We start from the raw sequence: 53,475 nt of genomic DNA, 5'->3' as shown, positions 1-53,475 counted from the left end.
ACGGGGAACCCGCCCTGGAACGCGTTCACGACCGCCCGGTCCACGTCGTCCAGCTCGTAATCGACGTCTCCCCGTCCCATTTGCTAGGCGCTCGGGTCCGCGAGCGTATAAGGAACGCGGGTCTTCCGAGACCGTGAAAACCCGGCCCTCGTCGCCCCCTGCCGTGCCGCAGGGACAAGATACGTACCGCTGGCGGGAGACGGGCGACGCGATGCCCTCCACTAGTTCGCCCGCGACCTCGCGCAGACGCGTCCTCCGGTCGCTGGCGGGTGCCACCGCCGTCGCGGCCGGTGGCGCGACCGCCGGCTGTCTCGACGCGTTCCGCTCGCCGCTCCCGCGAAGCGACCTCGCGTGGCCGGGATTCATGGGCGGCCCGCAACGGGCGGGGTGGCGCGCGAGCACGAGCGGTCCCGAGGACGCGCCCGGGTCCGTCGACGCCTACCCGTTCGAGAGCACGGTCGAGGCGCCGTACCTCCTGTTCCCGGCGGTCGCGGACGGCGTCGCGTACGCCGCGCGCGCCGTCGAGAGCGACGCGTACGCGGAGAACGACGTCGTCCCGCCGAGTTCGGGGGACCGCCTCGAGGTGCTCGCCGTCGACCTCGACCGCTCCCGCGTCCGCTGGCGGACGCGCGTCGACGTCGGCAGCGGGTACGGCGTCGACCCGCCGCTCGCGGTCGCCGTCACCGACGGCGCCGTCGTCGCCGGCTGTCTCGAGGAGGTCGCGGTACTCGACCGCGACACCGGCGACGTGCGGTGGACGCGCGACCGCGTCGCGCCGATGCCGACCGTTCGCGACGGTCTCGTGCTCACGTTCGGCGTCCGCGACGCCAGCGAACCCGTCCTCACGAGCCACGACCTCGACACCGGGGCAGTCGAGTGGACCGCTGACCGCGGCGTCCTCCCCGGGAACCGCACCGACGTCCGTCCGCCTGTCGCGAGCGTCGACGCCGACCGCGTCTACGCCGCGTCCCGCTCGAAGGTCGCGGCGATAGAGCGCGGGACCGGCGAGCGCGCGTGGCTGCACGACCTCGACGGCTATGGCGGGGTCGTCCGCCAGTTCGCGCCCGCGGTCCGCGGCGACCGCGTCTACGTCGTCCAGAGCCGCCCCGACGCGGGCGACCAGTTCCTCGAGGGCCTGCGGAGCCGGGTCGTGGCGCTCGACGCCGAGACCGGCGCGGTCGTCTGGAGCCAACAGATCGGGGACGGCGTCGAGCGGTTCGCGACCACGAACCCCGTCGTCGGCCCCGAACTCGTCGTCGTCGCCGAGAGCGACCCGCCGACCCGCGGCGACGCCGCCGCGGACGTCTCGAGCACGCTGTGGGCGTTCGACCGCGACACCGGCGACGAGCGCTGGCGGACGCGCGCCCCCGGCCGCCTCAGCGGGCGCACGCTCGCCGACGGCTCGACCGTCTACGTCACCGGCGACGGCGACGGGGACGCGTCGACCGAGGAACGCGCGCTGTACGCGTTCGACGCCGCGGGCGGCGATCTCGCGTGGCGCGTCGGCACCGACGGGCCCGAACTCGCCGCGCTCGGTGCCGGCGCGGTGTTCTCGACGTCGTCGGACGCGACGCTCCGACGGCTGCACTGAACCGGGACGCGCCGCTCGCCGGACGGTCGCGAGTGGAATCGAGAAGGCGCCGGCCCCTTACTCGTCGCCGCGGACGCCCGTCGCGTCGAACCCGAGGTCCTCGATGCCGGCGACGATGGCGTCGTGGTCGGCCTCGGCGAGATAGTACATGACGATGTCGAAGCTCCCCTGGCGGAGGAGCTGCTGGCACTCCCACACGAACTCCTCGTCGTCGATGGTGAGGCCCTGGTGCTGGTTCGAGGAGAAGTTCGGGTCGTCGTTCCCGCTCTCGACGTAGACGTCGTTCGGGTCGTGCCCGCTGTGTTCGGCGATGACGTCCGCGGCGTCGAGCGTCGCCTGCATCATCTGGACGTCCGCCTGCCCGTCGAACTCGGTGTGGACGACGACGCCGTTCAGGTCCACGTCGCCCGGTTCCAGTAGCGCCTTCGTCCGCCGATAGAGGTCGTCGTCGAGCGTCTCACTCATACCGTCACGCTTCTCGACCGCCGAGTAAACGTGTCACGATTCCGCGCCGCCGCGACGGAACGGACGCGGACGTCCCGGTCGCCACCGACGCCAACGCCGCGGCTATCGACCGTGAGGACCGGGACGCCCGGCGAGCGCGAGGCGCTCGGGGCGTCGAAAATAACCGTAGTCCGCTTCGCGAGAGGAGACGAGATTACCGCCGCCGCCCGGAACCGCTACCGCAACTGGTGGTGAACCGACTTAGAGGCGCTCGAGGTTCTCGGCGCGCGGGCCCTTGTCGGCCTGCACGATGTCGAACTCGACCTCCTGCCCCTCCTCGAGGTCCGGACCGCCGATGTCTTCCATGTGGAAGAACACGTCCTCGTCGGATTCGTCAGTATCGATGAAACCGTAGCCACCAGTGTCGTTGAAGAAGTCAACCTCGCCTTTCGCCATTGCAGTCGAACGGAGCACGGCCTGGCATATAAATTTGTCCGATAGCGCGCGACCGGCTGTTTCGGGCGGGAGACGCCGGTAAGGGGTCGTTCCGGGCGGTCGCACGGGCCTCGATGGCGGGGCAACCCCGTGATTCGAATCAAAGGCGGCCTTGCGAGGCGGTGGCAGGGCCGGGCGGCGTCGGCTGCAAGCAGAAGACACATATCCGCGGTCGAATAGGATGCTACTAGATGCGAGGGTGGCTTCGCGAACGCGTTCGAGCGGGATACGAGCACCTGCTCCGCCGTGAGATATCGGGGTCGCCGACGCACGTCGCCGTCATCCAGGACGGGAACCGTCGGTACGCCCGACAACGCGGCGGTGACGCGCCGGACGGGCATCGGGCTGGCGCGCAGACGACCGAGGACGTCCTGTCGTGGTGCCAGGACCTCGGCGTCGAGGAGCTGACGCTGTACGCGTTCTCGACGGAGAACTTCGACCGCCCCGACGAGGAACTCGAGCCGTTGTTCGACCTGCTCGCGGAGAAACTCCGCGAGTTCGCGGACGCGGAGAGCGTCCACGACAACGAGGTGTGCGTGCGCGTCATCGGCGACCACGGGATGCTCCCCGAGCGCGTGCGGTCGGCGGCGCGGTACGCCGAGGAGCGGACGCGCGAGTACGACCGGTTCGTGTTGAACGTCGCGCTCGCGTACGGCGGCCGGAACGAACTCCTGCACGCCGCGCGTGGCGTCGTCGACGACGTCGCCGCTGGCGAGCTCGATGCGAGCGACGTGGACGTCGCGACCGTCGAGGACCGCCTCTACGACTGTCCGGTGCGGGACGTCGACCTCATCATCCGCACCGGCGGGGACGAGCGGACGTCGAACTTCCTGCCGTGGCACGCGAACGGGAACGAGGCGGCGGTGTTCTTCTGCGCGCCGTACTGGCCGGAGTTCTCGAAGGTGGACTTCCTGCGCGCGATCAGGACGTACGAGAACCGCGAGCAGTCCTGGCGGCGGACGAGGGCTCGCCGGGCGCTCGCGCTCGTTCGCGCGTTCGGGAACGCGGAACTGGAGGAGGCGCGGCAGGTCGTCGACCGGTTCCGTGACGCGCTCCCGCGACGCGAGCGCGCGGACGCGGAGGACGTCGCGACGACCGAGCCCGCGGACTGATCCGTTCTTTCAATCGCGCAGTGAGAGTGCGACGAGGACGCCGCCGGCGAGCGCGAGCGCCGCGCCGCCGGGGGTCGCGGTCGTCGGAACCGTCGCCAGAAGCGTTGCGGCGAGTGCGGCGACGGTGCAGACGCTGAGCGTCCACGCGGTCCGGCGCGCTTCGAGCGCCCACGTCACGGTGTCTGGGGCGTGTGCGTGGAGGGAGACGGTTCGTTCGCCGGCGTCGTACGCGACGACGACGAGGACGGTGCCGGCGAGGACGGCGACGTCGCCGAGCCCGGTGAGGGTGCCTGCGAGCGTCGCGGCCAGCAAGGTGAGCGAGCCACCGCGGCGCGCCAGCGGGCGGTCCTGGAGGACGCCGGTGGCGTGTGCGACCGCGCCGACGGCGGCGACGACGGTCGTCCACGCGGCGGTGGCGGCTATCGCGACCGCGAGCGCGTCTGCGCCGACCGCGAGTACCCCGCCCGGGCGCGTCGCGATCGCTCCCGGTGGTATGCCGGCAGCCGTGGGGTCGTCGCGAGTCACGTCGTCCACCCTGAGCGGTCGAATGCGGTCGCGAGCGGTTCGTCGCCCCAGTCGACGACGGTGATTCCGCGTCGACGCAGTGCGCGGAGGCGCGCGCGGCGTTCGAGCGCGGCGAGGCGCCCGCCGGCGTCGGTGCGCGCGGTCGGGTCGGGACTGCAGACGCCGACGTCGTGGCCGGCGGCGGCGAGGTGCGTCGCGGCGTCGACGACCGCGTCGTCGCACGCGGGCGTGCAGAGACACACTTGTGCATTCCGAGGGAGGCGCGCGCGGACGCCGGCGGCGAGGTCGCGCCCGTCAGCGTCGAGCGGTTCGGGCGCACCGGCGACGCCGGGGACGGCGTCGAGGAACGCACGCAGGCGGTGGGCGTGCTCGCGGCCGACGCCCGGGTCGAGCGTCGGGTACTCGGGTGCGAGCGCGACGACGCCGACGTGCGCGAGGTCGAACCCACCGACGATGCGACGCGCCGCCGTGACCCCGCGGCGGATGGCGCTCTCGGCGGTCTCCGCGTCCTCGGCGTCCGCGGCGGCTGCGAGGTGCGCTCGCTCGCGGGCGTCGACGAGGAGCATCACGGTCGGCGCGCGTCGCTCGCGGTACCTGACGGTCGCGAGGTCGCCGGTGCGGGCGTACCGCCGCCAGTCGACGCGCGCCGCCGGGTCGCCGCGGCGGTACTCGCGGAGCGAGTCGAACGAGATGCCGTCGCCGGCGTCGTCGCTCGGGCGACGACCGGGGCGGCCGCTCGCGGGCGGGGCGACGGTGACCGCCTCCACGTCTGGCAGCGGTGCGGTCGACGCGACCGTCGTCTCGTCGACGGTGACGCGGCCAGTGACCGCGACGCTCCCGGTCGCGTCGTGGACCGCGACGAACGGGTCGTCGAACGCGTGCTCGCCTGCGGGGACCGCGACCTCGTACGTCGCCGTCGCCGATTCGTCGGGTGCGAGTGCGGCGGCGAGCGCGCGACTGCCGTCGACGACGTCGACGCCGTCTGGCGGTGCGTCGACGACGCGGACGTCGGCGAGGCGCGCGTCGCCCGCGTTCCTCGCCGCGAACTCGACCGTCGCCGTCTCGCCTGGGGCCGGGTCCGGCGGACGGACGACGCGGTCGACGACGACGTCCGGTTCGGGCGGTTCGCTGGCGCGTCCGAGCGCGGGGACGACCGCGACGACGACCGCGGCGACCAGGAGGACGGGCGTGCCGGCGAGCGCGCCGAGCGCGGCGACGACCGCGGCCACCGCGAGCGCCCCCCGGTATCGGCCGGTCCGGGTCGCGTCGAGTCCAGCACCGAGTCCAGCGCCGTCGGTCATGCGTCGCCCTCCACGCGGTCGAGTTCGGCGAGCGCCCGGCGGACGCGTCTGGCGTACGGCGGGTCGCCCGACCGGAGCGCCGCGAACTGGTCGCGCGCCGACAGCGGCGGTATCGGGCCGTCGACGAAGCACGCCGCCGCCGTCGGGTCGTCGGTCCACGCACCCGAGGCGAGCTGGTCCCTGGCAGTCGATGCGTCGACGTCGCGTTTCGCGACGAGGACGTCCACCGCGAGCGACTCCAGGCGGTCGTGGAGTTCCCGCCGGCCGTCGTCGGCGTCCGCGCGTCGCCCGACCACGCGCAGGTCGGCTATCGCCCGCGCCGCCGCCGCACCGGGACGCCGCGGCCGCGACCGTTCGGGCGGCGCGGCGCGTTCGGGCGAGTCGTCGTCGGTTGCGTCCCGGTAGAGCGTGACGCCGGCGACGACGACCGCGAGCACCGCGACCGCGAGGAACCCGTACGCACCGCCCGGGAGGACGGGACCGACGACGCCCGCGAGGCGCGCCACGCCGACCGCGACGCAGGCCGCACCCACCGCGAACAGCGCCCGGTTCACGCGTCACCACCGCCGCGCTCGCGACCGTCGCCGTTCGACGCGTCGTCCGCCACTCCCGCGTCCTCGACCGCTCGCGCGGCGAGCGACCGTGCACGCTCGGCCTCGCGGTCCGAGTCGGCGTCGCCGTAGCGGACGCGTTCGAACAACTCGGTGAGTCGCGCGAACGCGCTCGCGTCGACGCCGTCGTCGCTGGCGGCGCGGACGAACTCGCGGGGCGTCCGCGCACCGGGCGCCGGCGTCGTCACCGACGCGACGACGCGCTGCCACGCACGAGTCACCTCGTCCGACGCGTCCCGGCTCGCCGGATGCACGTCCACGTCACGCGGCCGCGCTCCAGGCTCGCCGCCGCGGCCGGCGTCGTCGTCGGTGGCGTCCGCCGGGCGCCGCTCGCCGTCGTCGCGACCGAACGCCAGCCAGACGCCCGCGGTCACGGCCAGCGCGAGCACGACCGCGAGCGCGACGCCGAGCGGGCCACCGACCGCGGTCGCCGTCGCATCCCCAACCACCGATAGCAGCCCGCTCACCGCCGCGGGCCGGAGCCACGCGTCGCTCGCCGCCGCGACCGCGACCACGCCCGCCGCGACCGCGATGGTGCGGCGGTGCCGTGGCGCGAGCGCGTACCCGACCGCGAACGCCAGCGCGACGACCGCCGCGAGCAACCGGTCGCGCGTCGCACTCGACACCGGATTCTCGACCGACTCCTCGACGCCGGCGTCGCGTACCGCCCCACCTGCGGCCGAGGTGTCGCCCGACCCGTCACCACTGGTCGGCGCGGGCGCCCCGCCGGAGGACGGCAGCGACCCGGCGGCGAGACCGAACGCCACCACGAGGAGGACCGCACCGAGGACCGTCCGCGTCCGAAGCATACCTCGTCGTTCGTCAACCAGCACCCTAAACCACCCCCGGTGTTTTCCAGGCCAGCAAACGCGACGGCGAGCGCCCGCCCCAATGATTATGCCGCCCGCACTCGATTGGTGGCGCATGGCAGACGTCCTGGCAGACGACGAGGTCGAGGAGCGACTCCCGGAGGGCTGGTCGATAGACGAGGACGAGATCGTTCGGACGTTCGAGTTCGACGACTACATGAAGGGCGTGAACTTCGCGCAGTTGACCGGCGAGATCGCCGAAGCGCAGTACCACCACCCCGAGATCCGCATCCGGTACAAGGAGGTGGAGGTGCGCGTCACCAGCCACGAGGCGGGCGGTATCACGGAGAAGGACCTCGAGATGGCTGAGATACTGAACAACGAGACCGCGTAAGGGGAGACGGATGCCCGCCCAGTACGTGTTCCGGGTGTCGTTCCACCTGGCGCCGTCGGCCGACGTCTGGGTGCGTCCGAACGAGTTCCGGACGGTGCTCCGTCGGCCCGCGGCCGAACCCGGCGACGACGGCTGGCTGTTCTTCCGCGACAACCTCTGGCGCGGCGAGGTGAACGACCGCGAGCACGCGCGCTGGCTCGCCGAGGACGCCCTCGGCGTGCCCGTCGACGACGTCGAGTTCCGGAGTCTGCGCGCGGACCAGGCGTACGTGGACGCGCTCCGCGACGCCATCGCCGCCGACCTCGCCGCGTTCAACGCCGACTCGGTCGACGAGGTCGTCTCGAAGTACCTCGGGAGCAGCATCGACGTCGTCGAGGACCCCCAGGCGTAGCGTGCGGTCGCATCTCAGGCCTCCCGAAGACACTTAGCGACTGGCGGTCCTAGAATCGCCTCCCGATGGTCGCCGACTCGTACGACTTCTGGCTGTTCGACCTCGACGGGACGCTCGTCGACGCGGAGTGGGCGTACACGCGCGACGTCTTCGACCGCGTCGGCGACCGCGTCGGCCGGCGGTTCAGCGACCGCGAGGCGTACGTGCTCTGGCACGGCCTCACCGGCGCGCGCAATCGACAGTTGCAGGCGTGGGGCGTCGACCCGGAGGCGTTCTGGCCGGCGTTCCACGCGGAGGAGGACCCACGAGCGCGCGCCGAGCACACGTTCCTCCACGACGACGCCACCTTCGTGGGCGACCTCGACCGGCCGGTCGGGCTCGTGACGCACTGCCAGCGGTTCCTCGCCGACCCCGTCCTCGAGCACCTCGACGTCGCGGACTGGTTCGACGTCGTCGTCTGCTGCGACGACGACACCGGCTGGAAGCCCGACCCCGCGCCCGTCGACCTCGCACGAGCGGGTCTCGGCGTCGACGCCGAGGACGTTGGAGTGCTCGCCGGCGACGGCAGCAACGACGTCGGCGCCGCGTGGAACGCTGGTCTGGACGCCATCCACGTCGAACGCCACGGCGCGGACCGCCGCGGGCACTGCGTACGTGGCGACCACCGCGTCCCGCACTTCGGCGCGCTCGACGGCGTCGACGCCGCGGCGGCTCGCGACGCCACGAGTCACCTCCCCGCGTTCGACGAGTGACCGCGAGCGCGCTGGTCGACGACGGCCCGACGGCTGCTCTCGACGGGGACGCTCGCGGCAGCGCTGCTTACGTGACTGGGTCCGCCATCGCGGACGCTCGCACTCGCGTCTCCCCGCATTCCGGACAGTGCACGCTCGACATGTCCGCCTTCGGTGACTCGAACGTCTCCTCGCAGTTCGGACACCAGTACTCGTACGTTCGCTCCTCGCGCCCGAACAGCCCCTTGAGCCTGTCGACGAGTGACATGAGTATCGTTCGCACCTACCACGGGCCGTGACTTAAGCCCCGACGACCGGTCACGCCAGTTCACGGGCGGTACGACCTGGTTACGCGCACGAAACCGCTGATTACGCCGCCAGCGCGCGGAACCGGGGATCACGTCGCTGGGGGGCGGTGACGGCAACCGTTCGACCACCGCGCCGCGAGCGGACGCCACCGCGACCGACCCACGGTCGTGCGAGTCGTTGTCGAACCGCTACCCGTGGGTTTTTCGACCCAGGGCACCTACGGCCGTCCATGTCCGCGCTCCGAGAGGCGTTCGCAGACCTTCCCGACGCCGTGTTCGCTGACCTCCTCGAGAGCGACGACGGCTACCTGCTCGTCGTCGACCTCCCCGGCGTCACCGCCGACACGCTCGACGTCGTCGCACGCGACGGCCGCGTCTCCATCGAAGCGCGACGCGAGAAGGACGTCCCCGCCGAGTTCCGGTACGAGCGCGAGGACCGCTCGCTGTTCCTCGACGTCGACCTCCCGCTCCCACCGGACGCCAACCCCGAGGCCGCCGACGCCGAGATATCCCGTGGCGTCCTCGAACTCTCCATCCCGAAGCGCACGTCGACCGACGAGACCCGCATCGAGATCCGGGACGCCTGACTCGAGGTGAGAAAGGCTGGTCAACCTACGGGCGTACTGGCGATTCCTCGTCGTCGCACGCCAATTCCTGCCGCTCCTGCTCGCGTACGCTCGCGACCGCCGACGCTACCTCGTCATCGGTAGCAGGCGACAGGTCGACGAGGCGACGCAGATCGACCGCGCCGAGCGACTGCTCGACTCGCTCCTGAAGCTCGGCCCGACGTTCATCAAACTCGGCCAGCTCCTCTCGACCAGGCCTGACGTCCTCCCGCCCGCGTACATCGACGTGCTGTCGTCGCTCCAGGACGACGTCCCGCCCGCGGACTGGGCGGAGGCCAAGCAGGTGCTCGAGGCGGAGGTCGGCCCCGTCGAGGACGCGTTCGCGGAGTTCGACACCGACCCCATCAGCGGTGCGAGCCTCGGCCAGGTGTACAAGGCGACCGTGAACGGCGACGACGTCGCCGTGAAGGTCCGTCGCCCCGGCGTCGAGGACCTCGTCGAAGCCGACTTGCGGGTCATCCGGTGGAGTCTCCCCATCCTCCTCTACTTCGTCGGTGACGCGCAAGCGTTCAGTCTCGAGAACCTCGCCGACGAGTTCGCGAAGACCATCCGCGAGGAGATGGACTACGAGCGCGAGGCGCGGATGCTCGAGGAGATCAAGCTGAACTTCGCCGAGAGCGACGAGATACGCATCCCGGCGGTCGTCGACTCGCACTCGGGGCCGCGCGTCCTCACGATGGAGTACCTCCCCGGCACGAAGATCAACGACGTCGACGCGCTCGACGAGAAGGGTATCGACCGCGAGCGCGTCGCGGAGACCCTCCAGCGCGCGTACCTCCAGATGATCATCGACGACGGCGTCTTCCACGCCGACCCGCACCCCGGTAATCTGGCGGTGCTCGACGACGGCGCCATCGTGTTCTACGACTTCGGGATGAGCGGGCGCGTGAACGAGTTCGTCCAGGAGAAGATCGTGGAGTTCTACGTCGCGGTCGCGAACCAGGACATCGACGCGATCCTCGACTCGCTGGTCGCCATCGGGACGCTGAGTCCGGAGGCGAACCGGGACGTGATGGGTGACGTGATGGAGCTCGCCATCGCGGACGCCAGGGGCGAGGACATCGAGCAGTACCGCGTCCAGCAGATAATCGGCCAGATAGAGGACTCCATCTACGAGTTCCCGTTCAGACTCCCGCCGAACCTCGCGCTCGTCCTGCGTGTCGCAACGGTCGTCGAGGGCGTCTGCGTCACGCTCGACCCGTCGTTCGACTTCATCGAGACGGCGACGACGTACCTCACCGAGCAGGGGTACCGCGAGGAGACGGCCCGCCAGTTCATCGCGGACGCCGGCGACCAGGTTCAAGATGCAGCGCGGTCGCTCGTGCGCGTCCCCCCGAAGCTCGAGGACACGCTCGACACCGCCCAGCGCGGGAACCTCACCGTCCAGGTCGAACTCGGTGACGACAAGGGCGTCATCGACAAGCTCGCACGCCGACTCGTCTCCGGGCTCGTGTTCGGGTTCAGTCTCCTGTCGACGGCGTACCTGTACGCGGGCGGAGACTACTACGCGACCGCGGTGTCGGGCGTCATCGGGCTCGCCGGCGCGTTCTTCCTGTGGCGGTCGTTCCGCTCGAAGAAGGGTATCCGCGCGAGCCCGCAGTTCACGCGCCAGGAGATGAAGAAACGCCGCGGGAACGACTGAGCGCGGCACGGGCGGGGGAACGACTGAGCGCGGCACGTGGACCTGACGATTGCGCGGTCCATCTCCACGTGCAGGGGGGTCGACTCGCGGGGCGGTTCGGCCGTCGTGCATGACGTTTGGTCGGCGGACTCGCCGGCTGGTGTGGACGCTCGCATCCCGCCGAACTTACCCCCTTATAGTTGAACGTTTGAAATATGGTGTTCGTTCGTCGAAAGGAGGGGTCGGGGTGACGGTGAGCTATCGGGGGCTGCGACGTCGCCTCGTGTTTGTCCTCGCGTTCGTCGTCGCGTTCCCACTCCTCACGCTCTACGGGGCCCTGTTCGTGGTCAACGCGATCGGCTTCGACGTCCATCGGTCGCTCGGCGGCCCACGCCTGTACGGCGAGCTGTACGTGGAACCGTGGGCGGCGGCCGCGTTCGCGGTGACGTTCCTCGGGTGCGCCGGCTACGGGTACCGACTCCGCGTCCGCGCCGTGATGGACGCCGTCGAGCCCACGCGAGTTACTCGCGAGGACCGACCCACGCTGGTCGACCGCGTGACGGCGCTCGCGAGCGACGTGGGCGTGGACGCACCGGCGGTCGCGACCATCGACGTCGATACTGCCACCGCCTTCACCGTCGGTGCCGACCCGCGAACCCAGACGCTCGTCGTCAGCGAGGACCTGCTGGCGGTCCTCGACGACGACGAACTCGACGCGGTGCTCGCGCACGAACTCGCCCATCAGCGCAACGCCGACCATCCAGCGACGGCCGCGACCGTCGCCGTCCTCTCCGTCCTTCGGCCGCTCGCCGTGCCCGCGGTCGCCGGCCGCACCGCGGAACTCATGATCGGGTTCGGTGTGTCCGAGCACCCGGTCGTGCGTCGCGCAGTCACCATCGTGTACCTTCCCGTGGCGCTGTGCTTCCTGCCGGCGTTCCTCGGCGTCCGAACCGTGTTCTACCGGTCGTTCTCGCGGTACAGGGAATACGTCGCCGACACCGCTGCCGGGGCCATCGTCGACGACTACGCGGCGCTCGCTGACGCGCTCGAGACCCTCGACGAGGCGGATGGCGACGGCGACAGTCATCCCTTCCTCGACGCGTTCACCGTCGTGCCCGTCGCCGACGGCGACGAGCGGGACGCGCCGTTCCTCGAATCGCTCGGCGCCGTGTCCTCGGAGGACGCCCAGGCTGGGATACGACTCGGCCTGCAACCACCGACGAGCGAACGCGTCGCCCGCATCCGGGCGCTCGAGGGGGCTCGATGAACCGGGACGACCGCTCCACGCGTACAACGCGCCGGCACGTCCTCGGCGTTCTCGGAACCGCTGCGACGACCGCCGTCGCCGGATGTGGTTACCGCGAAGCAGCCGGGGACCCGGTCTGGCGGCAGACTGAAACCAGGAACAACACCAGCGCCGCGGGGGACCTCGTGTTATTATCCACCAGCGGAATCGGCGACACCGTTGAGGGCGCCTCGTACGTCAACGTGCTCGACGCCGCCACCGGTCGAGCACAGATGGACGTTTACACCGAGGATTCCGCGGGTGCGGCGATACTCGGTGACGAGGTGCTGTACTTCACGACCGAGGGCGAACGACTGCTGGTCGATGACGAGCCCGTCACCGACACGAACGGGACGGACGCGGTCCACGACGAGTTGTTCGCCATCGACGGGACGGACGTCGTGCGTCGAGGGCGCTTCGAAATTGACGTCAACGCGGTCGCGGAGGGCCCCGAGACCACCTACGTTGTGACCCACGACGGGCTCGTCGCTCTCGAGAAGGGTGGAGGGAGGCGCTTCTCCGTGGCGTATCCGTGGGAGCGGGTCTACGGTTTGGGCGTCGCGGCGTCCGCCGACGGGTGCGCGGTCCTCACTGGAGAAACGGCGCAGCGGGTCGTCGCGATCGCTCCCGACGGCGCGGAACGCTGGCGGACCGACGCACGGTTCGCGGCGAGTGCCACGGTCGAGATGGTCGAGAACGCCGTCTTCGTCCACGAGCCCCCCGTGCCCGAATTCGACGTCGAACCAGCGATGACCGCGTTCGACGCAACGTCCGGTGAACCCCTGTCTTTCGGCGTGCCGACCCCGCACGATGCGGTCGTCCCCACGAACCGCGGCGACGTGTACGTGGTCTCGGCGGGAGTCCTGTACGCGGTCGACGTCGCGGAGCGGCGCGTCAGATGGCGGTTCCCGGCCGAGCAGGACTCGCCGCTCGGTGTCCCGAAGGTGTCCGGACCACCCGTGCACACCGCCGATTCGGTGGTCGTTCCCACCGACGGGAAGACGCACGAACTGGCCGCCACGGACGGGGCGGTCCGCTGGCGACGACGGTTCCCCGAGCAGGAACTGGTCGGTGCGTTCGAGGACCGCTTGGTGGTTGCGGACCCCGGCCTGCTGGTCGGACGGCGACGCTGAAACGCCACTCGGGTCGCGTCTACAGCGGGAGGAACGCGGCGTACTCCTCGACCTCTCGGTCGTCGATGCCGTACGCGGTGACGCGCCGGCCGTTCTGCGAGAACTGCGTATACTGGGGGCTCATGACGCCGACGACGCGCTCGCTCGGGATGGAGACGTAGTCGTGGTCGTCGGTGCCGACCTGGTCGAACCCGACGACCCACGGCCAGTCCTCGATGATGAACGCGGCGTCGACCTGCACGGGCTGGTCGTCGTCGTAGTAGATCTTCGCGACCGCTCGGTCGAGGCCGTCCGTCGTGTGCATCGTGGTGGTGTCAATGCGAGTCACGACACCGCCCACCGATATATCTCCCACTTGACGCCTGCTGGCAGGCCGCCAGGGGATTCCCGCGTCGGCGAACGGACTCGCAGTGGGCGTCGTAGCGTTCCAAACCGTTTATAGCCACGTGGGAAGAACGGCCGTGCATGGCTACGCAGCAGCAGGAAGTTCGCGACCTTCAGGAGGGCTCGTACGTCATGCTGGACGACGCTCCCTGTAAGATCAACGCGTACTCGACCGCAAAGCCCGGGAAGCACGGCAGCGCGAAGGCGCGCGTCGAAGCCGTCGGCGTCTTCGACGGGAAGAAGCGCTCGATGAGTCAGCCGGTCGACCAGAAGTGCTGGGTCCCGATCATCGAACGGAAACAGGGCCAGGTCGTCTCCGTGGAGTCCGCGACGGTCGTGCAGGTCATGGACCTGGAGACGTACGACACGTTCTCGATGAAGGTCCCCGAGGAGCAGGAACTCGACCCCGACGACGAGATCGAGTTCCTCGAGTTCGAAGGCCAGCGGAAGATCCTCTGAGGGCGGGTCGAGGATGTTCCCGGGTGCGGGCGTCGACCGCGAGGACGCGGCGTTCGTCGTCGTCGGCGCGCCACTGGACGCGTCGACGTCCTTCCAGCCCGGGACGCGATTCGGTCCGGACCGCGTCCGCCGGTACGCGCGCGGGTTCGACGATTACGACCACGCGACCGGCACGCACTTCTCCGATTGTAGCGTCGCCGACCACGGCGACGTTCGCGCGTGGGACGACGCCGGCGAGTACCTCGAGTACCTCGAAGGCGTGTGTACCGACGTCGTGTGGGCGGATGCGGTCCCGCTCGTCGTCGGTGGCGAGCACACCGTCTCGGTCGCGGGCGTTCGCGCGGTCGACCCGGACGTGTTCGTGTGCCTGGACGCGCATCTGGACCTGAAGGAGGACTTCGACGGGAACGAACTGAGTCACGCGACGGTGACGCGGCACGCGCTCGACGTCGCGGACCGCGCGGTCGTGCTCGGGGCGCGTGCGGGGAGCGAGGCGGAGTACGAGCGCGCGAGCGAGGGCGACGTCGAGGTCGTCCCGCCGGAGGCGGTTCCGGCGTGGGAGCCGTCGTTCGACGCGGACGCGTCGGTGTACCTGTCGGTGGACGTCGACGCGGCGGACCCGGCGTTCGCGCCGGGGACGGGGACGCCGGAGCCGTTCGGGTTGACGAGCCGCGAGTGCCGGGACGTGGTGCGTGCGGTCGCGGCGACCGGACAGGTTGCGGGGTTCGACGTCGTCGAGGTGAACGACCGCGACGACGGCCAGGCGGCCGTCCTCGGCGCGAAACTCCTGCGTGCGTTCGTCCACGAGGCCGCTCGCGTCGCCGAGGACGCGTGAGGAGCGCGTTCGGTGCCGACGGACGACGTGTCTGTTGGAAGGAACGTTCAGTCCGTTTTCGGGGTCCTCCTAACCTGTTGTGTAAGTCAGTTATTTCCGGATAGCACGCTAATCCCTATACGGAGAGACACCACCTGCGCGGGGTCCTCGCCGGAGAACACACGATGCACGACGAACACGTCAAGGAAGGGAAAGCCATCCAGCGAGAGACGGGGAAGACCTTCCATATCGCGACGCGATTGCTCCCCGAACGCATCAGGCACCCGACGTACGTCCTCTACGGGTTCTTCCGCATCGCGGACGAGGTCGTCGACGACCCGGACGGGCGCTCTCGCGAGGAGCAAGCGCGTCGCCTCGCGGAACTCCGCGCGCAAGCGCTCGGCGAGGAACCCGCCGACGACCCCGTACTGGAGGCGTTCGCGGAACTCTGCGAGACGTACGGCATCGACGACGAGTGGGTGAACGAGTTCCTGGACGCGATGGCGTCGGACATCGATACGGACCGCTACGAGACCTACGACGACCTCGAGGACTACATGCGTGGGTCGGCGGCCGCAGTCGGTGTGATGATGACGGACATCATGCATCTCGACGACGAGGCGTACGAGCAGGCCTTACCGCACGCCATCAAGCTCGGTGAGGCGTTCCAGCTCTCGAACTTCGTCCGGGACGTCCACGAGGACGTCGTGGACCGCGACCGCGTGTACCTCCCCGAGGAGACCCTGGAGCGCCACGGCGCGGACGTCGAGGACGTCAAACGCCTCGAGTTCACGCCGGAGGTCAGGGACGCGATCGCCGAGGAGACGGCGCGCGCCGATTCGCTGTACCGCGAGGGCGTCGCCGGCATCCGGTATCTGCCCGAGGACTGCCAGCTCGCGGTCCTCCTGGCGGCGGTCCTGTACGCCGAACACCACCGCGTCGTCCGCAAGCGCGACTACGACACCGTCACCGTCGACGTCGACCTCCCGCTCTGGCGGAAGCTCGCGTGCCTCGTCCGCACGCGCTGGCACTGGCAGTGGAACAAGGACCCCGAGGCCGTGTTCCGGCGGGTGTCCGCGGTGCCGTACGGCGACGAGCCCGCAGACGAACACCACGAGGGCGAGCACCACGGCGACGACCGCGACGGCGGTCGCGGCGCGCTCGGCCGCGTCCGCGGCTGGCTGCCGTCCTGGTAGCGTCACAGACGCCCACTCGCCGGTCTATATCTCCTTGTGCATCCGGACGACTGGAATCTCGGGGTCCGCTCCGACCGTGGTCCGTTCGCCGGTTGCGTACCCGTGTCGAGCGTAGAACCCGCGTGCGTTCAGTGTCGAGTGCAACCAGAGGTCGTCTCGGCCGGCGGCGGCGGCACGCCGTTCGAGGGCTTCGAGGAGGGTGGTACCGACGTCTTCGCCCATCGCTGCCGGCGAGACGAAGACGGCGTGAATCTGTCCGTCGTCAGCGTGCAGGCAGCCGAACCCACGGACGTCGTTGGCGGTTTCGGCGACGACGAGGGTGAACTCCTGTCGTTCGAGTATCGACCGATACGCGTCGGGGTCCGGGGGTGTCGGTGCGATGGCATCGAGCTGGGTTGCGTCGTACTGATCCGACGCGTCTTCGCGGAGAGCTCGCGTCTTGATCTCGGCGACGGTCGCCAGGTCGTCGGCCGTCGCGGCGCGAACGTCGACCATGTTCGACCACCAACGCGTGGTGGCCGAATGAGTCCTCGGATTGCCCCCGAGTCGTCCATTCAGCGGCGGACGGCGCGGACGAGTGCGCTGTCGCCGACGGCGAAGTCGAACCGGTCTGTCGTCAGTAAGCCGACGCCGAGTGCGGCGGCGATGGCGACGGGAATCCAGTTCCCGTAGAGGGCGTTGATGCCGCCCCAGAGGAGGACGAACGAGACGAGGTCGTCGAGCATGAACTCGCAGTCCCGTAGTCGTTCCTTGAGGCCGGTGCGGTCGAGGCCCTGGTCGAACGCGAGGACGGCGACGGTCGCGGAGAGCACCCAGCCGCCGTAGTTCGACCACGGGACGCCGTAGTACCCGCAGGAGGCGGTGGCGGCGCACTCGTACGCCCAGAACTCGACGGCGACGGCGCCGGGGTCGAGGACGAGGTCGGTCGCGAGGACGGCGGCGACGGTTGCGGCGAGCCGAACGGGCGTCGAGTCGGCGCGGTCGCCGAGCAGTAAGAGTGTGAGGAGGTACGCGTTCAGGACGAGCGGGAAGAAGAACACGGGGAGGGCGACGGGGATGACGCCGGCGAGCATCGGCCCGAGCGGGACGGTGTACTCGAACGCGCCGTACGGCCAGCCCGTGGTCGTCCCGATATACTCGATGCCGTACGCGTAGACGGTGAGGAGTGCGAGCGCAACGCCGGCCTTCCGGTCGATGAGGGGGCCGACGCCCGCGATGAGTGGAAGACGCATCACGAGCACGCCGAACAGCACGAAGAAGGGGTTGTACGCGAGGAAGGAGAGCGGGTCGGGGTACCAGCCTTCGGCGCTCGCGACGAGTGAGACGGCGCCGACGAGCGGGAAGACGACCGCGATGGTGAATCGGTGCTCGCGGACGAGCTCGTCGAGACGCGCCTGCACCTGCTCGCGGCCCGACGGCGTGCGCGTCGCGTCGGCGAGCGACCGCGACTCCTGTTGGTCTGCAGTCGGTGTGTCCTCAGACGCCATTCGTGAGCCTCCAGAGGGCGCCCAGCGTCAGGACCATTCCAACGAGCGTGTTCAGGTACGGGAACCACCAGTACGCGCGGTCGACCGCGACCGACGACCGCGCCACCCACGCGACGAACACGGGGTAGACCGCGAGGGCGACGCCGAGGCGGTAGTCGACGGCGGCGAACGCGCCCGCGGCGGCGGTCCACACCGCGAAGCAGTACGCGTACGTCCGGGATTCCCCCAGGTGGGTCGCGGTCGTGTCGATTCCCGCCGCGCGGTCCGGTTCGATGTCGGGAATCGCCGAGAAGGTGTGCATCGCCATCGTCCACAGCCACGCGCCGGCGAGCGCCAGGACCGGCGGGTGTTCGCCGAGGACGGCGGCGTACGCGGCCGCGCCCGGGAGGACGTACAGGCCGTTCGAGAGCGAATCCAGGAACGGCGTCGTCTTGAACCGCAGCGGCGGGGCGGAGTACTCGGTCGCGAGCACGGCGTACGCGGCGAGGTACGGCCACGCCAGCGCGGGCGCGAGCGCCGCCACCGGGACGAGCGCCAGCCCGGAGACGGCGACGACCGCGACCACCCACGCGTCCCCCGAGAACCGCGCCTCGCGGCCCTCCTTCTTCGGATTCTCGGCGTCGGCGTCCCGGTCGAAGACGTCGTTGATACCGTACAGGTAGACGTTCGCGGGCACGAGGAAGTACGCGAACAGCGCGATGGCGACCGGCGCGAACAACTCCGGGATCGAGCGCGCGCCGTACGCGACGCCGACGACGACCGGGCCGGCGAGGTAGAACCAGAACCGCGGCCGCGAGAGCGTCAGGAGGTACGCGACGCCCTCGAAGACCGCGGTCGTCGTCGACTCTCTGGTCTCCCCGGCGGTCATCCCTGATGGGCGTGCTCGAGACCGGCGTCCTCGCGGACGGCGTCCGCGGTCAGTTCACCGCTGATGAGGCACATCGGGACGCCGATACCCGGCGTCGTGTACCCGCCCGTGTAGTAGAGGCCGTCGACGGACTCCGAGCGACGGGACGGCCGGAAGAGCGCGGTCTGCTTGAGGGTGTGCGCGAGCCCGAGCGCCGACCCCTCGTAGGCGTTGTAGCGCTCCGCGAAGTCGCTCACCGTGAACGTCTCCTCGACGACCATGCGGTCCCGGAGGTCCGTGCCGGTGTGCTCGGCGATGTCGTCGAGCACGAGCTCGCGGTACTGCTCGCGGGTCTCCTCGGTATCGTCGAGCCCCGGTGCGATTGGGACGAGCACGAACAGGTTCGAGTGGCCCTCGGGCGCAACCGAGTCGTCGGTCTCGCTGGGCACGCAGAGGTAGTACGCCGGATTATCCGGCCACGCCGGGTTCTCGAATATCTCGTCGAAGTGCTGCTCCCAGTCGGTCGGGAGCACGAGCGTGTGATGCGCGAGCTCCTCCACGTCCCCCTCGACGCCCATGTACATCAGGAACGCCGACGGCGCGTACGTCCGCGACTCCCAGTAGTCCGCGTCGTAGTGACGCTTCCCCTCGTCGAGCAGCTCGAGTTCGGTGTGCGCGTAGTCCGCGTCGCTCACGACGACGTCCGGGAAGAACGTTTCTGAACCCGCGGTCGTCACCTTGAACCCGCCGCGGCGACCCATGATCTCCGTGACGGGCGTGCCCGTGACGTACTCCACGCCGAGTTCCTCGCCCAGGCTCGCCATGCCGTCGACGACGCCGCCGAGGCCGTTCTCGGGATACCAGACGCCGAGGTTGAAGTCGACGTGACTCATCAGGTTGTAGAGCGCCGGCGTGTTGTTCGGGGACCCGCCGAGGAACACGAGCGTGTACTGCATGATCTGCTGGAGCTTCGGGTGCTCGAAGTACTTCTCGACGTGGTCCTGCATCGACCCGAGCATCGTCAGCCCGCGCGCTTGCTTCGCGACGGCCGGGTCGAGGAAGTCCCGCACGGTCGCGCGGTCCTCGTACACGAAGTGCTCCATCCCCACGTTGTAGTTCTCCTCGCTCTGCTCGAGGTACCGTTCGAGCGCCTCGCCAGCGCCCGCCTCGTAGGACTCGAAGACCTCCTTCGAACGTTCCAGGTCGGGCGTGATGTCGACGCGGTCGCCGTCCTTGAAGAAGATGCGGTAGTGCGGGTCGAGGTGCTCGAGCGCGTAGTAGTCCGTGGGCGTGCGGTCGAAGTGCCCGAAGAACCGCTCGAAGACGTCCGGCATCAGGTACCACGACGGCCCCATGTCGAACCGGAAACCGTCGCGTTCGAGGACCGACGCACGGCCGCCGAGGCCGTCGTTCTTCTCGACGACGGTGACGTCCGCACCGGCGTCGGCGAGGTAACAGGCAGTCGATAGGCCGCCGAACCCGCCGCCGACGACGAGGACCGAGGTTCCGGAGAGTCCGTTCATGACTGCACGTAGTAGCGAGACGACCTTAAACAGCGGCCACGACTCGGTAGGTGTGCGAACCGCGAGCACGCGATGGGGCGGCGGGCACTGGATGGGCGCACCACGCGGTAGGTACTGCCGGGGGATGGCGCCTGCTGACGGGACGACGCGACGTCAGATCCCGGAGGCGGCCCGTGGCGTGGCGTCGTCCTCGTCGACCGAGTCCGGGTCGGCCGACTCCCGTCGGTCGGGGTCGCCCACGTCCGCCGGGGCGATCGTCGTCCGGAACTCGAAGCGCGCGCCGCCGTCCGCGCCGTCGACGACGTCGACGGTCCAGTCGTACGTCTCCGCGACCTCGGCGACGATGGAGAGCCCGAGGCCGGTGCCGTCGTCGTTCGAGTACCCGCGGTCGAACACGACGTCTCGTTCGCCCTCGGGGATGCCGGGGCCGTCGTCCTCGATGGCGAATCCCTCGTCGTCGTCGAGGCAGGTGACGCGGATGGTCGGGTCGGGGCCTGCGTGCTCGGCGGCGTTCCGATAGCAGTTCTCGAACACCTGCCGGAGGGCGCTGCGTTCCGCGTGGACGGTGCAGTCGACGTCGACGACGACCTCGCCGTCGTCGGTGTCGACGGTCGCGAGCGCGTCGGTGGCGACGCCGGCGACGTCGAGTTCGGTGACGGCGTCGGGGTCGCGTTCCATGCGAGCGAGTGCGAGCACCTGGTCGATGAGCGTCTCGATGCGGGCGTGACACGTCTTGACCTCGTCGAGGTGGTCGAGGTTCCCGGTCTCGGCGGCGAGTTCGACGTAACCGCCCGCGACCGCGAGTGGGTTCCGGAGGTCGTGACTGAGGATGCTCGCGAACTCGTCGAGGCGCTCGTTCTGCTCGCGGAGTTCGGCGTTGGTCTCCCTGAGTTCGGCGTTGAGGTCGCGGAGACGTTCGGTCTGTCGGCGCTGCCGGAGGTAGAAGTGCGTGGGGACGACCCCGAACCAGGCGCCGATGGCGGCGATGCCGTAGCCGACGGCGAACGCGTCCGCGACGCCGCCGAACGGCTGGCCGATGCCGGCGTAGAACGCGCCGACGAGGACGAGGTAGCTGGCGGCGGTGGCGACGCCGGCGGCGGCGACGCGACGACAGTGCGTCGGCGTCTCCGTCCGGGCGAGGTGGACGCCGAACGCGGCGAGCCCGAGGAACGCGAGGACGGAGACGACGAGCGTCGACCCGACGAGGTCCGCGGCGACGCGAGCGAGAGGGGCGGTGCTGGCGATCGCGTGTGCGACGACGGCGGCGAGCCCGACGAGCCCGAGCGCGGCGACGCCGTACCGCCCGCTGTCCGCCAGCCTCCCCCCTGACACGAATATCAATTGGATACATATTGGTAAATCTCCGTGGCATGATTTCGCAAGCCAGGACCGTGGCGTGGTCGCGCGTTCACCCGCCGATAATCGTCCGCGTGCGGGCGTCGAGGCAGGGGTCGTCGCCGAGCGCGTGCCGCGACCGGTGCTTTCCTATCGACCCTACTCGTACGTGTGGGTATGCACGGGACGACGGCGGTCGTGACGGGTGCGACGAGCGGTATCGGACGAGCGGTCGCCACGGCGTTCGCCGAGGCGGGTGCGTCGGTCGCGGTCTGCGGTCGGGACGCGTCGGCGGTCGGCGACCTCGTGAACGACCTCGAGGCGGTCGGCGAGGGCGAAGTCACCGGGTTGCGCGCGGACGTCCGCGACGAGTTCGACGTGGAGCGACTCGTCGAGACGGCGTCGCGGACCGGGCCGGCGGGCATCGACGTCGTGGTCGCGAACGCGGGCGTGTTCCACGGGTCGCCCGGCGAGACGTCGATCGCGGAGGAGTCCTACACGGCGTTCGACGAGGCGTTCCGGACGAACGTCCGCGGGGCGTTCGCGACGTTCAAGGAGTCGCTCCCGCACCTGAACGAGGGCGCGCGCCTCCTGCTCCCGACGGGGTCGGTGGCGCGGGACGCGAAACCGGGTCTCGGCGGGTACGCGCCGTCGAAGGCGGGCGCGGAGGCGGTCGTCCGCCAGTTCGCCGCGGACACCGAGTACGTCGCGGGGTGCGTCGACCCGGGGAAGGTCGAGACCGACCTGTCCGGTCCGGGCGGTCGGGCGCCCGAGGACGTCGCGGCGATGTTCGTGTGGGCGGCGACCGAGTGCGACGCCGAGGACCTCGACGGAGTGGTCGTCGACCTGAAGACCTGGAAGACCGCGACGCGCTGAGCGTCCTCGCGGGGCTGCTGCGTGCGTTCGCGGGGTCGCTGACGTGCGCTCGCCAGCCCAGGGGCTGCACTCGCCGAGCGTACGCGACCGACGGAGTTATTAACCAACGACGGCGTGTTGTTAACAAGAATGGTTACTAACTCGGAATCGAGGGTTAACAACATCGCGGGCGTGCCGACGGTCGGCGTCGTCGCCGTCGTCGCGTTCCTCGCACTCACCGCGTGGGCCGCGACCGTCGCCGCCGACGGCCGCCCCGAACTCTGGAAGGTCGTCGGCATCGCGTGGACCGCGTTCGCCGCCATGGGCGTCGCCATCCCGCTCGGCGCACGCGCCGACGGCGGCCACGCCCACGGCCTCGTCTGGGCGTACGGCCTCGCCGCCGGCGCCATGGTCACCAGCGCCGCCGTCTTCCTCCTCCCGCAAGCGTTCGGCCTCCACCCGCGCTGGGGCGGCTTCGGCGTCGCCGCCGGCATCGTCCTCGGGTTCGGCGCCCACACCGTCGGGCACCGCCTCACCCACGAGACCAGCTTCGACCACACGAGCCTCGAGATATCCGCGCACGCCCTCGCCGCTGGCACAATCATCGGCATCGTCTACGGCAACATGCCCACGCTCGGCGCGTTCCTCGGCGTCGCCATCGTCTCCCACAAGGGCCCCGCCGGGTACGCCGCCGCCCGCCGACTCGCGAGCGACGGCGGCAACCCCTGGGTCCTCCTCCTCCCCGCCGCCGGCGTCGGCCTCACCGCCATCCCCGCGAGCATCATCGCCCTCCCGCCCGACCCCGTCCTGAACGCGCTCGTCTTCGGGTTCGCCGCCGGCGTCTTCCTCCACGTCGCCATGGACTTCCTCCCCACCTGCGAGATCGGTGGCGACGTCTACGACGTCGCACACACCACCGACCACGCACACGAACTCCTCGACAGTCTCCGCCTGCACGCCGTCGTCTCCACGCTCCTCGGCGGCCTCGTCGTGTTCGTCGCGTGGCTCCTCGTCGCCTGAATCGACCCCGAAAATCGAATCGACCGCGCAATCGCGCTACAGTTCCCGGTCGCTCGACGGGTCGTCGAGCTCCCAGAGGACCTCCGGGAGGAACGCGTCGAGGTTGTCGACGACCTTCCGCTCGCTCACGTTCATGCCCTCGCAGTGCTCCCACGCGGACTCGCGGACGTCCACGTGGATGTCGCCGTCCTCGACCGACACCGCGAGCGGGTACACCGAGCACCGCGTCGGCTTCCAGTCGTGCTCGGCGTGCAGCGAACAGAGGCCGTCGTCGCGCAGGAACACGCACGCTTCGCCGTCCTCACCGACGTGCTCGTCGCGGTCCTTCGCCTCCTTCTTCACGAAGTCCTCGCCGCGGAACTGCGTCGTCGTATCGTCCAGACTCGCTCGCTCCGCGAGCTCGTAGAAGTCCCGCTCGTAGAGGAGGACGCCGTGCGTACAGCACCACGTGCACTCGTCGACGCACTCGAAGGTCAGGTCGGGGTCGAACTCCACGACCGCCTCGCGACCCGGATGCACCTCGACGCGACGAGAGCCCGTACTCATCGCGTCGAACGACGCCGCGAACGCGGAAGTGTCCTTCCCTTCCCCACGCACCAAACAATTTAGGAATCACGAATGAGGGGCCCGAGTTCCGTACCTAGGGTAAGCGCACGGAGCGCCGCTATCATGCCCGGAACTCACTCGCTCCCGATGGACGTGACCGTCGACCTCCCGACGACGGACGCAACCGTTCTCGTCGTCGACGACGACGAGGACCTGGCAGACACGTACGCGCTCTGGCTCCGCGAACACGTCGACGTTCACGTCGCGTACTCGGGGAGCGACGCGCTCGACGTCCTCGCGACCGAACCCATCGACGTCGTCCTGCTCGACCGCCGGATGCCGTCGATGTCCGGCGACGTCGTGCTCGCCGAGATGCGGTCTCGCGGTCACGACCAGCGCGTGTCATTGGTGACCGCCGTCGAGCCGACGCTCGACATCGTCTCGCTCCCCTTCGACGAGTACCTCGTCAAACCGGTCGGCCGCGAGCCGCTCGAATCGACCGTCGAATCGCTGCTGGCACTCGCCGAGCACGCCGACGCGTTCCAGGAGTACTTCTCGCTCCAGTCGAAGCTCGCGGTCCTCCAGGCCGGCCCCGAGTACCGAACGCAGGACGACCCCGCGGACCTCGACGCGCTCCGCGAGCGCGTCGTCGCGGCCCGCGAGCGCGCGGTTGACTCCCTCGAGGACGTCCGCTGCGACGAGGACGCAGACGGCACCAGCGGCATCACCGACACCGGATGACCGCGCGACAGACACCCGAGACGACCACCGGAAATTTCCGTCCCTAAGTGCCAAGGCCCCATCGTAAGGACGCACGGTGAGAAAGTACCGAACGGCCGCGGACCAGTGACGGACTGTCCGCGACCGATTCCCCCCTATCCGTCGGTGGGCGCTCCGATTCTGCCCCCCCACCCACGAGCGCCCCACCGACTCCCCCTCTTCGAACCGCGTGACCTACCTGAACCACGGAGAGAGTCCCGCCTTTCAGGGCGCAGAGGATGTCAACCGGTGTTCTTCATGCCGGCCGCGATACCCTTCACGGTCAAGCGAAGCGTTCGCTCCTCCGCCGGCGTGCGATGGGTCTGGTCGAGCAGGTCGACCTGTAGCAGGTGCAACGGGTCGACGTAGGGATTCCGTCGCGAGAGGCTCTCACCGAACCACTCGCGCTTGTACACCGTGTCCCGACCCGTTATCTCCGTCACGAGCTCGCACGCCCGCTCGTACTCGCCCTCGAGTCGCGGGAAGAACCGCTCGCGGAGCGCCGGCGTCGCCAGTTCCGCGTAGTAGCCCGCGATCTCCATGTCGGTGCGAGCGAGCGCGACCGCCGCGTTGTCCAGGAGCGTCGTGAACACCGGCCACGAGTCGTACATCTCCTGGAGCGTCCCGAGGTCGCCCTCTCCCTCCAGGTACTCGTCGAGTGCAGTCGCGAGCCCGTACCAGCCCGGGAGCACGCACCGCGACTGCGTCCACGAGAACACCCACGGGATGGCGCGCAGGTCCTCGACCTTGCGCTCGCCGGTCCGCGACGCGGGCCGCGACCCGAGGTTGAGGTCCTCGATGACCGTGATGGGCGTCGCCTGCTCGAAGTACGACACGAAGCCGTCGGTCTCGAGGAGGTCCCGGTACTCGTCGCGCGCGACGTCGGCCATCCCCGCCATCGCGTCCTCCCAGTCGTCCGCGGCCTGCGGTTCCGGCTGCTCGATGGCGCGCTTGCGCGACCGGAGCTGCGCGGACAGCAGTTGTTCGAGCGAGCGCTCCGCGACCTGCGGGTTCGCGTACCGCTCCGCGAGGACCTCGCCTTGCTCGGTGAACTTCACCATCCCCGATACCGCGTCGCTCGGCCGCGCGAGCAGCGCCGCGCCGATGGGCCCGCCGCCGCGCGAGATGGAGCCACCGCGGCCGTGGAACAAGCGGAGGGTGACGTCGTGGTCGTCGCAGACGTGCGCGATGCGACGCTGGTTCTCGTGGAGCCGCCAGTTCGCCGCCAAAAAGCCGTTCTCCTTGTTCGAGTCCGAGTACCCGAGCATCACCTCCTGGACGTTCCCGCGCGCCTCGATGGCCGCGCCGTACGCCTCGTTCTCGAAGAGCGTGCCCATGATGTCCCGCGCGTTCTCCAGCGCGCTCTCGGTCTCGAGCAGCGGGACGACGTCCACGCCCGAGTACGCGGGTAGCGACACGACGCCCGCCTGGTCCGCGAGGAAGAGGACCTCGAGGACGTGACTCGGGCGTTCGGTCATCGAGATGGCGTACGTGTCGATGGCGTCCGCGCCGTACTCGCGCTGCCAGTCCGCGAACGCGTCGAACCGCCGGAGGACGCGCTCGGTCGTCTCCGAGACGCCGTCCGTGTCGGTGACGTCCACGACCGGCTCGTCCTGGAGGATGGCGTCGGTCAGGGCGTCGACGCGCTCGTCCTCGCTCATCGCGTCGTACTCGATGCCCTCGCGAGCGAGCGCCTCGCCGACCGCCTCGGTGTGGTTCTCCTGGTGGTCGCGGAGGTCGAGGCCGGCGAGCGTCAACCCGAACGTCTCCACCTCGCGAACGAGCGGTTTCACGTGCGCGTCGACGATCGATTCGGCGCCGTTCGCGCGGAGGCTCTCGGCGAGCGTCTCCAGGTCCTCGATGAGCTCGCTCGCGTCCTCGTACCCGCCGGGGCGGACGTCGCCGACGCGGTCGACGCGCTCGCGCATCAACTTCAGCTTCTTTCGGTACGGCTCGCCGGGATACCGCTCCTCGGTCTCGGTCGCGACGCCCGGGAGCCGCTCGCGGTCCGCGGCGAGCCCCGCCTCGAACCCGTCCGTCGGGGGACAGCGGTCGCCGTCCTGACTCACGACGCCCGACAGCGCCTTCAACCGATTCCGGTAGCGTTCGAGCGCGACCGACCGCTGGCGTTCGAGCGTCCGCTCGGTGACCTCCGGCGTCACGTAGGGGTTGCCGTCGCGGTCGCTGCCCGCCCACGACCGGAACTCGAGCAGCTTCGGGACGTCGAGGTCCTCGACAATCGATTCGTCGAGTTCGCGTTCGAGGGTGTCGTAGACGTCGCCGACGACGTCGAACAGCGTGTTCTGGAGGTACCACTGGACGTTCCGCGCCTCGTCGTCCGGCGTCGGCGGCCCCTCTCGGACCTGCGGGGTCTGCCAGAGCGACGTCACCTCCGCCTCGATGTCGCGCCACACCCGGGCGTCCTCGAGGTCGGTCAGGGAGCGTTCGTCGAGCGTCTCGACGTGCTCGGCGATCGACCGGAGCTTCGCCTTCACGGTCTTCCGACGGGCTTCGGTCGGGTGCGCGGTGAACGTCGGTTCGACGAGGACGTCCGCGAGCGTCTGCTCGACGACGTCCACGTCCGCGTTCCCGAGTTCGTCCGCGGCCGCGGGCAGCGAGTCCTCGAGTTCGTCGGTCTGCCGGCTCCGGCGGACGGTGCGAACGCGCTCGCGTTCCTCCGCGAGGTTCACGAGTTCGAAGTACGTCGTGAACGCGCGAGCGACGTCGCTCGCGCGCTCCGGGTCGAGCGCCTTGATGGTCTCGACGAGTCGTTCGCGCGAGTCGACGTCCCCGCGTCGGTATCCGATTGCGCGCTCGCGGACGTCCTCGACGGTCTCGAACGCCGCGGTCGACGCCTGCGCCTCCAGGACGTCGCCGACGAGTTCGCCGAGTTCGCGGACGTCCTGCCGGACGTCCCGTTCGTGCAATGGCATACCACCACGCACGCGCTCCGCGTCCATCAAACCCGACGCCACGCCGAAAAATTGCCACTCGGAATGTAGTAATTAATAATCGGGCTCGGGGGGCGTCGAACCAACGCTCAGTTGTACCCGCGCCACTTCTTCCCGCACTCCGTGCACTTGAAGAACCGCGTCGGCGGTTCGTCCGCACTCGCCGTCTGCTGGATGTAGTACCACGCCTCCTCAGTCCCGCACTCGTCGCAGCGCACGTCCGTCGCCGTCGGCTTCCCCTCGAAGTCCGCGTTCTCCTCCGTCTCGATGACCTCCTCGTTCGCCTGCGCGTCCGTCGACACGTACTCGCTCTCGTCGCCACCACGGGACTCTGTCGCGCCACACGACGAACACACCCACTCGTCGCCGTCGGTCTTCATCATCGAACCGCAGTCGTCGCAGAATTGCATACGTACCCACCACGTTCGAGGTACACGACTGTAACGTCTTCGCGACGGCGCCCCGAACGCTCGGGACGCCAGCAGCCTCCCCGACCGTCCCGTCACGCGCCACCGCGGCCTACTCCGTCGTGACGTCCTCGAGACGCTCGTCCTCCAGGATGACCGGGCAGTCCGCGACCTTGAAGTGCTCCATGTCCACCTGCTCGATGATGTCCGTCCCCTCGTGCGAGCACCCGACGTCCGGCGGGTCGGCGAAGTACGGACACTGCGAGCAGTACTTGCGCTTCTGGACCTCCCGTATCTCGCGCTCGCCGCGCGGTTCGACGGTCGGCTCGTCGGTCTCCACCTGCGCCCAGAGTTCGTCCGCGTCCAACTCGCCGACGTCCACCTCGTCGAACAGCTCCTCGTCGGTCTTCGTCTTCCGCTCCCGACGCCCCTCGATACCGGCCGCGAGATCACCGAGCGGCCCCTCGCGGCCGTCACTTGGCGCTCCCGGCTCGTCCTCGACCGCAGCCCCGTCGTCGTCACGGTCGACTGCAGTCCCGTCGTCGACCGGTGACCCGTCGCTCTCGTCACCGGCGCCCGCAGCGTCCGCGGGCGACTCCTCCGGGAACAACGTCGGCGGTGCCGCATCGTCGTCCTCGCTCCGGACGCGGTCACGCAACCCACCGAGGGGCTCTCGCGACGCCGACGACTCCTCGCCAGCGTCCCCCTCGTCGGTCATTCCGACGCCTCCTCGGCCTGCTCGGCGAGCTCCTCGGCGAGCTCGGCGTTCAGGTCGTCGTCGTGACCCTCCGGGAGCGCCGGCGGGTCCCCAGTGACGAGCCGGTTCGAGGAGAACAGCCCCGTGCGCTTCTCGACGTCGTTGAACGTGCTCGCACAGTGCGGGCACTCCGGCACCGACAGCAGCGAGACGTCCACGGGCGACCCGCACTCCTCGCACTTCGCCGTCCGGATGCCCTCGCGGTTCGCCGCCAGCTTCAGCGTCTCCGCCTCCGCACGTCGAGACTCCTGGAGACTCAAGCGCTTCACCTCGGAGCGAACGTCCACGAGCACGCGAGCGAGCGTCCCCGTCTTCGCCTCCAACTCGTCGGTCGTCTCCGTCAGGTACTCGAGGACGTCCTCGAAGTTCTCGAACCCCGCGTCCAGGTCGTCCTCGACCCGGTCGACGGTCTCAGAGAGGTCCGCGACGTCCGCCGCCATCGCGTCCACGCGCTCCTCGAGGTCGGCGTGCTCGTGGTCCGCCGGCGCCTTCGCGTCCGCCTCGCGCTTGACCTGCACCACGCGCTTCCGGACGTCGCTCAGGAGGTCCTCGAACTCCTCGCGTTGCTCGTCGAGCGCGTCCTCGAACGCCGCCGTCTCGACGTACGCCTCGAGCGCGGCCTCGTCGACGACACCGTCCAGGTCGTCGGCCGTCACGACGCCGTCCCCGGCGTCGCTCTCCGTCATCGAACGGTACGCGGCGACGAGCTCTCGGATCACGTCCTCGCGACTCCGGTCCATCTCGACGGCTTGCTGGTCGAGCCACTCCTCGAGGTCCGGCGGGAGTCGAACCGAGACGTCGACGTGCTCCTCGCTCGCCATTCGCCTGGATTTCGGTCTTAAGGTGCTTAAGGGTTGTTGCAAAATCGACGGGTGTGGCGGGGACGACGCGGCCGCTTCCGGCGGTTCCTCGTCACCTGATCTTCCGGACGTCGCTGATGTCGAACCCGGCGTCGCTGATGTCGGTCTCGAACTGGATGATGTTCTCCTCTTCGAGGCGCGACAGCACGCCGCGGAACTGCTTGACGACGAGCGTTCGCGCGCGCTCGCTCCCACCGGACTCCCACTCGAACAGCAGCGAGCCGTCCGTGGACTCCATGAGCCCGCCGAGTTCCCGCGCCGACAGCGCCTCGGTGTTCACGAGCAGGAGCACGAGGCCGCCCCACTCGTAGCTCGCCTTCTTCAAGCCCTTCATGAGGAGCGTGATCTCGTTCCAGTCCATCTCGTCGCTCGCCGCCGACACGAGGTCGGTGACGGAGTCGACGACGACGAGACTCCCGCTCGCGTTGTCGTTCATGTACTCGCCGACCGCGTCGAGCGTCCCGCGGCGGTCGTTCCGGTCGCCGAGTTCCGTTATCTTCCGCGTCTCCTTCGCGTACCACTCCCGGGGGACCTGCGACAGCTGGAAGTACTCCGTGGAGAAGTCCGCGAACGAGATGGCTTCGGCGGCGGCGTCCACGATGTCGTCGTCCATCGCGTACTGCATCTCGGAGACGATGGCGTCTCGCTCCTCGGTGAACGACAGGTAGTGGATGTCGTCAGGTACGGCTGCGTTCCCGTGGAGCCCGCCGTAGTAGAGGTCGAACAGTTCGGCGTCGGCGTGCGCCAGCGCGTTCATCGCGACGCTCGTGTACACGAACTCGCGCGCCCCGGCACCGACCTCGCCGGCGAGAAGAACGACGCTCCCCGGCGGTGCACCACCGTCTATCATCGAATCCAACCGCGAGATACCGAACGGGAGCCGCTCCATGCACGCACCCTCGGGAGCGTCGGGTAACTGTCTTACGGGCAGTCCCCGCTCGCAGACGCATCCGCCATCCGCCAGGACGTCGTTTCGATGGTGTCGGTCACACGGGCGTCACGACCGTAGGGCGGATGGTGTCCACAGGGGAAGTGTCTCAACGGCCGGGTCCTGCGATGGTGGTCCTCGAAGAGTTACCAAGTCGATCTCGCAGTCGCGACCGTACCGGTAGATACAGAGGAATAACTGTCCATCCCGACCACTGGTGACTACAGTTGGAACGGCAACCCCTTTTTTAGTAATTGAACTGAGGCCATGAAGGAAACTCCGCCAGCGACACCCGATTTGACTGTCGGAGAGAGAGCAGCAGGCAGAACAATGGCCGTGACTATCGACATAATTGTCCAGAGTGTCAGAACGACGGCGGCGAGCAACCACGGCTGCTCTATCTCGATATCTGACATAGCACGTTTGTCAGTCCCACCGGCCAAAAATATGGCTGATGGATTCGCACGGTCACGTACCAGAAGGTTCGATGCCTTTCTACTGAAACGAATCGTTCGTGAGGGGTCCGCTGACTCCCTGATAGCTCGGTGTTCGAAACGCGGTGGTCTCGTCTATTCGAGTCGTGCGCCGTCGTCGGCGGGGGCGGTCGCGAGGACGTCGCCGTCGACGTTGGCGGTGTCGAGTGCTCGCCCGGCGGCGTCGAGGGCGTCGTCGACGTGCGGTTCGCTGGTGAGTGCGTAGACGGCGGGCCCCCAGGAGGACTGGCCGACGCCGCCGACGGCGTCGCTCCGGGAGAGCGCGTCGACGATTTCGCCGACTGGCGGCCGGAAGACGCCGCCCTGTTCGTCGGCGTACCACGCGCCGTTGAGGCGGCCGAGGTCCGCCATCCCCTCGGCGAACCGCTGGCGGTCGTCGGTCGCGGCGGCGGGGAGGAGCGTGCGGGTGAGGGTTCCGGCGACGGCGTCGGCGACGCTCCCGTCGGCGGTTTCGACGACGCTGCGCATGCTCTCGGTCTCCGCGCTCCCGCTGCGGCCGGTGTCGGCGTTCGGTATCGCCAGGACGAACCGCCAGTCGTCGGGGAGCGCGTGCCGGGCGACGACGGGCGGGGTCTCCCACTCGCCGCGGGCGGGTTCGTCCGTGGTGAATCTGGCCGTGGGGTGGCCGGCGTCGACGACGAACCCGCCGGCCTCGAAGGTGGCGACGCCGATGCCGCTGCGGCCGCCGCGACCGAGCGCAGGGGCGTGCTGGCGCGGGGTGGGTTCGACGTCGTTCGCTCGTGCGACCGCGGCGTACGTCGCGAGCGCGAGTTGCGTACCGCTGCCGAGGCCGACGTGCCGGGGGAGCGCGCGCTCGACCGTGAGGTGTGCGCCAGGGACGTCGAGGGCGTCGACGGCGCGGTCGGCGTACCGCCGGACGGCCTCGAGGTCCGCCAGCTCGTCGCCGCCGACGGCGGGCATCGCGTCCGCCGCCGCGTCTACTGACACCGCGTCCGCGAGGACGGCGGTGACCGCGACGCGTGGCTCGGCGAGCCCGACGCCGACGCCGCCGTACAGGCGGTCGTGCGCGAGCGACAGGTTCTGGAACCCGAAGTGGAGGCGGGCGCCCGCCGAGACCGTGACCATACCGACAGCTAGGGACTAGAGGTCCAAGGCGTTTCGGCGGTGGCAACCACGTCCGGTGACGGAAGGTCGTCGGCGAGGTGGCCGCGCCGCCGGCGGGGCGTCAGGTGGTCCTCGCCCGCGGCCGTGGCATCACTCGTCCGCGCGGCCGCTGAGGGTGGCGGTCGCCGGGAGGACGCTGCCGGCGAACCAGACGGCTCCGATGGAGAGGAGGACGACGCCCGCGAGCACCGGCGTCAGGCTCGCCGTGCAACTGTTACAGCCTTCCTGCCAGCGGACGACCCACGAGGAAAGCGAGACGCTCTCGAACGCCACGGCCGCCGCGGCGGTATCCCCTGTGCACAAGACGTCGGTGCAGCCCCCGCGGAGGAACGTGAGTAGCACGAGGGCGGCTCCGGCCGCGGTCGCGGTCGCTGCGGCGAGAGCGGTCCGCGACGAGCGCGTGCGGCTTCGTTCTCGCATGCGACGGCGTTCCCTGGGCGGGAGTAAAGGCCTTCTGCCGGTCCGTGGCGCGTCGCCGGCTGGAACCTGCGGCGTCGACGCGACAGCAACGTCTGTCGAGGGGGCCGGAGTTAAGGCGGGCGGGCGCTTCACCCGGGACATGAGCGATAGCGAGAAGCCCGAGGGTCTCCGGAGTCGCGAGGTCACCGAGGGCACCGAGCGCGCGCCGCATCGAGCGATGTTCCGCGCGATGGGATTCGACGACGACGACCTGAACGCGCCGATGGTCGGCGTCGCGAACCCCGCCGCGGACGTCACGCCCTGTAACGTTCACCTCGACGACGTCGCCGACGCCGCCATCGACGGCGTCGACAGCGCCGAGGGGATGCCGATCGAGTTCGGGACCATCACGATAAGCGACGCCATCTCGATGGGGACGGAGGGCATGAAGGCCTCCCTCGTCTCGCGCGAGGTCATCGCGGACTCGGTGGAGCTCGTCGCGTTCGGCGAGCGCCTCGACGCGCTCGTCACCGTCGCGGGCTGCGACAAGAACCTCCCCGGGATGCTCATGGCGAGCATCCGCACCGACCTCCCGAGCGTCTTCCTCTACGGCGGCTCGATCATGCCCGGCGAGCACGACGGCCGCGAGGTCACCATCCAGAACGTCTTCGAGGGCGTCGGCGCCGTCGCCGAGGGCTCGATGAGCGAGGACGAGCTCGACGACCTCGAACGGTCGGCGTGCCCTGGCGCGGGCTCCTGTGGCGGGATGTTCACCGCGAACACGATGGCGTCCATCTCTGAGGCGCTCGGGATGGCGCCGCTCGGGTCCGCGAGCGCGCCCGCCGAGTCCGACGCGCGCTACGACGTCGCGGAACGAGCCGGGGAACTCGCGCTCGACGCCGTCCACGCCGACCGTCGCCCGAGCGACATCCTCTCGCGCGAATCGTTCGAGAACGCCATCGCGCTCCAGGTCGCCATCGGCGGCTCCACGAACGCCGTCCTCCACCTGCTCGCGCTCGCCGCCGAAGCCGGCATCGACCTCGACATCGACGACTTCGACGAGATCAGCCAGCGGACGCCGAAGATCGCGAACCTCCAACCCGGCGGGACGCGCGTGATGAACGACCTCCACGAACTCGGCGGCGTCCCCGTCGTCCTCCGCCGCCTCCACGACGCCGGCCTCGTCCACGGCGACGCCGCCACCATCACGGGCCGCACCATCGCGGAGGAACTCCAGCACCTCGAGGAATCCGGGCACCTCCCCTCGCGCGACGCGGTCGAAGCCGCGGACGCCGACTTCCTCTACAGCGTCGACGACCCCTACCAGGCAGAGGGCGCCATCCGCATCCTCAAGGGGAACCTCGCGCCCGACGGCAGCGTCCTGAAGGTGACGGGCGACGACGCCTTCCACCACGAAGGCCCCGCTCGCGTGTTCGAGAACGAGGAGGACGCGATGCGGTACGTCCAGGAGGGCGACATCGAGAGCGGCGACGTCATCGTCATCCGGAACGAAGGCCCGCAGGGCGGCCCCGGGATGCGCGAGATGCTCGGCGTCACCGCCGCCGTCGTCGGCGCCGGACACGAGGACGACGTCGCCTTACTGACTGACGGTCGCTTCTCCGGCGGCACGCGCGGCCCCATGATCGGCCACGTCGCGCCCGAATCGTACGTCGGCGGCCCCATCGGCGCCATCGAGGACGGCGACGTCGTCACCGTCGACGTCCCCGACCGCACCCTCGAGGTCGACCTGTCGACCGCCGAGATCGAGGAGCGCCTCGACGCCCGCGACGACCCCGAGCCCGCGTACACGAGCGGCGTCCTCGCGAAGTACGGCCGCGACATGGGCTCGGCCGCCAACGGCGCAGTGACGAATCCCGCTGCGAAACGCGACGACTGACCGCGTGCTGAAGATGACGGGAGACCGATTCGCTAGACGTTGATTGCACTCGAGACTTGGCGAATTAGCTGTTAGCGTGTGGATGCGAATTGACCACCGGAGTTCCTACCAGTTTCGGACGATATTCACATCGCCGTGCAAGATACAGGGCGCATAGTCAGCAGTTCGTCAAACACTTTCATCGACTCGAACTGTCCAGTTCAGACAAGATACTTGTTTCTCGAGTGGGCACAGCGAACATGGACCGCCGTCAGTTTCTCCTCGGGACAACCGGTGTCGTGGCCGGCTGTGCCGGTTGCTCCACGCTCTCCTCCCAGTCAGTAACGCTCAACCTCGTCGTGTTCAACCACTCTGAATACTCGCACAGGGTCGAGTTCGAACTGTTTCGGACCGACGCCGAATCGCCTCAGCAGGGGGGACCGACTAATCCGGAAGCGAGCGTGTACTTCGAACGGATAGACGTCGAGCCACCGCAGGAGGTTGCGAACGGCCCGTCGATGACACAACGAGACGCCGTTGCCGAGTCCAGACCCTACGTCGTCCGGTACAGGGTGTGGAGGGAGTACGGTTCTTCGAATTACCCAGGCGTCTATGACGAAGACCACGTCCACTTCTTCCCGCCGGATGACGACGGCGACAGTGACGCCGTCATATTCGATATCTACTCCGAAGGGGAGATGGAACGACGGTGAAGACTTCGCAGGCCCGCTGAGAACCTGATTCTGTAGGAACTACCAGAAGAGAGAAGGCATCGTGCTGACTACATGCTCTGTATCTCGCACGGAGTATCTGACAGGAATGGAAGCTATCACCACCGTTCGCGTTACGTCCTTCGGCTGTATCTACCGCTTCGCGATTCCGTTCGAGAGGGATGCGAACTGGTCTCTGACTCTCTTCACGCATCGCGGGGGAGCGCGACGACGAGGGGGGTCGCGGCCGTACGGTCGACGTGCTCCGAATCCGCGGAGGCTAAACCCCGCGAGTCCCTACATCGAACAATGAGTCTGGAGGGGGACTGGCGCGAACGCATCGACGACGTGGACGCTCGCCTCATCGACGAGTTCCAGAGCGACTTCCCCGTCGAAGAACGCCCGTTCCGTGCGGTCGCCGACGCCATCGGCACCGACGAAGCCGACGCGTTCGACCGCATGAGGACCCTGCTCGATGCGGGCGTCTTCCGTCGGTTCGGCGCCGTCCTCAACCCGCCGGTCATCGGGTCGTCGACGCTCGCCGCCGTCTCGGCGCCCGACGACCGCTTCGACGAAGTTGCGGCCGTCATCAACGGCTACCAGCAGGTGAACCACAACTACCGCCGCGACCACGAGTGGAACATGTGGTTCGTCGTCACCGCCGGGTCGCGCGCAAAACGCGACGAGATACTCGCCGAGATTGAAGCCCGAACCGGCTGCGAGGTACTGGACCTCCCGATGCTCACCGACTACTACATCGACCTCGAGTTCCCCGTCGTCAACGACGACCGGTTCGCGCGCGAGAGCCTCGAATCGACCGACGTCTCGGCCACGCGCATCAGCGAGAGCGCGACCGGCGACCTGTCGGCGTTCGACGCCGACCTCCTGCTCGCCATCCAGGACGGCTTCCCGGTCTCGACGACGCCGTACCGCGACCTCGCACGCGACCTCGAAGCGACCGGCGACCACGACACCGTCGCCGTCGACGACGTCCTCGCCGCCATCGACCGCCTGCTCGACGCGAACTGCATCAAACGCATCGGGTGCGTCGTCAACCACGTCGTCACCGGGTTCCGGAACAACTGCATGGTCGTCTGGTCGGTCCCGGACGACGACCTCGACGCTCGCGGCGAACGCGTCGGCGCACTCCCCTACGTCACGCTCTGCTATCACCGCCCGCGCAGACCCGACCTCGACTGGGAGTACAACCTCTTCACGATGATCCACGGCCGCGACGCCGACGTCGTCGACGCGAAGATCGACGAACTCGCCACCGACCACCTCCCCTACGAGCACGAACGCCTCTACTCCACGGAGACACTGAAACAGACCGGCGCGCAGTACGAAGACCTGATGAACTAGCCCGCGAGCGGTCCCGGCGCCGACGACCGCGACCGCCGCGTGAACACTCCCTCGGCGACCGACTCGACTGGACCGACCGACGCGTTCAGTTTCGCGACCGAATCTGGTTACTTCCGCGACGCGACGAGGATCATCGGGCCGACGAACAGGAGGCCGAGCCCGAGGAACTTGTACTGGAGCGGCGCGAGCGACCCGGGCGTGACGACGAAGATGGCGCCGAACGTCACCATCGTCAACCCGACGAGCTTCATCGACTTCAGCGGCAGTGCGCCGAGGACGGACACGATCAACAGCAAGAGCAGCGCCTGCCCCACGTTGTACTGGAGCAGGAAGTTGTCGACGATCTGGAGCGCGATGTCCATCATTCCTAGGTCGTACCTCGCCACGAAGCGGTCTTAATCGTAACGATACCGCGACCACGCCCGTCGACTGGTGCCGGGGGACTCACGCGGTCGGCCCGGTGAGGTCGAGCGATCGAATCCAGCGATGCCAGAACAGGGTGACGATGGCCGAGAACCCCCACGTCCACGCGATCGTCCCGAGGAGCGAGTAGCCCGCGGCGGTGAGCGCGAACTTCGCGAGTCCCGGGACGACGATACCGGCGAGGACGGTGAGGCCGACCTGCACGCGCTCGTCGCCGAGCGTCGCTGCGTCCATACGCGACGATTGGACCGGACGTGCCTCAACCCATCGGTCTCGGTGGCCCGCCACGGCGCGACTCACGCGACGCTCTCGGACGTGACGTCGGTCGCACAAAGGGGTGGACGCACGGGACGTACGAACCATGGAGCGTGCACGTGCGTCCAGTGGGACGTAACGGTCCGGACACCCTTAATTCGAACGGGGGTCCTGTAAGTGGTCCGCACAGCCGCGGAAACGCCCGAACCGCCGACTCCCTTCGTCCGGTTCGTGGGCGGACGACGGAGGCATCCGTCGTCGCTGCTCGCTGTCCCGCGGAGCGGGCTCCACCCGACAGGATGCTCCACGGCCGTCAGTCGTCCTCGTATCGACGACGACGCGCAAGCCCGACGAGCTCCAGGCCCGCCTTCTCCAGCGAGTCGTAGTCGTCGGCCGCCACCGCAAGCTGGGCCGCCTCCAACGCCTCACGAACGTCATCTTCCGCACTCATACCCCACCAATACGGACGGACTACCCCTAAACCCACGCCATGCACGGTGAAAGTGAAAACCGCAAGAAGACGACTCGAAATACTACTCGACGACCGACCGGAACGCACCCCGAACCGCCCAGCAAGTTAGTCCGAACCATTATGACACCACGAGGCGTCAGACGTCTCCAGATGGGAACTCTCGACCGCGTGATGGACCACTTCAGCGAGAGCGACACACGCCCGGAGTACGCGTGCCTCGCGTGCGAGAACGGCTACGAGGTCCAACACCACGTCTGCCCCGAGTGCGGTGGGTACCGCGTCGAACGCAACGACTGGTAGCACGACGCCACCGCCGACGGAACCACCTCCCGGAACCGGTCACCCCGAGGCCACACCGCTCCGGACGAGCCCGAACCCCCAGTCCACCAGCACCAGCTCCAAGCAACGCGCACAGACCCTCCAGCACGAATCGAACCACACCCGTCGCCGTCGCTCGCCGCCAGTTGTTCGCTGGAGAAGTGGGCGGACTCGGATTCCGAACCGATGTGAGACGTTCCTGCTCGCTCCGCTGCGCGGGCTGCGACTCACAGGGTTCAAATCACTCGTTTGTACTTCTGCGACGAACGACTCCTCGCTGTCGCTCGTCGTTTGTGGTCGCGGAGAAGTGGGCAGACTCGGATTTGAACCGAGAACCTCCACCTTATCAGAGTGGCGCTCAACCTGATTGAGCTATCCGCCCGAACGCATGCTGAGATAGATGGGTGATGAATAAAAGGGTTTCCTTCTTGCAGTTCGAGTGTGAGTCAGTCCCGGTCGTCGTCGGCGTCCCGGACGTCCTCGACGTCCACCTCGAACGAGTCCTCGTCGAGGTCGATCGTGTCGTCGTCGCCGTCGTCGTCCTCGCGAGCGGCACCGCCGAACGGCCCGGCGTCGCCGTCACCGCCGAACCCGCCGCCGAACGACCCGCTGACGGAGAACCCACTCGCGCTACCAGCACCGCCGCCCGAGGCGTCCTCGGGGTTCGGGAACCCGAACGTCCACGCGTTCCCCGACGCCATCCCGCCGGTGCGCTTGTCGAGCTGCGGGACGACGACGTACTTCTTGAGTGCCATCCGGATCGGGACGCGCGTCAACGGCAGCGTCAGCGCGATCCCGATCGCGTCCGTGACGAGCCCGGGCGTCAGGAGGAACGCGCCCGCCGCGATGAGGAGGCCCGCGTCCATGAGCTCGTTCGTCGGCGGATTGCCTTCGGCGAGCGAGCGCTGTATCTTCGCGAGCGTCCGCCGGCCCTCCATCCGCACGAGCAGCATCCCGATGAGTGCGGTCAGGACGACGAGCGCCACCGCCTGCACGCCACCGAGCGTCCCCGACGCCACCAGCGCCACGAGGACGATGGAGTCGAGGAGCGGGATGACGAGCAGTGCGGCGATGTACCGGAGCATACCTCCGCCTAGCGCGTCCGGCTTCAAAGCCCTTTATCCACGGCCGACCGAATCACTCGTATGGACGAGTCCGCCGAGGCAACGAAGGTCGAGTGGCGCGAGTGGGGCGAGGAGGCGTTCGCGGTCGCGGACCGCGCCGGGAAACCCGTGCTCCTGTCGCTCTCGGCGACGTGGTGCGCGCACTGCCACGAGATGGATCGGGAGACGTACGACGAGCCGCGTATCGCCGCGAACGTGAACGACGGGTTCGTGCCCGTTCGCGTCGACGCCGACCGCCACCCGCGCGTCCGAGAGCGGTACAACATGGGTGGGTTCCCGTCGACGGTGTTCCTCGCGCCCGACGGGAGCGTGCTCTCGGGCGCGGGCTACCTCGGCCCGGACGGGTTCCGGCAGGTGCTCACGAGCGTCCGGAAGGCCTGGAACGCGAAGGGCGAGGCCGCGGGGACGGTGCCGCGCGCGCTCCGCGAGGGCCTGCCGCCAGCGGGCGAGTTGACCTCTGACGTCGAGAAGCAGATGCTCGGTCAGCTCGTCGACTCGTTCGACGACGAGCACGGCGGCTGGTCCGACAACGCGAAGTTCCCGCTCCCCCGGACCGTCGAGTTCGCGCTGAAACGCCAGCGCGACCAGGCGGTGCGGACGCTCGACGCGGTCGACGCGAACCTCCGGGACGACTACGACGGCGGGTTCTATCGGTTCGCGGAGAACGCGAACTGGTCGAACGTGCACCACGAGAAACTGCTGGACTCGAACGCCGCGCTCATTCGTGCGTTCGCGAACGCGTACCTCTACACGGGTACCGAATCGTACCGGGAGGCGGCGAGCGCGGGCGCCGACTACCTCGCGTCGACGCTCTGGACGGGCGAGGCGTTCGCGGGCAGTCAGGCCGCCGACGAGTCGTATTACGTGCAGTCCGCGAGCGGCCGCGAGGACGACGACGCGCCGTCCGTGGACCCGACGGTGTTCGCGGACCGGAACGCGCTCGCGGCGGACGCGCTCCTCGCGTTCGCGGCGTACACCGACGACGAGCAGGCGCGCTCGTACGCGACCCGTGCACTCGACTTCGTCCGGGAGGAACTCGTGAGCGAGGACGGCGTTGTCACGCACTACGTCGCGCAGGGCGACGGGCAGGCGACAGCTGACGGCGGGCCGTCGGCCGGGGAGCGTGGCGAGGTCGGTGTGCTCGCAGACCAGGCGCGCGTGCTGTCGGCGCTCCTGCGCGCTCGCCAGGTGACGGGCGCGGACGTCGTCGACGAGGCGCGTCGCGTCGCTGACTGGACCATCGACGAACTCGGGGACGACGACGCGTTCCGCGACGGCCCTACGTCCGGTGCGGGGCTGCTCGACGAGTCGCTGTACCCGCTGGACGGGAACGTCGAGTTCGCCGACGCGTTGCTCGACCTCGCGGTCGTCACGGGCGAGGACGAGTACCGAGCGGTCGGTCGGCGCGCGCTCGAGGCGTTCGGCGGGGCCGCCGACCGGTTCGGGGTGCGCGTCGCCGCGTACGCCGCGACCGCGTCCCGGTACCTGGAGTCGCCGCTTTCGATCCGCGTCGGCGACGACGCCGGGAGCGACCTGCATCGCGCCGCGCTCCGGATGGCCGACCACGAGAAGGTCGTCGTCCCCGCCGCCGAGGACGTGGCTGCGGGCGAGGCCGAGGTCGCGCGCGGCGACGACGTCGCGGGCACTGCGACCTCGCCACAGGCGCTCGCGGACCTCGTCGCGGAGACGGTCTGAGCGCGCTCGCGCGGTCCACGACCCCAGAGACGGTCTGAACGCGCTTGCGATTTCACGACCGTGGAGTTCTCGTGGGGGGCCTGCGCGGATTCGAGCGCCTGGAGGACTTCAACTACCGATGTGTTTATGGTTCTCCACTATGTTTGGGTTTACTATGGCCAGCCTTCGAGACCTCGGATTGTCGGAGTACGAGGCGCGAGCGTACCGCGCGCTCCTCAACACCGGCCCGACAACCGCTAAAGAGTTGTCACGGGCGAGCGACGTCCCGATGGGTCGCATCTACGACGTGCTGAACAGCATCGAGCAGTACAATCTCGTCCGCAGCCAGACCGCGTCGCGCCCGAAGAAGTACGTCGCGGTCGAACCCGCGACCGCCCTCGACCGCCTCCTCGAGGACAAGAAACGCGAACTCGAGGAGAAGGCCGAGCAGTACCAGAACATCGTCGACGAACTCAGCGACGAGCTCGACGCCGCCGAACCCGTCGAGGAGCAGTTCTGGACCGCGGCCGTCGGCCAGGAGGAGACCACGGACCTCCTCCTCGAACGCCTCACGGCCGCGGACGACCGCATCGTGATGGTCGCGAGCGACCCGAGCCCGCAGTTCAACGTCGCCGAGATCGGTGAATCCATCATCGAGGAGATGGAGAACGCCCTCGAACGCGGCGTCGACGTCGACGTCCTCATGACTCGCGAGATGGTCGCGTCCCTCAGCGAGGAGGTCGGCCGCCGCTACCGGAACCGGCTCACGGACGACCCGAACTTCAACGTCCGCACGAGCGAGGAGGTCACCGGGACGTTCAACCTCATCGACGACATCGAGGTCGTCATCCAGGTCCCGAACCCGCTCGGCGGCACCGAAGCGTTCGCGATGATCGACCTCAAGGACCCCGAGTTCGCCGCGGACGTCTTCGACCAGTTCAACCCGACGTGGCAGAGCGCGGAACCGCTCTCGTTCTGAAGGACACTGCGAGCGCCGTTCTCTCGTTTCGGCGGCGGCGAACCAGCACCTCACGCGCTCGGCGCGACAGTCGAACGGTCGCCGAACAGGTCAACGGACGATACAGTTTTGTTCGTGGCTGCTGTCAGGTAGCGGTATGCCAGCGACAACGGGTGCCTCGCACGGGTTCGCGGCGTTCGCGACGCTCCTCATCGGCACGATGTTCTCGAAGTTCGTCTGGGAGCTCCTCCCGCCGCTCGCCGAACTCTCACTGCTCGTCATCGGAACGCTCCGACAGCTCGGGCTGGCGGTCCCGGCGAGCAGGCAGTTCGCCGGAACGATCGTCGTGATGGTCGGCCTGTCGTTCCTCTGGGGGATACTGTACCACGTCAGTCGGCACTGAGAACGGTCCGCGTCGCGGCGAGCATCGAGACGGGTCCGCGTCGCGGCCAGCAGTCGAACCGTTCAGCCGTCCGCGAGCTCGTCGCGGAGCGTTCCGACCTCGGCGACGCGTTCGGCGTGCGCGTTGTGCTGGTGGATGGATTCGTCGTTTGACTGCTTCATCGTGACGATGGCGTCGTCGGCGAGGTCCGGGAACTCTCGCGCGACGCCCTCGGCCATCGACCGCACGCAGTCCTCGACGAACTTCGCGTTCGAGTGGCTCTCGTAGGTCATGTGGTCCTCGTCCGGGCGCTTCGCGAGGTTGTAGATGCGCGCGCTCATCGAGTCGCGAGCGACCTCGACGAGGTCCATGAGGTCGACCTCGGGTGCGCCGTCGGTCTCGACGGTGAGCGTCGCGTGCCCGCGCTGGCTGTGCCCCGGCTGCGGCACCTCGTCGAGGAACGCCTCGGCGGTGTCGTCGTCGACGCCGAGGTCGTCGAGCACCGACCGCGCTCGCGCGGCGCTCATCCCCTGCGAGCACGGACACACCGTCATCCCGACGACGCGCGCCCCGACCTCCTCGCGAGTGCCCTCCTCGGTCGCGGTCGCGCCGGCGATGACGTCCACCGTGCTCTGGGTCTCCCGGTCGCTCGCCGGCGTCTGCTCGCGCGTCACGAGTTCCGCCTCCATCCGTACCTCGGCCTTGCTCGTGTAGTCGTGCTTGTCGAGCAAGCGCTCGGCGGCGTCACCGCAGACGTCCTCGACGCGGTACGCCTCGTCTCGCGTCGCCGCCTCCAGGGTCTCGTCGATGACCTCCATGTTCCGACTCATGTCCGCACCCTTCCGCCACGACGGCAGGTCGACGAACACCTCGAACTCCGCCATGAGGACGATCGGTCGCTTCTCGGGCCGGGCGAGCTTCACGAGCTTCTCGACGCCCGTGACCCCGACCTGGTTGAGGCCGACGGTGACGTCCGGGCTCGACGCCTGGACGTCCGGCAGTTCCTGACTCATTGCTCCAAGGAAGGTGCGACGGATGTTTGTACCTAACGAAGGGGGAACCGACCGCGAGAACCCGACTATCGGACTCGAGCGGGCGTCACGCTGTCGTTCTCCGCGCAGTCAGTCGAGCTTGTTGAGGGCCTCGAAGAAGTTCACGGGCGGCCCCGCGACCCGCACGGGGTCCTCGGCGGTCCCGACCTCGACGGCCGCCGGCGGGTCGAGCTCGCGGGTCTCCCGGCCGTCGCTGATGACGTGCGCGCAGTCGGCTTCGTCGACGCGGACCGTGACGGTCTGGTCGCGCGACAGGACGAGCGACGGCATCGCGTCGGTCGCGCACATCTCCGTGACGACGTAGTCGCCGGCAGCGGGAGCGACGAGCGGGCCGCCCTCGCTGAGGTTGTACGCCGTCGACCCGGTCGCGGTCGCGACGAGCACGCCGTCGGCGTGCCCGCCCGAGTAGAGTTCGCCGTCGACGCGCACCTCGAACCCGGCGCCGGCGCCGTGCCCGCGCTGGGGGCCCTGGACGACGATCTCGTTCACCGCGGGCGCGAGCGACCACTCGTCGCCGTCCTCGCCCGTGCCGGTCGCGGCGAGCCGCGGGAGCGCGCGCGACCGAACCGTCCCCGTCTCGCGGAACCGCTCGACCTCCGCGACGAGCGCGTCGTGGGCGTCCTCGGGCGACACGGCGTTCAGGAACCCGACCTCGCCGAGGTTCACGCCGAGGATGGGGACGGAGTTCGCGCCACGGGCCGCGTAGAGGAAGGTGCCGTCGCCGCCGATACTGCAGACGAGGTCGCACGCTCGCATCTCGTCGGCGGGAACGCCGTCGACGCCGAGTTCGCTCGCGGTCGCCTCGTCGACGGCGACGGCGACGTCGCGGGTGCGGAGTTCGTCGCGGAGCTCGCCGGCGAGCCCCGCGGCGCGCACGTTCCCTTTCTGGGCGACGACACCTACGTGCATGTCCCCGCCTACCACCCGCCCGGTGAAAAACCCCGCGTCGTGAGGTGACCGGTCGCGACCGTCGCTGGTTGCGATATCGCGGCCGTCGCCGACAGCAACAAGGTTGATACGTTTCGCCCCCGTCGCTCGGCACACGCACGCTCGCGCGGCCCTCGATGTGGTCGTGCGAGTCCTATCGACGATGAGCGAGGACGACGACGAGGACTGGTTCGAGCGCGCACTCGAGGAGCCGCCGGAGAACGCCCCCGACGACTGGGACGAGTGGGCCGGCGACGACGTCGATAGCGACGACGTCGACGCGCCAGGCGCCGCGAACGAGGACGCCACGGAACCGGAAGTCGACGGCGACGCTGCCAGTGCTCCCAGCGGCGGTGACGCGAACGAGCCGTCGAGCGAGGCGGCCGTCGACGCCGACCTCGTGGACCGCGCCGAGCGCGGGTCGTCGCCGGCCGCGAACGACGACGATTCGGGTGACGACGTCGACGAGGACGGTTCGGGCGGTGGGCTGTTCGACGACGACTTCGCGGCGGCGATGGGTGACGCGCCGGACGTCGCCGGCCCGAGTGGCGGCCCAGGGGGCGCGCCCGGTGATTCCGGCGGGACGGTCGACCCCGGCGGTGGTTTCTCCGGCGGCGAGTTCGGAATGGGTGGCGACCTGGACGTCGACGACGAGTTCGGGATGGGGGTCGACGACGACTTCGGCATGGGAGGCGGCGATTTCGGGATGGGAGGCGGCGGCGGGTTCGACGCCGAGGAGGAGTACGAGACGGACCTGCCACGCATCGACCTCGGTATCGACGGGCTCGACGAGATGATACAGGGCGGCGTCCCCGAGCGCTCGCTGATGGTCACCATCGGGTCCGCGGGCACCGGGAAGACGACGTTCGCGCTCCAGTTCCTCCACGAGGCGCTCGAGCAGGGCGAACGCGGCATCTACATCACGCTCGAGGAGTCCCGCGAACGCGTCATCAACTCCGCGACGGAGAAGGGATTGAACTTCGACGAGTACGCCGACAACGGCCAGCTCGCCGTCGTCGACCTGGACCCCGTCGAGATGGCGAACTCGCTGCGGTCCATCCGCTCGGAGCTCCCGCGACTCATCGAGTCCTTCGACGCGACCCGGCTCGTCCTGGACTCGGTGTCGCTGCTGGAGATGATGTACGACGACCGCGCGAGACGCCGGAACGAGATCTACGACTTCACGAACTCCCTGAAGAACGCGGGCGTGACGACGATGCTGACGAGTGAGGCGTCTGACGAGCACTCGTACACGAGCCGGCACGGTATCGTCGAGTACCTCACGGACGCCGTGTTCGTCCTCCAGTACGTTCGCCCGGACGACTTCCGGGAGACGCGGCTCGCCATCGAGATACAGAAGATACGGGACGCGAATCACTCCCGGGAGACCAAGCCCTACGAGATAACGAACGAGGGCATCTCGGTGTACCGGCAGGCGAACATCTTCTAGGCGTCGCGCGCCGCGGCGGGCTACTCGCTCTCTTCGGTGTCGTCCTCGAGCGCGGCGACGATGCCGTCGAGTTCCTCGGGGTCGGCGGCCGCTATCCGCTCGAGGAGTGCCTCCGTTCGTTCGCGGTCGTCGGGGTCGAGGATGGCGGCGAGTTCGCCGAGTGCGGCGTCGACGTCGGCGGGTGCGACGTCGGGGTCGGGTATCTCGTCGGGGTCGACCGCGGTCGCGTCCGTCGTCGGGTCAGCGGCGAGTGCATCTGGGACGACCGGGTCGTCGGGGAGTGGCGTCGACAGGTCGTCGGCGCCGAGGGTCGCGGGGTCGGGACTGAGGCCGAGGAGGCGTTCGAGGGTCTCGCTTTCGGACTCGTCGGGCATCCCCATCGCCTGGAGGTGGTCGTGGACGCGTTCGCTGACCGCGATGGTCCGGGGTTCGCGGTCGGTGGCGTCGTCGGATGGCATACGCGAACGGTCGGGCGCGACGGGCAAGAAACGGTCGGACGCGACCGGGAAGGAGGTGGGTTACTCGCGCGTCTGTTCGGGCGGCCGACGGGGTTCGTGGTCGTGTTCGGTGCCGCAGTCCGCGCAGACGCTGGCGCGACCCGGGCGGGTGCGCTGGGCGGCGACGGCGCCGCAGTCGTCGCAGACCATGAACAGGCGTTTCTCTGGGGGGACGCCGGCCTCGAACGTGACCTCGATCCAGGCGTCGTCGTTGTCGGGGTCGAAGAGGCGGACGCCGTCGTCGGTGCGCCGCCAGTCGACCGGGTCCTCGCTGCCGCGCTCGGGGGTCGCGGGGTCGCTCATCTACCCGACGCTCGCGCCCGCAGAAACATAAACACGTTGATAGAAATTAGTTCGGTCGCGAGTAAACGCAGGAACCACCACCGACGACCACGGCGCTTAAGCGCGCCCGCGACCACCCACGCGACGTGACGCTCGACCCCGTGCACTACGAGGGCATCGCGCGCCTCGCCAAGCGCATCCAGTACGACGTCGACGAGTCCGACCACCGCGACGTCGCCGAGACCGTCTGGACCGAGTACCTCGACCCGCTCGTGCACGACGGCGACCGCGTCCTCGAACCGCTCGACGACCAGCGCCGGCTCGTCGCGGACGTCGAGGACGTCGCGCTCGCCGACACCGACTTCGACTCCGTGCACGGGCTCGACGCCGGCACCATCAACCCGACGACGTTCTCGAACGGGCTCGTGCTCGACATCGCGCAAGCCGCGATGAGCGCGACGCCGAGCGACCTCGACCTCCACCGCGGCCGGACGATGGTCATGACCGTCCACTCCGCGGACGCGACCGTCGCGTTCGACGAGGACGACTGGACGATGAACGACGCCGGCTACGTCCGCACGCAGATACGGCAAGCGCCCCGCGTCAACCGCTTCGAGGAAGGCGTCGTGCACGCACTCAGCCTGTACCGCGCCGAATCCGAGCACGCGCGCACGAACGCTGACGTCGTCGACGACCTCCTCGTCCTCGACGGCCCCATCTACCCGACCGGCCTCCTGCGGTGGGCCGACCAGCACCCCGAACTCAAGACGGTGCTCGAGGAGGAGGACCAGCCCGAGGAGGTCGTCGAGAACTACGTCCGACTCGTCGAGCGGTTCGTCGAGAAGGACGTGCCACTCGTCGGGTTCGTGAAGAACCCCGCGGGGAACGCCATCACGCGCGTCGTCCGGGACTCGTTCGGGCAGGCGCCGTGGGTGGACGACGCCGCGATGTTCAAACGCCTCCTCGAACGCGGCGAGATGGTCGCCGACGAGGACGCGCGCGACGCCGACGACGACGGCCCGACGCCGCGGCGGTTCGAGCGCGACACGAGCGCGCTCACCGCGACGTCGTGGTTCGTCTCCCGCGGCGGCACCGACCGCGTGCTCTCCCGGCACGGCGACGCCCTCGGCGTCGACCGCCGCCTCGACGACGAAGCGTACGAGGTGACGTTCTGCGCGATATACGACCCGCGGACGGACGTCCTCTACCGGCTCGAAGCGCCCTACGCCGTCACGCGCCACGAGAGCCAGCGCGACGCCCTCCAGCAGTGGGCGCTCGCGTCCGTCGCCGCGGAACGCGGCCCACCCCTGGCAGTCGGGAAAGCCGACGAACTCGCGAAGATCGGCGGCCGCGAGAAGCGCTCGCTCCGCGAGACCCTCGAGGAGACGTTCCAGTCCCGGCGCGCCCGCCAGTACGACGACGTCCGCTGGGGCGACGAGTAGTCAGCGGCGACGACGTCCGCTGGGGCGACGAGTAGTCAGCGGCGACGACGTCCGCTGGGGCGACGAGTGGTCCACGGCGACGACGCCCGAGCAGGAACCCGCAGACAGCGCCGAGACCGTCCCGGCGGCGACGTCCTGCGGTCGCGTGTCATCCGGTTCCGGAGTACACCACTTCAGTGTGAAAATGTCTCTCCTTCACACCCTCACGTCGCGTAGTACACTCGGAGTGAAGAATCGAACATGTCCCTAACGACACCCAAGACCGACGACCAGGCCATCACCGACTTCGCGGCGGCGTTCCGCGGCACCGTCATCCGCCCCGGCGACGAGGGCTACGACGAGGCCCGAACCGTCTGGAACGCGATGATAGACGAACACCCCGCGCTCGTCGCGCAGTGCGCCGGGCCCGCGGACGTCATCGCGGCGGTGAAATTCGCGCGAGAACACGACCACACCATCTCCGTGAAAGGCGGCGGGCACAACATCGCCGGACGCGCCGTCCAGGACGACGCCTTCATGATCGACCTGTCGCGGATGAACGCGGTCCGGGTCGACCCGGACGCGAAGACCGCGCGCGTCGAACCGGGCGTGGTCCTGAACGAACTCGACCACGAGACCCAGGCGTTCGGGCTCGCGACGCCCGCGGGCTACAACTCGACGACGGGCGTCGCCGGACTCACCCTCGGCGGCGGCTGGGGCTGGCTCTCGCGCAAGCACGGTCTCACCGTGGACAATCTCATCTCGGCGGACGTCGTCACCGCCGACGGCGAACTCGTTCACGCGAGCGAGGACGAGAACCCGGACCTCTTCTGGGGGATCCGCGGCGGCGGTGGGAACTTCGGGATCGTGACGTCCTTCGAGTTCCAACTGCACGAGGTCGGCCCTGAGGTGCTGTCTGGCCCGATCGTCTACCCGTTCGACGACGCCGAGATGGTCCTGAAGGAACACCGGAGACTGGCTGCGGACGCCCCCGACGAGGTGGCGGTCTGGTTCGTCATCCGGGACGCACCCCCGCTCGAGGCCATCCCCGCGGAGTGGCACGGCGAGCGGGTCCTCATCCTCGCGGCGTTCTACGCCGGCGATATCAGTGACGCGGAGCAAGCGCTCCAGCCGTGGCGCGACATCGGCGACCCGGTCGCCGACGCGGTCGGGCCCCACCCCTACGCGGGGTGGCAACAGGCGTTCGACGGACTGGGTCCGGCCGGGAACCGGAACTACTGGAAGTCCCACAACTTCCTCGAGTTGACCGACGGGATGATCGAGACGTTCGTCGAGTTCGGCGAGACGATTCCCACCGAACTCACGGAAATCGCGTGTGCACAACTCGGCGGCGCGATCAACGAACGGCCGGTCGACGCGACGGCCTATCCCCACCGCGACGCCGAGTTCGTGATGAACCTCCACACGCAGTGGACCGACCCCGAACAGGACGAGGAGTGCATCGCCTGGGCGCGCGACATGCACGAGGCGATGACGCCCCACTCGACGGGCGGCGTTTACGCGAACTTCGTCTCCGAGACGGACGGTGACCAGCAGGCCGCGTACCGCGAGAACTACGACCGGATGGTCGAGGTCAAGACGAAGTGGGACCCCGAGAACGTCTTCCGGCTGAACCACAACGTCGAACCCAGCGAGTGACCGTCGCCCCCGGACGGCCGGGCTGGTTCGGCCGTCCAGTGCGCGCACGCCCGGGCTGTTTTTACATACGTGGCGTGACGAGGGACGACCATGGCAGCGCTCGAGATCGAGTACTGCGTTCCGTGTGGTCACAGAGCGAACGCCCTGGAGACGGCCGACGCCATCCTCGACGCGCACGCGGACGCCGTCGATTCCGTGGGTCTCGTCCCCGGCGGTGGCGGGGTCTTCGAGGTGCGGACAGACGACGAAGTGATCCTGGACACCGACGAGGAGGCCTACGACCGCGACGCCATCGTCGAGCGCATCGGCGACGCGGTCGCGTGAGTCTCACCGCAGTAGGGCGGTAGGATGGAGTGGGGTTCGATAGTCGACGACAACCTCCTGTGGTGGGTGCTCGCCGCAGTCGCCGTGGGCGTCCTCGTCCCGGAACTCTCCGTCGTCACCGACTACGCGACGCCGATCCTCGCGGTGATGGTCGGGAGCGTCTCGCTCACGCTCACCGTCGACCGGTTCCGGGCCGTGGACGGCCGGGGCGTCGCGGGCGCGCTCGTCGGTCACGTCGCGATGCCCGCCCTGGCGTTCGCCATCGCGGTTGCACTCGACCTCTCGCCGGCGCTCGTCGCCGGGTTCGTGGTGCTCGGCGCGGTGACGCCCGAACTCGTGACGCCGACGATGACCGAACTCGCGGGCGGCGACACGGCGCTCGCGATGGTCGTGCTCGTCGTCGCCGGCGTCGGCGCGACCGCGCTCGTCCCGCTCGCGCTCGCGACGTTCGTCGGCGACGCCGTCGCCGTCGACTCGATGGCGATAATCGAAGGGCTGGCGCTCGCGGTCATCGCGCCGATGGGTGCCGCCATCGGACTCCGGCACGCGTTCGACGAGCGCGTCGGCGCACACGAGGACGTCTACAGCTCGGTGTCCGCGGTCGCGGTGATCGTCATCATCGGCGGTGTCGCCGCCGCGAACGCAGACCTCCTGCGGGACGCCCCGGCCCTGACCGCGGTCGTCGCCGCCGGCGCGCTCGCGCTGAACGCCGCCGGGTACGGACTCGGGTACCTCGTCGGAACCGGCGGAAGCCGCGAGACGAAGGTCGCGACGACGCTCTCGGTCGGGATGCGCGACTTCGCGGTCGCCGCCGCGCTCGTCGTCGCCGCCGGCTTCCCGACCGTCGCGACCCTCCCCGCGGTAACGTTCGGCGTCGTCGAGCTGACGACGAGCGCGCTCCTGGCCGAGCGACTCGCCAGCACGTAGCACCGACGTCGCGTCGCGACCTCAGGCGTGCTCGACCTTCTCGACGCTGACCTCGACGTCTTCGGGGTCGACGCCGATGCGCGCGAACTGCGTGCGGACGTGCTCCCGAGCGGCCTCCACGGCCTGGTCGCGCGTGTCGAACCCGCGCGGCATCGGCGAGTCGAACGCGACGTGCACCTCGCGCCCGTCGACCTCCTGGATGCTCCCGCCGCTCTCGACCTCGTAGAACTCGTCGCACACCCACACGTACGGCGCGTCCTCGTCGGGCGCGCCCTGGAACTGCGGCGCGCGCTCCCCGCGCTCGTAGACGGTGCCGGTCAGCTCGGTCCCACCGGCAGCGCCGCGGACTAGCAACATAATTCGACTGACGGCCCGCAGCCGAATAAGGGGAGTGGGTCCCACCGCCAGCACGAGCATACGCCGCCCGCCAGGGCGGCGTTTCACGTGTGGTTTGGTGCCCGCCAGGGCGGCGTTTCTGGTCGTCTTTCGGCGTCCACGGGATGGTATTTCGCGTGCTGGAGTGGGATGTCGAGCGAGGCGTGGTCGTGGGTGCGTGAAAAGCGGTATGGTGCTCGCGGTGTGAGGGTGTGCTATGACTGACCTCGGCGACTTCGGGGATTTCGCTGGTGACGACGACGAGGACGACGCGGGTGATGGCGGCGAGTCGGGGCCCGCCCGGCGTGCTGGGGCCGACGGGGGCGGTGACGAGGCAGCCGTCGGCGACGACTTCGAGCGCGTGGACGTGTCGCCGGCGGGGAGCGACGACGGTATCGGGACGGTGGCGGTGTCGGCGGGCCTCCAGATCGCCGAGCGCGAGGAGGATACGCAGTTGCGGGCGTACGTCACGACGGGGAACCGCCCGCAGGTACGTATCGGGAAGTACCTCCTGGTGCCGTATCCGGACGGCGAGAAGCTGTTCTGTCGCATCACGGGATTGGAGTACGAGCAGGCGTTCGTGAGCGACGACGCGAACGAGATTCACGCGCGCCGCGCCATGCGGCGGGACGGTATCGACGAGGCGGACTACAAGTTCATGGCGACGCTCGACCCGATGAGCGTCATCTTCAGGGACAACGCGGCGTCGGAGGCGCCGCGCGGAGGCGGCGACGCCGCCGGAGGCGACGGCGAGTTGAAGCGGCGGATGGTCGACCGCGTGCCGAAGCCGGAGACGGTGGTGCGGGTGGCGAGCGACACCGCGGAGATCAAGACGGGATTGAAGATGCCGGACGACGGCGTGTTCCTCGGGCACCTCTCCGTCGGCGGCGAGAAGGTGCGGACCGCGGCGGAACCGCCGACCATCGACTACCGATTGAAGGACGACTACGGCGACGGTGACCCGCTCCTGTTCCGGCACACGCTCGTCGCGGGCGGCACCGGGAGCGGGAAGACCCACGGCGCGAAGAACGTCCTCCGGCAGTTCCTCGCCGAGGAGCGCACGTACCCGATGGAGGGCGGTCGCGAGTCGCGGCCGGCGGTCGTGATGTTCGACCCGCAGGACGAGTACGCGCAGATGCACGACGACAACCCGGCGGTCGCCGACGACGACGCGTTCCGGCGGCGCCTGGAGCGCGAGGACGTCGCGTACGGCGGGGTCGAGGACACCACGGCGTTCGTGCCGAAGGTCGGGTCGGCGACGTACAGCGCCGACCATCACCGCGCGGAGCAGGTCGAGTTCACCATTCCCTTCTCGATGGTGCGGTCGCGGCCGTGGCTCGTCGCCAGTGCGGGGCTGAACGACAACCAGTACCCCGCGCTCAAGCTCCTGCTCTCCCGGTTCTTCGACGATTACGGGAACGCTGGGACCTACCAGCAGTTCCGGTCGTTCCTCGACGACCCCGCGTTGAAGGAGGAGCTCGACGAGAGCGGGCGCGTGCACGAGGCGACGTTCGACGCTATCAAACGCCGGACGTACGGGTTCGGGGACGTCTTCGACCAGAGCGCGCGCGCCATCACGGACATGGTGAACGAGTTCGTGCGCCCCGGCGGCCTGAGCGTCGTCCCGACGTATCACGTGACGGATTCGCGCCAGACGACGACGGTCGTGCTCGCGCTGGCGAGCCTGCTCGTCGACCAGAAGCTCTCGAACGACCCGCGCTACGAGCGCATCAAGGAGACGCCGCTCGTGCTCGGGATGGACGAGGCGCACAACTTCCTCACGGACGCCGAGGACGTCCAGGCGCGGAAGGTCATCTCGAAGTTCACGGACGCCGCCAAGCAGGGCCGCAAGGAACGCCTCGGATTGTTCCTCATCACGCAGGACCCGCAGGACGTCGCCGACCCCGTGTTCAAGCAGGTGAACACGACCGTCGTCCTGAACCTCGGCGACGAGGACGCCATCTCCGCGGTGAACATCCCCCGGAACCTCGAGGACAAGGTGCCCTACATGGAGAAAGGCCAGATGGTGGTGTACTCGCCGGACAACTCCGAACCCGTCGAGATCGTGGGACTCTCGAAGTGCCTCACGAAGCACGGTCGCTGAGGGAATCGCCGCGACTCTGCCTCGTGGTGCGACCGGATCGACGGGTGGTGACTCGCGGTAGTCGGCGGGTTCCGTCCGCTGAACCGTCCTGAACGGTCGAATTACTTATCCCACCAACTGTGCTATTTGATACCATGTCTGTGCACGTGCTCGTGGCGTACGACGACTCCACGCAGGCCGACCGCGCCCTGGCGTTCGCGCTGGAATCGTTCCCCGACGCCCACGTCACGCTGCTCACAGTCATCGACCCCGCCGACGCCGGCTCCCGCCGCCGCCTCTCGCTCCCGCCACTGGGCGACGAGTGGCTCGCTCGCGCCCGCGAGAACGCCGAGAGCCACCTCGCCGACGCCACCGAGCGCGCCAGCGACGCCGGCGTCGAC

General features: G+C 69.2%; 61 protein-coding genes and 1 tRNA gene (2 of these 62 cut by a window edge). 29 read left to right on the top strand and 33 right to left on the bottom strand.

Translation table 11 applies throughout. The features are described 5' to 3' along the window. A protein-coding gene (gene ahbB, locus VYJ16_RS22035; protein WP_336352464.1) for a siroheme decarboxylase subunit beta crosses the window boundary here: on the bottom strand, positions 1–80 show its 5' portion. The gene continues 1,066 nt to the left of window position 1, outside the view; 80 of the gene's 1,146 nt are visible here — the first part of the coding sequence; its start codon is at positions 78–80; the stop codon falls past the left edge of the window. Positions 81–163: 83 nt separating this feature from the next. On the opposite strand from ahbB (VYJ16_RS22035), the gene VYJ16_RS22030 reads away from it, so the two are divergent. Next, positions 164–1,591 carry an outer membrane protein assembly factor BamB family protein gene (locus tag VYJ16_RS22030; protein ID WP_336352463.1) on the top strand — a complete coding sequence of 476 codons (1,428 nt, stop codon included), beginning with the start codon at positions 164–166 and terminating at the stop codon, positions 1,589–1,591. Positions 1,592–1,648: 57 nt separating this feature from the next. Here VYJ16_RS22030 and VYJ16_RS22025 read toward each other — a convergent pair whose 3' ends face one another. Further along, positions 1,649–2,056, bottom strand: a complete 408-nt coding sequence (locus tag VYJ16_RS22025; protein ID WP_336352462.1) for a DUF5778 family protein — start codon at positions 2,054–2,056, stop codon at positions 1,649–1,651. A 240-nt stretch (positions 2,057–2,296) separates the two neighbouring features. Beyond that, the gene (locus tag VYJ16_RS22020; protein ID WP_227133609.1) at positions 2,297–2,491 is read right to left on the bottom strand and encodes a cold-shock protein; all 195 of its coding nucleotides are present in this window, start codon (positions 2,489–2,491) and stop codon (positions 2,297–2,299) included. 230 nt (positions 2,492–2,721) lie between these two features. Here VYJ16_RS22020 and uppS point away from each other — a divergent pair, with 230 nt between their 5' ends. Beyond that, positions 2,722–3,642, top strand: a complete 921-nt coding sequence (uppS, locus tag VYJ16_RS22015; protein ID WP_336352461.1) for a polyprenyl diphosphate synthase — start codon at positions 2,722–2,724, stop codon at positions 3,640–3,642. A gap of 9 nt (positions 3,643–3,651) precedes the next feature. Here the strand turns inward: uppS and VYJ16_RS22010 are convergent, their stop codons facing one another. From VYJ16_RS22010 to VYJ16_RS21995, 4 genes are read right to left on the bottom strand one after another with little or no spacing between them, the layout of a single operon-like run. After that, on the bottom strand, positions 3,652–4,167 hold the full coding sequence (locus VYJ16_RS22010) for a DUF7519 family protein (protein WP_336352460.1): 516 nt from the start codon (positions 4,165–4,167) through the stop codon (positions 3,652–3,654). Continuing rightward, on the bottom strand, positions 4,164–5,468 hold the full coding sequence (locus VYJ16_RS22005) for a DUF58 domain-containing protein (RefSeq protein ID WP_336352459.1): 1,305 nt from the start codon (positions 5,466–5,468) through the stop codon (positions 4,164–4,166). The genes VYJ16_RS22010 and VYJ16_RS22005 overlap by 4 nt, the downstream gene beginning before the upstream one ends. Beyond that, positions 5,465–6,022: a DUF7269 family protein gene (locus VYJ16_RS22000; RefSeq protein ID WP_336352458.1), complete on the bottom strand. Its 558-nt coding sequence runs from the start codon at positions 6,020–6,022 to the stop codon at positions 5,465–5,467. The genes VYJ16_RS22005 and VYJ16_RS22000 overlap by 4 nt, the downstream gene beginning before the upstream one ends. Next, positions 6,019–6,888 carry a DUF4129 domain-containing protein gene (locus tag VYJ16_RS21995; RefSeq protein ID WP_336352457.1) on the bottom strand — a complete coding sequence of 290 codons (870 nt, stop codon included), beginning with the start codon at positions 6,886–6,888 and terminating at the stop codon, positions 6,019–6,021. The genes VYJ16_RS22000 and VYJ16_RS21995 overlap by 4 nt, the downstream gene beginning before the upstream one ends. Before the next feature lie 115 nt (positions 6,889–7,003). Between VYJ16_RS21995 and VYJ16_RS21990 the strand changes: the two genes are divergently transcribed. From VYJ16_RS21990 to VYJ16_RS21980, 3 genes are all read left to right on the top strand, one after another. After that, positions 7,004–7,282, top strand: coding sequence for a 4a-hydroxytetrahydrobiopterin dehydratase (locus tag VYJ16_RS21990; protein WP_336352456.1), 279 nt, complete (start codon positions 7,004–7,006; stop codon positions 7,280–7,282). A 10-nt stretch (positions 7,283–7,292) separates the two neighbouring features. Continuing rightward, positions 7,293–7,673 carry an LWR-salt protein gene (gene lwrS / locus VYJ16_RS21985; RefSeq protein ID WP_336352455.1) on the top strand — a complete coding sequence of 127 codons (381 nt, stop codon included), beginning with the start codon at positions 7,293–7,295 and terminating at the stop codon, positions 7,671–7,673. A 65-nt stretch (positions 7,674–7,738) separates the two neighbouring features. Continuing rightward, positions 7,739–8,425, top strand: a complete 687-nt coding sequence (locus tag VYJ16_RS21980; RefSeq protein ID WP_336352454.1) for an HAD family hydrolase — start codon at positions 7,739–7,741, stop codon at positions 8,423–8,425. 67 nt (positions 8,426–8,492) lie between these two features. On the opposite strand, the gene VYJ16_RS21975 is transcribed toward VYJ16_RS21980, so the two are convergent. Further along, positions 8,493–8,672, bottom strand: a complete 180-nt coding sequence (locus tag VYJ16_RS21975) for an FmdB family zinc ribbon protein (RefSeq protein ID WP_336352453.1) — start codon at positions 8,670–8,672, stop codon at positions 8,493–8,495. Positions 8,673–8,942: 270 nt separating this feature from the next. Between VYJ16_RS21975 and VYJ16_RS21970 the strand changes: the two genes are divergently transcribed. From VYJ16_RS21970 to VYJ16_RS21955, 4 genes are all read left to right on the top strand, one after another. Beyond that, complete coding sequence (locus VYJ16_RS21970) at positions 8,943–9,299, top strand: Hsp20/alpha crystallin family protein (RefSeq protein ID WP_336352452.1); 357 nt, start codon at positions 8,943–8,945, stop codon at positions 9,297–9,299. Positions 9,300–9,315: 16 nt separating this feature from the next. Next, positions 9,316–10,980 carry an AarF/ABC1/UbiB kinase family protein gene (locus VYJ16_RS21965; RefSeq protein ID WP_336352481.1) on the top strand — a complete coding sequence of 555 codons (1,665 nt, stop codon included), beginning with the start codon at positions 9,316–9,318 and terminating at the stop codon, positions 10,978–10,980. A 262-nt stretch (positions 10,981–11,242) separates the two neighbouring features. Then, complete coding sequence (locus tag VYJ16_RS21960; protein WP_336352451.1) at positions 11,243–12,226, top strand: M48 family metallopeptidase; 984 nt, start codon at positions 11,243–11,245, stop codon at positions 12,224–12,226. After that, the gene (locus tag VYJ16_RS21955) at positions 12,223–13,377 is read left to right on the top strand and encodes an outer membrane protein assembly factor BamB family protein (protein ID WP_336352450.1); all 1,155 of its coding nucleotides are present in this window, start codon (positions 12,223–12,225) and stop codon (positions 13,375–13,377) included. Before VYJ16_RS21960 ends, VYJ16_RS21955 begins: the two co-directional genes overlap by 4 nt. Positions 13,378–13,396: 19 nt before the next feature. On the opposite strand, the gene VYJ16_RS21950 is transcribed toward VYJ16_RS21955, so the two are convergent. Further along, entirely contained in the window at positions 13,397–13,705 is a 309-nt protein-coding gene (locus tag VYJ16_RS21950) for a hypothetical protein (RefSeq protein ID WP_336352449.1), read from the bottom strand. 137 nt (positions 13,706–13,842) lie between these two features. Between VYJ16_RS21950 and VYJ16_RS21945 the strand changes: the two genes are divergently transcribed. The 3 genes from VYJ16_RS21945 to VYJ16_RS21935 all read left to right on the top strand — a co-directional run bounded on the left by VYJ16_RS21945 (position 13,843) and on the right by VYJ16_RS21935 (position 16,230). Beyond that, positions 13,843–14,220 carry a translation initiation factor IF-5A gene (locus VYJ16_RS21945; protein ID WP_336352448.1) on the top strand — a complete coding sequence of 126 codons (378 nt, stop codon included), beginning with the start codon at positions 13,843–13,845 and terminating at the stop codon, positions 14,218–14,220. A 13-nt stretch (positions 14,221–14,233) separates the two neighbouring features. Beyond that, on the top strand, positions 14,234–15,055 hold the full coding sequence (speB, locus tag VYJ16_RS21940) for an agmatinase (RefSeq protein ID WP_336352447.1): 822 nt from the start codon (positions 14,234–14,236) through the stop codon (positions 15,053–15,055). A 164-nt stretch (positions 15,056–15,219) separates the two neighbouring features. Further along, positions 15,220–16,230: a phytoene/squalene synthase family protein gene (locus VYJ16_RS21935; RefSeq protein ID WP_336352446.1), complete on the top strand. Its 1,011-nt coding sequence runs from the start codon at positions 15,220–15,222 to the stop codon at positions 16,228–16,230. A gap of 24 nt (positions 16,231–16,254) precedes the next feature. On the opposite strand, the gene VYJ16_RS21930 is transcribed toward VYJ16_RS21935, so the two are convergent. From VYJ16_RS21930 to VYJ16_RS21910, 5 genes are all read right to left on the bottom strand, one after another. After that, positions 16,255–16,725, bottom strand: a complete 471-nt coding sequence (locus VYJ16_RS21930) for a GNAT family N-acetyltransferase (protein ID WP_336352445.1) — start codon at positions 16,723–16,725, stop codon at positions 16,255–16,257. A gap of 59 nt (positions 16,726–16,784) precedes the next feature. Then, the gene (cruF, locus tag VYJ16_RS21925) at positions 16,785–17,717 is read right to left on the bottom strand and encodes a bisanhydrobacterioruberin hydratase (RefSeq protein ID WP_336352444.1); all 933 of its coding nucleotides are present in this window, start codon (positions 17,715–17,717) and stop codon (positions 16,785–16,787) included. Beyond that, complete coding sequence (locus VYJ16_RS21920) at positions 17,707–18,585, bottom strand: prenyltransferase (protein WP_336352443.1); 879 nt, start codon at positions 18,583–18,585, stop codon at positions 17,707–17,709. The genes cruF and VYJ16_RS21920 overlap by 11 nt, the downstream gene beginning before the upstream one ends. After that, positions 18,582–20,087, bottom strand: coding sequence for a phytoene desaturase family protein (locus VYJ16_RS21915; protein ID WP_336352442.1), 1,506 nt, complete (start codon positions 20,085–20,087; stop codon positions 18,582–18,584). The genes VYJ16_RS21920 and VYJ16_RS21915 overlap by 4 nt, the downstream gene beginning before the upstream one ends. 153 nt (positions 20,088–20,240) lie before the next feature. Next, positions 20,241–21,419 (bottom strand): HAMP domain-containing sensor histidine kinase, encoded by a 1,179-nt coding sequence (locus tag VYJ16_RS21910; protein WP_336352441.1) that lies wholly within the window; start codon positions 21,417–21,419, stop codon positions 20,241–20,243. A 180-nt stretch (positions 21,420–21,599) separates the two neighbouring features. Between VYJ16_RS21910 and VYJ16_RS21905 the strand changes: the two genes are divergently transcribed. Then, positions 21,600–22,298 (top strand): SDR family NAD(P)-dependent oxidoreductase, encoded by a 699-nt coding sequence (locus tag VYJ16_RS21905; RefSeq protein ID WP_336352440.1) that lies wholly within the window; start codon positions 21,600–21,602, stop codon positions 22,296–22,298. Between the two features lie 129 nt (positions 22,299–22,427). Beyond that, positions 22,428–23,297, top strand: a complete 870-nt coding sequence (locus tag VYJ16_RS21900) for a ZIP family metal transporter (RefSeq protein WP_336352439.1) — start codon at positions 22,428–22,430, stop codon at positions 23,295–23,297. Between the two features lie 36 nt (positions 23,298–23,333). Here the strand turns inward: VYJ16_RS21900 and VYJ16_RS21895 are convergent, their stop codons facing one another. Then, on the bottom strand, positions 23,334–23,843 hold the full coding sequence (locus VYJ16_RS21895) for a YkgJ family cysteine cluster protein (RefSeq protein WP_336352438.1): 510 nt from the start codon (positions 23,841–23,843) through the stop codon (positions 23,334–23,336). 123 nt (positions 23,844–23,966) lie between these two features. Here VYJ16_RS21895 and VYJ16_RS21890 point away from each other — a divergent pair, with 123 nt between their 5' ends. Next, entirely contained in the window at positions 23,967–24,584 is a 618-nt protein-coding gene (locus VYJ16_RS21890; protein ID WP_336352437.1) for a response regulator, read from the top strand. 260 nt (positions 24,585–24,844) lie between these two features. Here the strand turns inward: VYJ16_RS21890 and ppc are convergent, their stop codons facing one another. The 8 genes from ppc to VYJ16_RS21850 form a co-directional block, all read right to left on the bottom strand. Next, the gene (ppc, locus tag VYJ16_RS21885; RefSeq protein ID WP_336352436.1) at positions 24,845–27,535 is read right to left on the bottom strand and encodes a phosphoenolpyruvate carboxylase; all 2,691 of its coding nucleotides are present in this window, start codon (positions 27,533–27,535) and stop codon (positions 24,845–24,847) included. Positions 27,536–27,642: 107 nt separating this feature from the next. After that, the gene (locus tag VYJ16_RS21880) at positions 27,643–27,963 is read right to left on the bottom strand and encodes a transcription factor S (RefSeq protein WP_336352435.1); all 321 of its coding nucleotides are present in this window, start codon (positions 27,961–27,963) and stop codon (positions 27,643–27,645) included. Positions 27,964–28,072: 109 nt separating this feature from the next. Beyond that, complete coding sequence (locus VYJ16_RS21875; protein WP_336352434.1) at positions 28,073–28,678, bottom strand: DUF8135 domain-containing protein; 606 nt, start codon at positions 28,676–28,678, stop codon at positions 28,073–28,075. Continuing rightward, positions 28,675–29,538 carry a hypothetical protein gene (locus VYJ16_RS21870; protein WP_336352433.1) on the bottom strand — a complete coding sequence of 288 codons (864 nt, stop codon included), beginning with the start codon at positions 29,536–29,538 and terminating at the stop codon, positions 28,675–28,677. The genes VYJ16_RS21875 and VYJ16_RS21870 overlap by 4 nt, the downstream gene beginning before the upstream one ends. Positions 29,539–29,629: 91 nt before the next feature. Then, positions 29,630–30,466, bottom strand: coding sequence for an RAD55 family ATPase (locus VYJ16_RS21865; protein ID WP_336352432.1), 837 nt, complete (start codon positions 30,464–30,466; stop codon positions 29,630–29,632). A gap of 260 nt (positions 30,467–30,726) precedes the next feature. Next, positions 30,727–30,921 (bottom strand): hypothetical protein, encoded by a 195-nt coding sequence (locus tag VYJ16_RS21860; RefSeq protein WP_336352431.1) that lies wholly within the window; start codon positions 30,919–30,921, stop codon positions 30,727–30,729. A 153-nt stretch (positions 30,922–31,074) separates the two neighbouring features. Next, positions 31,075–32,085 carry a beta-ribofuranosylaminobenzene 5'-phosphate synthase family protein gene (locus tag VYJ16_RS21855; protein ID WP_336352430.1) on the bottom strand — a complete coding sequence of 337 codons (1,011 nt, stop codon included), beginning with the start codon at positions 32,083–32,085 and terminating at the stop codon, positions 31,075–31,077. A gap of 129 nt (positions 32,086–32,214) precedes the next feature. Further along, positions 32,215–32,544 carry a hypothetical protein gene (locus VYJ16_RS21850; RefSeq protein WP_336352429.1) on the bottom strand — a complete coding sequence of 110 codons (330 nt, stop codon included), beginning with the start codon at positions 32,542–32,544 and terminating at the stop codon, positions 32,215–32,217. Between the two features lie 139 nt (positions 32,545–32,683). Here VYJ16_RS21850 and ilvD point away from each other — a divergent pair, with 139 nt between their 5' ends. From ilvD to ahbB (VYJ16_RS21835), 3 genes are all read left to right on the top strand, one after another. After that, entirely contained in the window at positions 32,684–34,420 is a 1,737-nt protein-coding gene (gene ilvD, locus VYJ16_RS21845) for a dihydroxy-acid dehydratase (RefSeq protein ID WP_336352428.1), read from the top strand. Positions 34,421–34,659: 239 nt separating this feature from the next. Beyond that, the gene (locus tag VYJ16_RS21840) at positions 34,660–35,112 is read left to right on the top strand and encodes a hypothetical protein (protein WP_336352427.1); all 453 of its coding nucleotides are present in this window, start codon (positions 34,660–34,662) and stop codon (positions 35,110–35,112) included. 306 nt (positions 35,113–35,418) lie between these two features. Continuing rightward, positions 35,419–36,471, top strand: coding sequence for a siroheme decarboxylase subunit beta (gene ahbB, locus VYJ16_RS21835; RefSeq protein WP_336352426.1), 1,053 nt, complete (start codon positions 35,419–35,421; stop codon positions 36,469–36,471). A gap of 107 nt (positions 36,472–36,578) precedes the next feature. Here ahbB (VYJ16_RS21835) and VYJ16_RS21830 read toward each other — a convergent pair whose 3' ends face one another. The 3 genes from VYJ16_RS21830 to VYJ16_RS21820 all read right to left on the bottom strand — a co-directional run bounded on the left by VYJ16_RS21830 (position 36,579) and on the right by VYJ16_RS21820 (position 37,600). Further along, positions 36,579–36,836 carry a DUF8006 family protein gene (locus VYJ16_RS21830; RefSeq protein WP_336352425.1) on the bottom strand — a complete coding sequence of 86 codons (258 nt, stop codon included), beginning with the start codon at positions 36,834–36,836 and terminating at the stop codon, positions 36,579–36,581. Between the two features lie 79 nt (positions 36,837–36,915). Further along, complete coding sequence (locus VYJ16_RS21825; protein ID WP_336352424.1) at positions 36,916–37,128, bottom strand: DUF7996 family protein; 213 nt, start codon at positions 37,126–37,128, stop codon at positions 36,916–36,918. Between the two features lie 334 nt (positions 37,129–37,462). Further along, positions 37,463–37,600: a hypothetical protein gene (locus VYJ16_RS21820; protein WP_336352423.1), complete on the bottom strand. Its 138-nt coding sequence runs from the start codon at positions 37,598–37,600 to the stop codon at positions 37,463–37,465. 171 nt (positions 37,601–37,771) lie between these two features. Here VYJ16_RS21820 and VYJ16_RS21815 point away from each other — a divergent pair, with 171 nt between their 5' ends. Next, positions 37,772–37,921: an FmdB family zinc ribbon protein gene (locus VYJ16_RS21815; RefSeq protein WP_336352422.1), complete on the top strand. Its 150-nt coding sequence runs from the start codon at positions 37,772–37,774 to the stop codon at positions 37,919–37,921. A gap of 326 nt (positions 37,922–38,247) precedes the next feature. On the opposite strand, the gene VYJ16_RS21810 is transcribed toward VYJ16_RS21815, so the two are convergent. Then, positions 38,248–38,321: transfer RNA gene (locus VYJ16_RS21810), tRNA-Ile, on the bottom strand. A gap of 64 nt (positions 38,322–38,385) precedes the next feature. Then, complete coding sequence (locus VYJ16_RS21805) at positions 38,386–39,024, bottom strand: FxsA family protein (RefSeq protein ID WP_336352421.1); 639 nt, start codon at positions 39,022–39,024, stop codon at positions 38,386–38,388. 60 nt (positions 39,025–39,084) lie between these two features. Between VYJ16_RS21805 and VYJ16_RS21800 the strand changes: the two genes are divergently transcribed. The 3 genes from VYJ16_RS21800 to VYJ16_RS21790 all read left to right on the top strand — a co-directional run bounded on the left by VYJ16_RS21800 (position 39,085) and on the right by VYJ16_RS21790 (position 42,098). After that, positions 39,085–40,758: a DUF255 domain-containing protein gene (locus tag VYJ16_RS21800; protein WP_336352420.1), complete on the top strand. Its 1,674-nt coding sequence runs from the start codon at positions 39,085–39,087 to the stop codon at positions 40,756–40,758. 154 nt (positions 40,759–40,912) lie between these two features. Then, the gene (locus tag VYJ16_RS21795; protein ID WP_336352419.1) at positions 40,913–41,716 is read left to right on the top strand and encodes a TrmB family transcriptional regulator; all 804 of its coding nucleotides are present in this window, start codon (positions 40,913–40,915) and stop codon (positions 41,714–41,716) included. A 136-nt stretch (positions 41,717–41,852) separates the two neighbouring features. Continuing rightward, positions 41,853–42,098, top strand: coding sequence for a hypothetical protein (locus tag VYJ16_RS21790; protein ID WP_336352418.1), 246 nt, complete (start codon positions 41,853–41,855; stop codon positions 42,096–42,098). A gap of 62 nt (positions 42,099–42,160) precedes the next feature. On the opposite strand, the gene mptA is transcribed toward VYJ16_RS21790, so the two are convergent. After that, positions 42,161–43,090, bottom strand: a complete 930-nt coding sequence (gene mptA / locus VYJ16_RS21785) for a GTP cyclohydrolase MptA (RefSeq protein WP_336352417.1) — start codon at positions 43,088–43,090, stop codon at positions 42,161–42,163. Positions 43,091–43,198: 108 nt separating this feature from the next. Continuing rightward, the gene (locus tag VYJ16_RS21780) at positions 43,199–44,038 is read right to left on the bottom strand and encodes an NAD(+)/NADH kinase (RefSeq protein WP_336352416.1); all 840 of its coding nucleotides are present in this window, start codon (positions 44,036–44,038) and stop codon (positions 43,199–43,201) included. A gap of 181 nt (positions 44,039–44,219) precedes the next feature. Here VYJ16_RS21780 and VYJ16_RS21775 point away from each other — a divergent pair, with 181 nt between their 5' ends. Then, entirely contained in the window at positions 44,220–45,506 is a 1,287-nt protein-coding gene (locus VYJ16_RS21775; protein WP_336352415.1) for a KaiC domain-containing protein, read from the top strand. Between the two features lie 20 nt (positions 45,507–45,526). Here the strand turns inward: VYJ16_RS21775 and VYJ16_RS21770 are convergent, their stop codons facing one another. Both VYJ16_RS21770 and VYJ16_RS21765 read right to left on the bottom strand, forming a co-directional pair. Further along, entirely contained in the window at positions 45,527–45,964 is a 438-nt protein-coding gene (locus VYJ16_RS21770) for a hypothetical protein (protein ID WP_336352414.1), read from the bottom strand. A 60-nt stretch (positions 45,965–46,024) separates the two neighbouring features. Then, a complete protein-coding gene (locus tag VYJ16_RS21765) occupies positions 46,025–46,306 on the bottom strand; it encodes a hypothetical protein (RefSeq protein ID WP_336352413.1) in 282 nt (93 codons plus the stop codon). Between the two features lie 125 nt (positions 46,307–46,431). Between VYJ16_RS21765 and VYJ16_RS21760 the strand changes: the two genes are divergently transcribed. The 4 genes from VYJ16_RS21760 to VYJ16_RS21745 all read left to right on the top strand — a co-directional run bounded on the left by VYJ16_RS21760 (position 46,432) and on the right by VYJ16_RS21745 (position 50,616). Further along, a complete protein-coding gene (locus tag VYJ16_RS21760; protein WP_336352412.1) occupies positions 46,432–47,727 on the top strand; it encodes a DNA double-strand break repair nuclease NurA in 1,296 nt (431 codons plus the stop codon). Positions 47,728–47,967: 240 nt separating this feature from the next. Continuing rightward, complete coding sequence (locus VYJ16_RS21755) at positions 47,968–49,365, top strand: FAD-binding oxidoreductase (RefSeq protein ID WP_336352411.1); 1,398 nt, start codon at positions 47,968–47,970, stop codon at positions 49,363–49,365. A gap of 90 nt (positions 49,366–49,455) precedes the next feature. Continuing rightward, positions 49,456–49,689 (top strand): Rdx family protein, encoded by a 234-nt coding sequence (locus VYJ16_RS21750; RefSeq protein WP_336352410.1) that lies wholly within the window; start codon positions 49,456–49,458, stop codon positions 49,687–49,689. Between the two features lie 24 nt (positions 49,690–49,713). Then, the gene (locus tag VYJ16_RS21745) at positions 49,714–50,616 is read left to right on the top strand and encodes a bile acid:sodium symporter family protein (protein WP_336352409.1); all 903 of its coding nucleotides are present in this window, start codon (positions 49,714–49,716) and stop codon (positions 50,614–50,616) included. Positions 50,617–50,637: 21 nt separating this feature from the next. On the opposite strand, the gene VYJ16_RS21740 is transcribed toward VYJ16_RS21745, so the two are convergent. Continuing rightward, positions 50,638–50,973: a DUF7113 family protein gene (locus VYJ16_RS21740; RefSeq protein ID WP_336352408.1), complete on the bottom strand. Its 336-nt coding sequence runs from the start codon at positions 50,971–50,973 to the stop codon at positions 50,638–50,640. Between the two features lie 235 nt (positions 50,974–51,208). Between VYJ16_RS21740 and VYJ16_RS21735 the strand changes: the two genes are divergently transcribed. After that, positions 51,209–53,095 carry an ATP-binding protein gene (locus tag VYJ16_RS21735; RefSeq protein ID WP_336352407.1) on the top strand — a complete coding sequence of 629 codons (1,887 nt, stop codon included), beginning with the start codon at positions 51,209–51,211 and terminating at the stop codon, positions 53,093–53,095. 134 nt (positions 53,096–53,229) lie between these two features. Beyond that, positions 53,230–53,475, top strand: partial view of a universal stress protein gene (locus tag VYJ16_RS21730; RefSeq protein ID WP_336352406.1) — the beginning only. It continues 339 nt past the right edge of the window; only the first 246 of its 585 coding nucleotides appear in the window; its start codon is at positions 53,230–53,232; its stop codon lies beyond the right edge, outside the window.

This window comes from Halorubellus litoreus, assembly GCF_037081675.1.
GTDB classification, from domain to species: domain Archaea; phylum Halobacteriota; class Halobacteria; order Halobacteriales; family Natrialbaceae; genus Halorubellus; species Halorubellus litoreus.
Note: the sequence above shows the minus strand (reverse complement) of the source record. Positions and strands in the feature narration are given on the sequence as shown.

Excerpts from the sequence above, each read along its gene's own strand:
- VYJ16_RS21880 (WP_336352435.1), bottom strand. The coding sequence starts at position 27,963 with ATGCAATTCTGCGACGACTGCGGTTCGATGATGAAGACCGACGGCGAC.
- VYJ16_RS21900 (WP_336352439.1), top strand. The coding sequence starts at position 22,428 with ATGGTTACTAACTCGGAATCGAGGGTTAACAACATCGCGGGCGTGCCG.
- cruF (WP_336352444.1), bottom strand. The coding sequence starts at position 17,717 with ATGGCGTCTGAGGACACACCGACTGCAGACCAACAGGAGTCGCGGTCG.
- VYJ16_RS21895 (WP_336352438.1), bottom strand. The coding sequence starts at position 23,843 with ATGAGTACGGGCTCTCGTCGCGTCGAGGTGCATCCGGGTCGCGAGGCG.
- mptA (WP_336352417.1), bottom strand. The coding sequence starts at position 43,090 with ATGAGTCAGGAACTGCCGGACGTCCAGGCGTCGAGCCCGGACGTCACC.
- VYJ16_RS21875 (WP_336352434.1), bottom strand. The coding sequence starts at position 28,678 with ATGACCGACGAGGGGGACGCTGGCGAGGAGTCGTCGGCGTCGCGAGAG.
- VYJ16_RS21805 (WP_336352421.1), bottom strand. The coding sequence starts at position 39,024 with ATGCTCCGGTACATCGCCGCACTGCTCGTCATCCCGCTCCTCGACTCC.
- VYJ16_RS21970 (WP_336352452.1), top strand. The coding sequence starts at position 8,943 with ATGTCCGCGCTCCGAGAGGCGTTCGCAGACCTTCCCGACGCCGTGTTC.
- VYJ16_RS21840 (WP_336352427.1), top strand. The coding sequence starts at position 34,660 with ATGGACCGCCGTCAGTTTCTCCTCGGGACAACCGGTGTCGTGGCCGGC.
- VYJ16_RS22005 (WP_336352459.1), bottom strand. The coding sequence starts at position 5,468 with ATGACCGACGGCGCTGGACTCGGTGCTGGACTCGACGCGACCCGGACC.
- uppS (WP_336352461.1), top strand. The coding sequence starts at position 2,722 with ATGCGAGGGTGGCTTCGCGAACGCGTTCGAGCGGGATACGAGCACCTG.
- VYJ16_RS21815 (WP_336352422.1), top strand. The coding sequence starts at position 37,772 with ATGGGAACTCTCGACCGCGTGATGGACCACTTCAGCGAGAGCGACACA.
- VYJ16_RS21755 (WP_336352411.1), top strand. The coding sequence starts at position 47,968 with ATGTCCCTAACGACACCCAAGACCGACGACCAGGCCATCACCGACTTC.
- VYJ16_RS21735 (WP_336352407.1), top strand. The coding sequence starts at position 51,209 with ATGACTGACCTCGGCGACTTCGGGGATTTCGCTGGTGACGACGACGAG.
- VYJ16_RS21770 (WP_336352414.1), bottom strand. The coding sequence starts at position 45,964 with ATGCCATCCGACGACGCCACCGACCGCGAACCCCGGACCATCGCGGTC.
- VYJ16_RS21790 (WP_336352418.1), top strand. The coding sequence starts at position 41,853 with ATGCCAGCGACAACGGGTGCCTCGCACGGGTTCGCGGCGTTCGCGACG.
- VYJ16_RS21890 (WP_336352437.1), top strand. The coding sequence starts at position 23,967 with ATGCCCGGAACTCACTCGCTCCCGATGGACGTGACCGTCGACCTCCCG.
- VYJ16_RS21905 (WP_336352440.1), top strand. The coding sequence starts at position 21,600 with ATGCACGGGACGACGGCGGTCGTGACGGGTGCGACGAGCGGTATCGGA.
- VYJ16_RS21955 (WP_336352450.1), top strand. The coding sequence starts at position 12,223 with ATGAACCGGGACGACCGCTCCACGCGTACAACGCGCCGGCACGTCCTC.
- VYJ16_RS21865 (WP_336352432.1), bottom strand. The coding sequence starts at position 30,466 with ATGGAGCGGCTCCCGTTCGGTATCTCGCGGTTGGATTCGATGATAGAC.
- VYJ16_RS21860 (WP_336352431.1), bottom strand. The coding sequence starts at position 30,921 with ATGTCAGATATCGAGATAGAGCAGCCGTGGTTGCTCGCCGCCGTCGTT.
- ilvD (WP_336352428.1), top strand. The coding sequence starts at position 32,684 with ATGAGCGATAGCGAGAAGCCCGAGGGTCTCCGGAGTCGCGAGGTCACC.
- ahbB (WP_336352426.1), top strand. The coding sequence starts at position 35,419 with ATGAGTCTGGAGGGGGACTGGCGCGAACGCATCGACGACGTGGACGCT.
- VYJ16_RS21855 (WP_336352430.1), bottom strand. The coding sequence starts at position 32,085 with ATGGTCACGGTCTCGGCGGGCGCCCGCCTCCACTTCGGGTTCCAGAAC.
- VYJ16_RS21930 (WP_336352445.1), bottom strand. The coding sequence starts at position 16,725 with ATGGTCGACGTTCGCGCCGCGACGGCCGACGACCTGGCGACCGTCGCC.
- VYJ16_RS21745 (WP_336352409.1), top strand. The coding sequence starts at position 49,714 with ATGGAGTGGGGTTCGATAGTCGACGACAACCTCCTGTGGTGGGTGCTC.
- VYJ16_RS21775 (WP_336352415.1), top strand. The coding sequence starts at position 44,220 with ATGAGCGAGGACGACGACGAGGACTGGTTCGAGCGCGCACTCGAGGAG.
- VYJ16_RS21795 (WP_336352419.1), top strand. The coding sequence starts at position 40,913 with ATGGCCAGCCTTCGAGACCTCGGATTGTCGGAGTACGAGGCGCGAGCG.
- VYJ16_RS21995 (WP_336352457.1), bottom strand. The coding sequence starts at position 6,888 with ATGCTTCGGACGCGGACGGTCCTCGGTGCGGTCCTCCTCGTGGTGGCG.
- VYJ16_RS22020 (WP_227133609.1), bottom strand. The coding sequence starts at position 2,491 with ATGGCGAAAGGCGAGGTTGACTTCTTCAACGACACTGGTGGCTACGGT.
- VYJ16_RS22025 (WP_336352462.1), bottom strand. The coding sequence starts at position 2,056 with ATGAGTGAGACGCTCGACGACGACCTCTATCGGCGGACGAAGGCGCTA.
- VYJ16_RS21935 (WP_336352446.1), top strand. The coding sequence starts at position 15,220 with ATGCACGACGAACACGTCAAGGAAGGGAAAGCCATCCAGCGAGAGACG.
- VYJ16_RS21830 (WP_336352425.1), bottom strand. The coding sequence starts at position 36,836 with ATGATGGACATCGCGCTCCAGATCGTCGACAACTTCCTGCTCCAGTAC.
- VYJ16_RS21740 (WP_336352408.1), bottom strand. The coding sequence starts at position 50,973 with ATGTTGCTAGTCCGCGGCGCTGCCGGTGGGACCGAGCTGACCGGCACC.
- VYJ16_RS21870 (WP_336352433.1), bottom strand. The coding sequence starts at position 29,538 with ATGGCGAGCGAGGAGCACGTCGACGTCTCGGTTCGACTCCCGCCGGAC.
- VYJ16_RS21820 (WP_336352423.1), bottom strand. The coding sequence starts at position 37,600 with ATGAGTGCGGAAGATGACGTTCGTGAGGCGTTGGAGGCGGCCCAGCTT.
- VYJ16_RS21825 (WP_336352424.1), bottom strand. The coding sequence starts at position 37,128 with ATGGACGCAGCGACGCTCGGCGACGAGCGCGTGCAGGTCGGCCTCACC.
- VYJ16_RS21990 (WP_336352456.1), top strand. The coding sequence starts at position 7,004 with ATGGCAGACGTCCTGGCAGACGACGAGGTCGAGGAGCGACTCCCGGAG.
- VYJ16_RS21800 (WP_336352420.1), top strand. The coding sequence starts at position 39,085 with ATGGACGAGTCCGCCGAGGCAACGAAGGTCGAGTGGCGCGAGTGGGGC.
- VYJ16_RS21750 (WP_336352410.1), top strand. The coding sequence starts at position 49,456 with ATGGCAGCGCTCGAGATCGAGTACTGCGTTCCGTGTGGTCACAGAGCG.
- VYJ16_RS21850 (WP_336352429.1), bottom strand. The coding sequence starts at position 32,544 with ATGCGAGAACGAAGCCGCACGCGCTCGTCGCGGACCGCTCTCGCCGCA.
- ppc (WP_336352436.1), bottom strand. The coding sequence starts at position 27,535 with ATGCCATTGCACGAACGGGACGTCCGGCAGGACGTCCGCGAACTCGGC.
- VYJ16_RS21975 (WP_336352453.1), bottom strand. The coding sequence starts at position 8,672 with ATGTCACTCGTCGACAGGCTCAAGGGGCTGTTCGGGCGCGAGGAGCGA.
- VYJ16_RS21945 (WP_336352448.1), top strand. The coding sequence starts at position 13,843 with ATGGCTACGCAGCAGCAGGAAGTTCGCGACCTTCAGGAGGGCTCGTAC.
- speB (WP_336352447.1), top strand. The coding sequence starts at position 14,234 with ATGTTCCCGGGTGCGGGCGTCGACCGCGAGGACGCGGCGTTCGTCGTC.
- lwrS (WP_336352455.1), top strand. The coding sequence starts at position 7,293 with ATGCCCGCCCAGTACGTGTTCCGGGTGTCGTTCCACCTGGCGCCGTCG.
- VYJ16_RS21980 (WP_336352454.1), top strand. The coding sequence starts at position 7,739 with ATGGTCGCCGACTCGTACGACTTCTGGCTGTTCGACCTCGACGGGACG.
- VYJ16_RS21780 (WP_336352416.1), bottom strand. The coding sequence starts at position 44,038 with ATGCACGTAGGTGTCGTCGCCCAGAAAGGGAACGTGCGCGCCGCGGGG.
- VYJ16_RS21915 (WP_336352442.1), bottom strand. The coding sequence starts at position 20,087 with ATGAACGGACTCTCCGGAACCTCGGTCCTCGTCGTCGGCGGCGGGTTC.
- VYJ16_RS21765 (WP_336352413.1), bottom strand. The coding sequence starts at position 46,306 with ATGAGCGACCCCGCGACCCCCGAGCGCGGCAGCGAGGACCCGGTCGAC.
- VYJ16_RS21920 (WP_336352443.1), bottom strand. The coding sequence starts at position 18,585 with ATGACCGCCGGGGAGACCAGAGAGTCGACGACGACCGCGGTCTTCGAG.